Origin of the sequence: Parvibacter caecicola (genome assembly GCF_003725335.1) — a bacterium.
In the GTDB taxonomy this organism is placed as follows: domain Bacteria; phylum Actinomycetota; class Coriobacteriia; order Coriobacteriales; family Eggerthellaceae; genus Parvibacter; species Parvibacter caecicola.
This window is the reverse complement of sequence record NZ_QIBY01000007.1, coordinates 1-57,334: the sequence shown is the minus strand read 5'-3', so window position 1 is coordinate 57,334 and position 57,334 is coordinate 1. Positions and strand designations below refer to the sequence as shown.

48 protein-coding genes are annotated in these 57,334 nt (G+C 64.3%); 34 read left to right on the top strand and 14 right to left on the bottom strand.

Features of this window, described 5'->3' with window-relative positions:
* Positions 1–67 precede the first annotated feature (67 nt).
* Positions 68–2,935, top strand: coding sequence for an ATP-binding protein (locus DMP11_RS05665; RefSeq protein WP_214647019.1), 2,868 nt, complete (start codon positions 68–70; stop codon positions 2,933–2,935).
* The gene (locus DMP11_RS05660) at positions 2,919–3,644 is read left to right on the top strand and encodes a response regulator (protein ID WP_194950484.1); all 726 of its coding nucleotides are present in this window, start codon (positions 2,919–2,921) and stop codon (positions 3,642–3,644) included. Before DMP11_RS05665 ends, DMP11_RS05660 begins: the two co-directional genes overlap by 17 nt.
* Here the strand turns inward: DMP11_RS05660 and DMP11_RS05655 are convergent.
* Positions 3,641–4,699 carry a 3-oxoacyl-ACP synthase III family protein gene (locus DMP11_RS05655; protein WP_123185531.1) on the bottom strand — a complete coding sequence of 353 codons (1,059 nt, stop codon included), beginning with the start codon at positions 4,697–4,699 and terminating at the stop codon, positions 3,641–3,643. The two genes, DMP11_RS05660 and DMP11_RS05655, sit on opposite strands and share 4 nt — an antisense overlap.
* Positions 4,700–4,898: 199 nt before the next feature.
* Between DMP11_RS05655 and DMP11_RS05650 the strand changes: the two genes are divergently transcribed.
* From DMP11_RS05650 to guaA, 8 genes are all read left to right on the top strand, one after another.
* Positions 4,899–5,120 (top strand): acyl carrier protein, encoded by a 222-nt coding sequence (locus DMP11_RS05650; RefSeq protein ID WP_123185530.1) that lies wholly within the window; start codon positions 4,899–4,901, stop codon positions 5,118–5,120.
* Positions 5,121–5,131: 11 nt separating this feature from the next.
* A complete protein-coding gene (locus DMP11_RS05645) occupies positions 5,132–6,127 on the top strand; it encodes a nitronate monooxygenase (protein WP_123185529.1) in 996 nt (331 codons plus the stop codon).
* Positions 6,128–6,131: 4 nt separating this feature from the next.
* Positions 6,132–7,145, top strand: a complete 1,014-nt coding sequence (locus DMP11_RS05640; protein ID WP_235869405.1) for an ACP S-malonyltransferase — start codon at positions 6,132–6,134, stop codon at positions 7,143–7,145.
* Positions 7,146–7,178: 33 nt separating this feature from the next.
* A complete protein-coding gene (gene fabG / locus DMP11_RS05635) occupies positions 7,179–7,940 on the top strand; it encodes a 3-oxoacyl-[acyl-carrier-protein] reductase (RefSeq protein WP_123185528.1) in 762 nt (253 codons plus the stop codon).
* Positions 7,937–9,220 (top strand): beta-ketoacyl-ACP synthase II, encoded by a 1,284-nt coding sequence (gene fabF, locus DMP11_RS05630; protein ID WP_123185527.1) that lies wholly within the window; start codon positions 7,937–7,939, stop codon positions 9,218–9,220. Before fabG ends, fabF begins: the two co-directional genes overlap by 4 nt.
* Positions 9,221–9,278: 58 nt before the next feature.
* On the top strand, positions 9,279–9,758 hold the full coding sequence (fabZ, locus tag DMP11_RS05625) for a 3-hydroxyacyl-ACP dehydratase FabZ (protein ID WP_123185526.1): 480 nt from the start codon (positions 9,279–9,281) through the stop codon (positions 9,756–9,758).
* 13 nt (positions 9,759–9,771) lie between these two features.
* On the top strand, positions 9,772–12,018 hold the full coding sequence (locus DMP11_RS05620) for an acetyl-CoA carboxylase carboxyltransferase subunit alpha (RefSeq protein ID WP_148041092.1): 2,247 nt from the start codon (positions 9,772–9,774) through the stop codon (positions 12,016–12,018).
* 146 nt (positions 12,019–12,164) lie between these two features.
* The gene (guaA, locus tag DMP11_RS05615; RefSeq protein WP_123185524.1) at positions 12,165–13,145 is read left to right on the top strand and encodes a glutamine-hydrolyzing GMP synthase; all 981 of its coding nucleotides are present in this window, start codon (positions 12,165–12,167) and stop codon (positions 13,143–13,145) included.
* 840 nt (positions 13,146–13,985) lie between these two features.
* Here guaA and DMP11_RS05610 read toward each other — a convergent pair.
* The gene (locus DMP11_RS05610) at positions 13,986–14,474 is read right to left on the bottom strand and encodes a helix-turn-helix transcriptional regulator (protein ID WP_161555304.1); all 489 of its coding nucleotides are present in this window, start codon (positions 14,472–14,474) and stop codon (positions 13,986–13,988) included.
* Positions 14,475–14,697: 223 nt separating this feature from the next.
* Between DMP11_RS05610 and DMP11_RS05605 the strand changes: the two genes are divergently transcribed.
* Complete coding sequence (locus DMP11_RS05605) at positions 14,698–15,699, top strand: hypothetical protein (protein ID WP_123185522.1); 1,002 nt, start codon at positions 14,698–14,700, stop codon at positions 15,697–15,699.
* Between the two features lie 199 nt (positions 15,700–15,898).
* On the opposite strand, the gene DMP11_RS05600 is transcribed toward DMP11_RS05605, so the two are convergent.
* Positions 15,899–17,041 (bottom strand): helix-turn-helix transcriptional regulator, encoded by a 1,143-nt coding sequence (locus tag DMP11_RS05600; protein WP_123185521.1) that lies wholly within the window; start codon positions 17,039–17,041, stop codon positions 15,899–15,901.
* 259 nt (positions 17,042–17,300) lie between these two features.
* On the opposite strand from DMP11_RS05600, the gene DMP11_RS05595 reads away from it, so the two are divergent.
* The 7 genes from DMP11_RS05595 (at position 17,301) to DMP11_RS05565 (ending at position 24,684) form a co-directional block, all read left to right on the top strand.
* Complete coding sequence (locus DMP11_RS05595; protein ID WP_123185520.1) at positions 17,301–17,900, top strand: type IV toxin-antitoxin system AbiEi family antitoxin domain-containing protein; 600 nt, start codon at positions 17,301–17,303, stop codon at positions 17,898–17,900.
* The gene (locus DMP11_RS05590; protein ID WP_123185519.1) at positions 17,897–18,790 is read left to right on the top strand and encodes a nucleotidyl transferase AbiEii/AbiGii toxin family protein; all 894 of its coding nucleotides are present in this window, start codon (positions 17,897–17,899) and stop codon (positions 18,788–18,790) included. Before DMP11_RS05595 ends, DMP11_RS05590 begins: the two co-directional genes overlap by 4 nt.
* Positions 18,775–19,482, top strand: coding sequence for a response regulator transcription factor (locus DMP11_RS05585; protein WP_214647020.1), 708 nt, complete (start codon positions 18,775–18,777; stop codon positions 19,480–19,482). Before DMP11_RS05590 ends, DMP11_RS05585 begins: the two co-directional genes overlap by 16 nt.
* Complete coding sequence (locus DMP11_RS05580; RefSeq protein ID WP_123185518.1) at positions 19,482–20,660, top strand: HAMP domain-containing sensor histidine kinase; 1,179 nt, start codon at positions 19,482–19,484, stop codon at positions 20,658–20,660. The genes DMP11_RS05585 and DMP11_RS05580 overlap by 1 nt, the downstream gene beginning before the upstream one ends.
* 85 nt (positions 20,661–20,745) lie before the next feature.
* Positions 20,746–21,525: an ABC transporter ATP-binding protein gene (locus DMP11_RS05575; protein ID WP_123185517.1), complete on the top strand. Its 780-nt coding sequence runs from the start codon at positions 20,746–20,748 to the stop codon at positions 21,523–21,525.
* Between the two features lie 10 nt (positions 21,526–21,535).
* Positions 21,536–23,989: an ABC transporter permease gene (locus tag DMP11_RS05570; RefSeq protein ID WP_123185516.1), complete on the top strand. Its 2,454-nt coding sequence runs from the start codon at positions 21,536–21,538 to the stop codon at positions 23,987–23,989.
* Between the two features lie 227 nt (positions 23,990–24,216).
* The gene (locus DMP11_RS05565) at positions 24,217–24,684 is read left to right on the top strand and encodes a YbaK/EbsC family protein (protein ID WP_123185515.1); all 468 of its coding nucleotides are present in this window, start codon (positions 24,217–24,219) and stop codon (positions 24,682–24,684) included.
* A gap of 285 nt (positions 24,685–24,969) precedes the next feature.
* Here DMP11_RS05565 and DMP11_RS05555 read toward each other — a convergent pair whose 3' ends face one another.
* Entirely contained in the window at positions 24,970–25,902 is a 933-nt protein-coding gene (locus DMP11_RS05555; protein ID WP_123185513.1) for a radical SAM protein, read from the bottom strand.
* Between the two features lie 119 nt (positions 25,903–26,021).
* Here DMP11_RS05555 and DMP11_RS05550 point away from each other — a divergent pair, with 119 nt between their 5' ends.
* From DMP11_RS05550 to DMP11_RS05540, 3 genes are all read left to right on the top strand, one after another.
* Positions 26,022–26,354, top strand: coding sequence for a winged helix-turn-helix transcriptional regulator (locus tag DMP11_RS05550; RefSeq protein WP_123185512.1), 333 nt, complete (start codon positions 26,022–26,024; stop codon positions 26,352–26,354).
* Between the two features lie 145 nt (positions 26,355–26,499).
* On the top strand, positions 26,500–27,165 hold the full coding sequence (locus DMP11_RS05545) for a Fic family protein (protein ID WP_214647032.1): 666 nt from the start codon (positions 26,500–26,502) through the stop codon (positions 27,163–27,165).
* A gap of 132 nt (positions 27,166–27,297) precedes the next feature.
* Positions 27,298–28,137: an alpha/beta hydrolase fold domain-containing protein gene (locus DMP11_RS05540; protein WP_214647021.1), complete on the top strand. Its 840-nt coding sequence runs from the start codon at positions 27,298–27,300 to the stop codon at positions 28,135–28,137.
* Between the two features lie 210 nt (positions 28,138–28,347).
* On the opposite strand, the gene DMP11_RS05535 is transcribed toward DMP11_RS05540, so the two are convergent.
* The gene (locus DMP11_RS05535) at positions 28,348–28,629 is read right to left on the bottom strand and encodes a hypothetical protein (RefSeq protein ID WP_123185510.1); all 282 of its coding nucleotides are present in this window, start codon (positions 28,627–28,629) and stop codon (positions 28,348–28,350) included.
* Between the two features lie 849 nt (positions 28,630–29,478).
* Between DMP11_RS05535 and DMP11_RS05530 the strand changes: the two genes are divergently transcribed.
* Positions 29,479–30,468 (top strand): FAD:protein FMN transferase, encoded by a 990-nt coding sequence (locus tag DMP11_RS05530; protein ID WP_123185509.1) that lies wholly within the window; start codon positions 29,479–29,481, stop codon positions 30,466–30,468.
* Positions 30,469–31,432: 964 nt separating this feature from the next.
* Here the strand turns inward: DMP11_RS05530 and DMP11_RS05525 are convergent.
* Genes DMP11_RS05525 through DMP11_RS05515 form a run of 3 tightly spaced genes read right to left on the bottom strand, consistent with a single transcriptional unit; the run spans position 31,433 to position 34,438 of the window.
* Positions 31,433–32,596: an ABC transporter substrate-binding protein gene (locus DMP11_RS05525; RefSeq protein WP_123185508.1), complete on the bottom strand. Its 1,164-nt coding sequence runs from the start codon at positions 32,594–32,596 to the stop codon at positions 31,433–31,435.
* A gap of 22 nt (positions 32,597–32,618) precedes the next feature.
* On the bottom strand, positions 32,619–33,398 hold the full coding sequence (locus tag DMP11_RS05520) for an ABC transporter ATP-binding protein (protein ID WP_123185507.1): 780 nt from the start codon (positions 33,396–33,398) through the stop codon (positions 32,619–32,621).
* Positions 33,395–34,438, bottom strand: coding sequence for a FecCD family ABC transporter permease (locus DMP11_RS05515; protein WP_123185506.1), 1,044 nt, complete (start codon positions 34,436–34,438; stop codon positions 33,395–33,397). Before DMP11_RS05515 ends, DMP11_RS05520 begins: the two co-directional genes overlap by 4 nt.
* Before the next feature lie 132 nt (positions 34,439–34,570).
* On the opposite strand from DMP11_RS05515, the gene DMP11_RS05510 reads away from it, so the two are divergent.
* The 3 genes from DMP11_RS05510 (at position 34,571) to DMP11_RS05500 (ending at position 38,153) form a co-directional block, all read left to right on the top strand.
* Entirely contained in the window at positions 34,571–35,515 is a 945-nt protein-coding gene (locus DMP11_RS05510) for a DUF364 domain-containing protein (RefSeq protein ID WP_211236155.1), read from the top strand.
* 6 nt (positions 35,516–35,521) lie between these two features.
* On the top strand, positions 35,522–36,208 hold the full coding sequence (locus DMP11_RS05505; protein ID WP_123185505.1) for a hypothetical protein: 687 nt from the start codon (positions 35,522–35,524) through the stop codon (positions 36,206–36,208).
* A gap of 211 nt (positions 36,209–36,419) precedes the next feature.
* Positions 36,420–38,153, top strand: coding sequence for an ABC transporter ATP-binding protein (locus DMP11_RS05500; protein WP_123185504.1), 1,734 nt, complete (start codon positions 36,420–36,422; stop codon positions 38,151–38,153).
* A 12-nt stretch (positions 38,154–38,165) separates the two neighbouring features.
* Here DMP11_RS05500 and DMP11_RS05495 read toward each other — a convergent pair whose 3' ends face one another.
* Together DMP11_RS05495 and DMP11_RS05490 are read right to left on the bottom strand one after the other, a co-directional pair.
* On the bottom strand, positions 38,166–40,037 hold the full coding sequence (locus DMP11_RS05495; RefSeq protein WP_235869404.1) for an ABC transporter ATP-binding protein: 1,872 nt from the start codon (positions 40,035–40,037) through the stop codon (positions 38,166–38,168).
* Positions 40,034–42,400, bottom strand: coding sequence for an ABC transporter ATP-binding protein (locus tag DMP11_RS05490; protein ID WP_123185503.1), 2,367 nt, complete (start codon positions 42,398–42,400; stop codon positions 40,034–40,036). The genes DMP11_RS05495 and DMP11_RS05490 overlap by 4 nt, the downstream gene beginning before the upstream one ends.
* A 906-nt stretch (positions 42,401–43,306) precedes the next feature.
* Here DMP11_RS05490 and DMP11_RS05485 point away from each other — a divergent pair.
* The 4 genes from DMP11_RS05485 to DMP11_RS05470 all read left to right on the top strand — a co-directional run bounded on the left by DMP11_RS05485 (position 43,307) and on the right by DMP11_RS05470 (position 46,917).
* Complete coding sequence (locus DMP11_RS05485; RefSeq protein ID WP_123185502.1) at positions 43,307–44,077, top strand: response regulator transcription factor; 771 nt, start codon at positions 43,307–43,309, stop codon at positions 44,075–44,077.
* Positions 44,078–44,183: 106 nt separating this feature from the next.
* Positions 44,184–45,107, top strand: a complete 924-nt coding sequence (locus tag DMP11_RS05480) for an ATP-binding cassette domain-containing protein (protein WP_183621471.1) — start codon at positions 44,184–44,186, stop codon at positions 45,105–45,107.
* The gene (locus DMP11_RS05475; protein ID WP_123185500.1) at positions 45,100–46,026 is read left to right on the top strand and encodes a hypothetical protein; all 927 of its coding nucleotides are present in this window, start codon (positions 45,100–45,102) and stop codon (positions 46,024–46,026) included. Before DMP11_RS05480 ends, DMP11_RS05475 begins: the two co-directional genes overlap by 8 nt.
* A 9-nt stretch (positions 46,027–46,035) precedes the next feature.
* Positions 46,036–46,917: a sensor histidine kinase gene (locus tag DMP11_RS05470; protein WP_123185499.1), complete on the top strand. Its 882-nt coding sequence runs from the start codon at positions 46,036–46,038 to the stop codon at positions 46,915–46,917.
* A gap of 49 nt (positions 46,918–46,966) precedes the next feature.
* Here DMP11_RS05470 and DMP11_RS05465 read toward each other — a convergent pair whose 3' ends face one another.
* On the bottom strand, positions 46,967–47,947 hold the full coding sequence (locus tag DMP11_RS05465) for a helix-turn-helix transcriptional regulator (RefSeq protein WP_123185498.1): 981 nt from the start codon (positions 47,945–47,947) through the stop codon (positions 46,967–46,969).
* Between the two features lie 320 nt (positions 47,948–48,267).
* Between DMP11_RS05465 and DMP11_RS05460 the strand changes: the two genes are divergently transcribed.
* Positions 48,268–49,470: an aminotransferase-like domain-containing protein gene (locus DMP11_RS05460; RefSeq protein WP_170155476.1), complete on the top strand. Its 1,203-nt coding sequence runs from the start codon at positions 48,268–48,270 to the stop codon at positions 49,468–49,470.
* A 166-nt stretch (positions 49,471–49,636) separates the two neighbouring features.
* On the opposite strand, the gene proC is transcribed toward DMP11_RS05460, so the two are convergent.
* Positions 49,637–50,467: a pyrroline-5-carboxylate reductase gene (proC, locus tag DMP11_RS05455; RefSeq protein WP_123185497.1), complete on the bottom strand. Its 831-nt coding sequence runs from the start codon at positions 50,465–50,467 to the stop codon at positions 49,637–49,639.
* A gap of 121 nt (positions 50,468–50,588) precedes the next feature.
* Between proC and DMP11_RS05450 the strand changes: the two genes are divergently transcribed.
* From DMP11_RS05450 to DMP11_RS05440, 3 genes are all read left to right on the top strand, one after another.
* Complete coding sequence (locus tag DMP11_RS05450) at positions 50,589–52,736, top strand: Tex family protein (protein WP_123185577.1); 2,148 nt, start codon at positions 50,589–50,591, stop codon at positions 52,734–52,736.
* Between the two features lie 109 nt (positions 52,737–52,845).
* A complete protein-coding gene (locus DMP11_RS05445) occupies positions 52,846–53,046 on the top strand; it encodes a helix-turn-helix transcriptional regulator (protein ID WP_123185496.1) in 201 nt (66 codons plus the stop codon).
* A 12-nt stretch (positions 53,047–53,058) separates the two neighbouring features.
* Positions 53,059–53,634, top strand: a complete 576-nt coding sequence (locus tag DMP11_RS05440; RefSeq protein WP_123185495.1) for a hypothetical protein — start codon at positions 53,059–53,061, stop codon at positions 53,632–53,634.
* A gap of 107 nt (positions 53,635–53,741) precedes the next feature.
* Here DMP11_RS05440 and DMP11_RS05435 read toward each other — a convergent pair whose 3' ends face one another.
* Positions 53,742–54,695: a DMT family transporter gene (locus tag DMP11_RS05435; protein ID WP_123185494.1), complete on the bottom strand. Its 954-nt coding sequence runs from the start codon at positions 54,693–54,695 to the stop codon at positions 53,742–53,744.
* Between the two features lie 271 nt (positions 54,696–54,966).
* Entirely contained in the window at positions 54,967–56,121 is a 1,155-nt protein-coding gene (gene mnmA / locus DMP11_RS05430) for a tRNA 2-thiouridine(34) synthase MnmA (RefSeq protein ID WP_214647022.1), read from the bottom strand.
* Positions 56,122–56,374: 253 nt separating this feature from the next.
* Here mnmA and DMP11_RS05425 point away from each other — a divergent pair, with 253 nt between their 5' ends.
* On the top strand, positions 56,375–56,677 hold the full coding sequence (locus DMP11_RS05425; RefSeq protein ID WP_123185493.1) for an encapsulin nanocompartment ferritin-likeEncB family encapsulin nanocompartment ferritin-like cargo protein cargo protein: 303 nt from the start codon (positions 56,375–56,377) through the stop codon (positions 56,675–56,677).
* Positions 56,678–57,334 lie beyond the last annotated feature (657 nt).

The window sequence follows — 57,334 nt, the reverse complement described above, 5'->3', positions numbered from 1 at the left end:
CCGAGGCACAACCCGGTAATGCTAGGATTGAGGCCAAATGGAGGAAGCCAGGCGAAGGGGAGGACTGGTGAGCATAACGCGCGACAACAGCGACGAGCGGCCCGATCCGGACGCCCTTCTGCGCCGGGTTCAAGAGGAAGAAGAAGGCGCCCAGGCCGATGCGCGCCCCATGGGGCGGCTGAAGGTGTTCTTTGGCTATGCGGCCGGTGTGGGAAAAACCTACGCCATGCTGGAAGAGGCCCACAGGGCCCAGGAGGCGGGCGTTGACGTAGTAGTGGGCTACGTGGAGCCCCATACCCGCGTGGATACCCTGGCTTTGCTGAAGGGACTGGAGGTGCTGCCCCCCAAACGGGTGTGCCATCGCGGTATCGGTCTTAAGGAGTTCGACCTGGATGCGGCGCTGCAGCGCCATCCGCAGGTGGTGCTGGTGGATGAGCTGGCCCACAGCAACGCGCCGGGGTGCCGTCACCGCAAGCGTTATCAGGATGTGGAAGAGCTGCTGCGGGCCGGCATCGACGTGTACACCACGGTGAACGTGCAGCACCTGGAAGGCGTGAACGACAAGGTGGCCGCCGTCACTTCGGTGGCGGTGAGCGAGAGGGTGCCCGACCGGCTGTTCGACGCCGCTGATTCGGTGGAGCTGGTGGATTTGGAGCCGGCCGAGCTGATTGAGCGGCTGCGGGCCGGCAAGGTGTACGCTCCCGAGCGGGCCGCGTGGGCGCTGGAGCACTTCTTCTCCCGTTCCAATTTGGGGGCGCTCCGCGAAATTGCCCTGCGCCGCGCCGCCGACCGGCTGGGGCGCGACCGCCGTCAGGCCAGCGAGCCCCGCTCCGCCGGCGCCGATGACGTGCTGGTGCTGATTGCCGGCGAAGGGCCGCAGGCGCGGGTGGTGCGCGCCGCGGCATCTCTTGCCGAAGCGTCTGGCGGTACCCTGGTGGCCCTGGCGGTGGAGCCTTCCGAAGACAATGGCCAAACCGATGCGGAAAATGCCCAGATGCGGGAAGCGCTGGCGCTGGCCGAGCAGCTGGGGGCCCGCGTTGTTACCCTGACCGGGGACGACCCGGTGCAGCCGGCGGCGCTCTACGCGGCTTCGGCTGGCATTCGCCATATCGTGGCGCCGGCCACGCGGCAGCGGGCCGGGTGGCTGCCCCGCAAAGACCTCGTGTACCGTCTGCGCCGCGCCGCCCCCGAGGCCACAGTTACCGCGGTGCCGGCGTTGGATGCCCCGACGGCTTTGGCCAGCACGGGGGTGGTGACCGGCTTTCGCCCCACGGCCGCCGATGCTGCTCGCGCCGCCGCGGCGGTGGTGCTGGCAACGGCCGTGAGCCAGATTGCCTGGATGGTGAGCCCTGCCACGTCGGTGATTCTGATGGTGTATCTGCTGGTGGCGCTGCTGCTGGCCACCCGGGCCGACGGCTTTTTGTATGCGGTGCTGGTGGCCCTGGGCAGCGTGGTGGCCTACAGCTTCTTTTTCACCGCGCCGCGGTTCACCTTCCATGCTTATGGAATGTCGGCGCCGATCATTTTCACGTTTCTGCTGATAGGAACGTTGGCGTCGTCGTCTTTGGCCATTCGTTTGAAGCGGCAGGCGGCCCAAGCCACCCGCCGTTCCTACCGCACTGAGGTGCTGCTGGAGAGCACCCGCATGCTGCAAAGCGCCACCAGTTTGCAGGGGTGCCTGGAAGCGGCGGCGGTGCAGGTGGTGAAGATTTTGGATTACCCGGTGGTGATGTACGAAGCGGATGCCACAAGCCCCGGCGGCCTGCGCCCGCCGCGGGTGTACGACGGCCCGAAGGGGGAGGGGCGCGTTGTGGACACAGCGGCCCTCACCACGCCGGCCGAGGCGGCGGTGGCCGCATGGGTGGCCGCCAACGGCGAGGCGGCCGGCGCCGGCACCGACACGCTGCGGGAGGCCCGTTGCCGCTACGTGCCCATCCGCGGCAAGGATGCCGTGTGGGGCGTGGCGGGGCTGGTGCTGGAAGGCAATGACGACCTGGGCCCCTTCGAGCACAACCTGCTGGCGGCCTTGCTGGACGAATGCGGCCAGGCAGCCGAGTCGGTAGCACTGGCCCGCCGCCACCGCGACCTCACCATGAAGGCGGAAAAAGAAGCGCTGCGCACCAATTTGCTGCGCTCCATCTCCCACGACCTGCGCACCCCGCTTACCAGTATTTCCGGCGATGCCGACATGCTGCTGGCCGATGAAGGGGCTTTGAGCCCCCAGCAGCGGCGCCGCCTGGAGACCGACATAGCCGAAGATGCGGCGTGGCTGATTGGCCTGGTGGAGAACCTGCTGTCGGTAACGCGGCTGGACGACGGCGATGTGCAGGTGCAGCTGCAGCCAGAGCTGGTGGCCGATGTGGTGGCCGAAGCGCTGCGTCACGCAAGTCGCCGCATTGCCGATCACCAGCTGGAAGTGCTGATGGATGATGAGCTGCTGATGGCCCAGATGGATGGCCGCCTTATCGTGCAAGTGCTGGTGAATCTGGTGAACAACGCCATCGCCTACACGCCGGCCGGTTCCACCATTACGGTGTCGGCGCAGGCGGAAGGCGCGCGGGTGCGCTTTTGCGTGGCCGACAACGGCCCGGGCATTGCCGATGGCGAAAAGACGCGGGTGTTCGACCTGTTCTACCACGGCGCCTCGGCGGTGATGGGGGCGCGGCTATCTGATAAGGCCCCCCTTCCCGGTGTGACACGCCCGGCCGGGGAGGGGGGCGATGCCCGCCGCGGCATGGGACTGGGGCTGGCGCTGTGCCGGTCTATCCTGCGGGCCCATGGCGGCGACATGCATTTGACAGACGCCCAGCCCCACGGCTGCGTGTTCACGTTCTATCTGTCGGTGGTCAGCGTGACCGACGGGGCCATGCCCTGTCATGGCCCGCTCGATGCAGAGAAGGAAGAAGGAGAGGCGCGCGATGGCGCAGATAAGTGACGGTGTGATTTTGGTGGTGGAGGATGACGCCGCAGTGCGCAATTTGGTTGCCACGGCGTTGGACGTGCACGGCTATCGCCACCGGGAGGTGGCCAGCGCCACCGCCGCGTTGCTAGAGCTCACCAGCGCCGCCGACGTGAATCTGGTCATCCTTGACCTGGGGCTGCCCGACCGCGATGGCGTCGAGGTGATAGGGGCGCTGCGGGGCTGGTCGCGCATTCCGGTGATCGTGCTTTCCGCCCGCCAGGAAGATGCCGATAAGGTGACCGCTCTAGATGCCGGCGCCGACGACTACCTCACCAAACCCTTCTCGGTGGAAGAGCTGTTAGCGCGGGTGCGGGTGGCGTTGCGGCGGCAGGCCGGCGAGGCTCCGGCCGCCAGCGCCCAGCCGGCCCAGTACCGCAACGGCCCGCTGGCCATCGACTTCGAGGCCGGCGTGGCCACTCTGGATGGCGAAGAGTTGCACCTCACCCCCATCGAGTACAAGCTGCTGGTGCTTTTGGCCCGCAACACCGGCAAGGTGCTCACTCGCAACTACATCCTGAAAGAGGTGTGGGGCAACGCAGTGGCATCGGATTTGCCCAGCCTGCGGGTGTTCATGGCCACGCTGCGCAAAAAAATAGAGCCCTCCCCGGAGGGCCCTCATTTCATTCAAACCCATGTGGGCATTGGCTACCGCATGCTGCGGGTGGAAGACGGTCGCCCTTAAACCTGGAACAGCAGCGAACCATAGGTAAGGCCGGCGCCGAAGCCCACCAGGATCACCTTGTCGCCTGGCTGTGCCTTCCCGTTGTCCAGCGCGTCTGCCAGCGCCATCAGCACGCTGGAGGCGCTGGTGTTGCCCACCTCCTCGATGGAAACCTGGAAGCGGTCCATATCCACCCCCATCTTTTTGGCAGCGAAGCGGATGATGCGTTCGTTGGCCTGATGGGGCACGATGCAGGCCACATCGTCCAATGAAACGCCGGCCCGCTGGCACACCTCGTCCACCGCTTCGGCCATGGCGGTGGCGGCGAACTTGAACACCTTTTGCCCTTGCATGGAGATGAAGGGGTTGAAGGCGTCGCCGCTGTTTTCGGGCGCCTCAAGCCCGGCGATCACCACCACCGGGGCCGGTGCGCCCCCTTGCCCGAAGGGGAAGGTGGAGCTGTCGTACACGGTGTCGCAGGCCAAATACAGCTGGCTGTCATCGATGTTGCGCAGGTAACTGGCCAGGATGCCCGGCTGCTGCGGCCGCCAGGAAAGCACGGCGGCGCCGGCCCCGTCGCCGAACAGCACGCAGGTGGCGCGGTCGGTCCAGTCCACGATGCGGCTCAGGCAATCCACCCCAATCACCAGGGCATTTCTGATGGGGTTGCGGCTGCTGCCGCTGCCGGCCATGCTGGCCTCCATCATGGCCGATGCCACATCGGTGCCAAAAATGCACCCGGAGCAGGCGGCGTTCAGGTCGAAGGCAACAGCGTTTTCCAGCCCCATTTCCGCCTTCACCAGGCAGGCCTGGGAGGGGATGATGGCATCGGGGGTGATGGTCATGCAGATGAGCAGGTCCACGTCGGCTGGCTGAAGCCCGGCTTTCTCCAGCGCCGCAGCGCCGGCTTGGGAGGCCAGGCTGGTGGTGGTTTCGGTGGTGGCCACGTGGCGGCGGCGGATGCCGGTGCGCTCCACAATCCATTCGTCGTTGGTTTCCACCAGCTTCGCCAGGTCGTCGTTGGTTACCGTGAGCTGGGGAAGGGCCTTGCCCCAGCCGGTTATGGTGCATCCCATGGACAGCTTCCTTTTCCCGTGCGCAAAGCTGCCGCTTGCCGGGCAATGGGTGCGCATCGATGGTAGTTTGCGAATCATATGAAAGGCTCTCGGAAAAGTGGCGCCGTTTGCCGTTGGGGCTTTCTGCGTCGCGTTCCGTTGGGTTATATTAACATGTTGATTGTTCAACAAATCAAAAACACGGTGAAAGGAGCCGTTCATGGCAACCATCGACACAGTGCGCGAAGTTCTGGTAGAAAACCTCGACCTCGATCCCGAGGCCATTACCGCCGAGGCCACCATGGAGGGCCTGGGCATCGACTCCCTGGACATGGTGGAGCTGGTGTGCGACATCGAGGAGCGCTGCGAAATCGAGTTCGGCGAGCCGGAAGGCCTCACCACCATCGGTGACATCGTGGCCCACATCGATTCCCTGAAATAAGGCCTGCCTTTATGAAAACCCGCGTAACTGAGCTGCTGGGCATCGAGGCTCCCATCATCCAAGGGGGCATGGCCCGCATCGCCGACGCTTCGCTTGCCGCTGCGGTGAGCGAAGGGGGCGGCCTGGGCATCATCGCCGGCGGCGGCGCCTCTCTGGAGTGGATGACCGAGCAGGTGCAAAAGGCCCGCAGCCTTACCAGCAAGCCCATTGGCGTGAACATCATGCTGATGGACCCCCAAGCGGCCGACCTGGCCCGCCTGGTGTGCGAGATGGGGGTAGAGGTGGTAACCACTGGTGCCGGCAGTCCCGTGGACTTCTTGCCTCTGTGGAAGGAAGCCGGCATCAAGGTTATCCCCGTGGTAGCCACCACCGCCCAGGCCAAGCGCATGGAGCGGCTGGGGGTGGACGCCGTGGTGGCGGAAGGCACCGAATCGGGCGGCCATGTGGGCGAGCTGACCACCATGGCGCTGGTGCCCTCGGTGTGCGCGGCGGTGTCCATTCCGGTTATCGCGGCGGGTGGCATTGCCGATGGCCGCGGCATCTGCGCCGCCTTTGCCCTGGGGGCCGAGGGCGTGCAGATGGGCACTCGCTTCCTCACGGTGGACGAGTGCACGGTGGCCGACGAGTACAAGCAGTTCGTGCTGAAGGCGAAGGATTCCGACACCATGGTGATCGGCCGCGGCAGCGGGCATCCGGTGCGCTGCCTGAAAAACCCCTTCGCCCGCAAGGTTCGCGTTCTGGAGACAGATCTGGCCAGCAACGGCGCCGAGATCGAGGCCATGCACCTGGGGGCGCTGCGGCGCGCGGTGAGCGGCGATGTGGCCAACGGCACGGTGATGGCCGGCCAGGTGGCGGCCCTGGTAAGCGAGCGGGAAACCGCCGCCGAGGTGATTGCCCAGCTGGTGGCCGAAGCCGAAGCGCTGGGGGGCATGGGGCTGGATGCCCTGGCCGCCTTGAACGCCCGTCGCGAACGGCTGCTGAACGTGAGCGGAACAGGGGAGGAATAGACCTGTGGCCAATAGGGAAAGCGCCCCGCTTGGGGCTTGCGGCCAGGGAAGCGATTCCCTGGCCCCCTTAGTTTTAGAACCGGGATGCCTGGTGTTCATGGCTTCGGGGCAGGGGTCCCAGAAGCCGGGCATGGGGGCGTCGCTTTTGGATGTGCCCGAAGTGGCCGAAACCTTCCAGTGCGCCTCCGACGTGCTGGGGCGCGATGTGGCCGCCATCGCTTTGGCCGAGGGCCCGGAAGGGGCCGAAGCCCTGAACGACACCAGGAACGCCCAGGCGACCATCGCCACGTTGTCCATCGGCATCGGGCGGGCGCTTATGGCCCGCGGCGTGCGGCCGGCGGCCCTGCTGGGTTTCTCGCTGGGACAAATCAGCGCGTTGGCGCTGGCGGAGATGGTGTCGCTGGAAGACGCCTTCCGCATTTTGGACGTGCGTTCCGCTGCCATGGCCGAGGCAGCCGCTGCGGCGCCGGGTGCCATGAGTGCGCTTTTGAAGGCGGACGAAGCCGGCGTGCAGGCCCTGTGCGAAGCCTGCGCCCAGGGGGACACCCTGGTGGCTGCCAACTTCAACGCGCCGGGGCAGATTGTGATTTCCGGCACAGCTGATGCGGTGGCGCGAGCGGAAGAGGCCTGGAAGCAGCAGGGGGGCCGTGCCAGCCGCCTTGCCACGGCCGGCGCCTTCCACAGCCCCATGATGGCGGAGGCGGCGCAGCAGTTTGGCCAGTTCTTGGCCACGGTGCCCTTTGCCGAGCCGGTAGTGCCGCTGGTGTGCAACACCGACGCGGCCCTGGTGGACGCGGCCACGGTGCGCCAGCGGTTGGTAGACCACCTCACCCATCCGGTGCTGTTCTCCCAAAGCGTGCAACGGCTATGCGCGGCCGGTGCCAGCACCTTCGTGGAGGTGGGCTTCGGTGGCGTGCTGAGCGGTTTGGTGAAGCGCATCGACAAGGAAGCGGCCCGTTTCTGCGTGCAGGACAGCGGCAGTTTCGACGACTATCTGGCCCAGACGGCCGGTGTGTAAGGCCTGATGGAAGGCTAGTTAAGGAGAAGGCTCATGACGGATGTGCCCAACAGAGCGCCGGTGGCGCTGGTAACCGGCTCAAGCCGCGGCATCGGCCTGGCCATTGCCCGCGCGCTGGCGGCCGACGGGTTTTCGGTGGCCCTGAACTGCTCGAACGAGGGCGGCCTTGAGCGCTTGCAGCAGCAAGCGCAGGCGATAGCCCAACAGTTCGGCGTGGCCACGGCGGCGCTGGCCGGCAACGTGGCGGTGGCGGGCGAGGCCAAGGCCCTGGTGGAGGCTACGGTGGCCCAGCTGGGGGGCTTGGACGTGCTGGTGAACAACGCCGGCATCACCCGCGACGGCCTCATCGCCCGCATGGACGAGGCGGATTTCGACGACGTGATTGCCGTGAACCTGAAGGGCACCTTCAACTGCTGCAAGGCCGCCACCAAGGTGATGATGAAGCAGCGGAGCGGCTGCATCGTGAACATGAGCAGCGTGGTGGGGCTTTCCGGCAACGCGGGGCAAGTGAACTACGCCGCATCGAAGGCGGGCGTGGTGGGACTCACCAAAACCCTGGCGAAGGAGCTGGCGCGCCGCAACATCCGCGTGAACGCCATTGCCCCCGGCTACATTTCCACCGACATGACCGGCGCCCTCAGCGACCAGCAGCGGGAGGCCATCACCTCCCACATCGGGCTGGGCCGTTTGGGGCAGCCGGAGGACGTGGCGGCCGTGGTGGCCTTCCTTGCCAGTCCGGCGGCTTCCTACATTACTGGCCAGGTTATTTCTGTAGACGGAGGTTTGGCCCTATGAGCAACAACACGGTAGAAACCCGTCGCCCCGACGGCACCCACCGCGTGGTGATCACCGGCATGGGGGCGGTGTCCCCGGCCGGCGTGGGGGTGGAGGCGCTGTGGGATGCGCTGATGCAGAAGCGCTGCTGCATCGGCCCCATCACCCGCTTTGACAACGAGGGATTTGCGGTGAACTTCGCCGGCGAAATTCCCGATTTCGACCCGGTGGAGCATGGCCTTTCCAAGAAGGAGGCGCGCCGTTTCGACCGCTTCGTGCAGTACGCCATCGTGGCGGCCGATGAGGCGCTGGCCCAGGCGGGCCTGAACATGGAGGCGGAAGATGCCACGCGGGTGGCCATCGCCTTCGGCACTGGCATCGGCGGCTGCGACGAGTTCCAAAAGGGCTGCGACGCCCTGCGGGAAAAGGGCCCCAACCGGGTGAACCCGCTGTTCGTGCCCACCATGATCGGCAACATTGCCGCCGGTAATCTGGCCATTCGCTACGGTATGCGCGGCGAGTGTCTGAACGTGGTTACCGCCTGCGCCACCGGCGCCCACAACATCGGCACCGCCCTGCGCGACATCCGCCACGGCTACGCCGACGCGGCCTTGGTGGGAGGTTCCGAGGAGTCCATCTCGCCGGTGTGCATCGCCGGCTTCACCAACCTGGGAGCCCTGTCCAAGGCGGACGATCCCGCCTGCGCGTCGCTTCCCTTCGACGCCCGTCGCCAAGGGTTCGTGGCGGGGGAGGGGGCCGGCGCCCTGGTCATCGAGTCGCTGGAGCATGCCTTGGCTCGCGGCGCCCAGCCGCTGACAGAGATTACCGGCTTCGGCTCTACTGGCGACGCCTACCACATGACCGCGCCCGACCCCGAGGGCGCCGGCATCCTGCGGGCGATGGAAGACGCCCTGCGGGAAGGGGGCTTTACCGCCGACGACCTTGGTCACGTGAACGCCCATGGCACCGGCACCCCCGCCAACGACAAAACCGAGGCCCACGCGGTGCAGCAGCTGTGCGGCCCCGAAAAGGGCGCCGCGGTGCCAGTTACGTCCATCAAGGGGGCCATCGGCCACACGCTGGGGGCCGCCGGCGCGCTTGAGGCCATCGTGTGCGCCCTCTCGGTAGCGCGTGATACCGTGCCTCCCACCACCGGTTTCGCCGAAGCAGACGAAGAATGCGCCGTGAATGTGGTGACCGAACCCCTCACCGGCGTGCGCCAGAAGGTGGCCCTTTCCAACTCGCTGGGCTTCGGCGGCCATAACGCCTGCTTGGCCTTTAGCCCGTACCCGGCCCAATAGCATCTGCGGGCGCCGGCAGCACCGGCGCCCTTTGTTTCGCTTCCCGAAAGGAGCAGCTGTGGAGATTACGTACCCCTGCGGTCGTGAGGAAATAGAGGCGGTGCTGCCCCATCGCGCGCCGTTTGTGTGGGTGAGCCGCGTGCTGGCCTGTAAGCCAGGCGTATCGGTGACGGCCGAGTTGGACGTACCGGCCGATTTGCCGCTGTTTTCCGGCCACTTTCCCGATTACCCGGTGCTGCCGGGGGTGATCATCATGGAGGCGCTGGCCCAGGCGGCGTCGTTCTCGCTTTTGGTGGAGCGCGGGGCCGAGGGGGCCATCGGCTTTCTGGCGGGCATCGACAATGCGAAGTTCCGCCAGCAGGTGCGCCCTGGCGACACGGTTACGCTGGAAGCAGAGATCGTGAAGTCGTCGCACCGGCTGTGCGTTGCGGAGGTGAGGGCGTCGGTGGACGGGCGCGTGTGCGCCACCGCTACCCAGAAGTACATCTTGGCCAACGGGGATGCGGCCCAGTCCGCCCCCGAAGGCTCGCAAGCTTAATGCGGTGAGGTAAGTGCCGAAGCAATACGTTGACATAGTTCCTGAACAGCAAGCGGTTGCGGCGTCTGTCGCCGAGGAGGTGCGCGCCCCGGAGGCGCCGCAGCCCGGCGACGGCTCGCTGCTGGTTTCCATGGTGGGAGTGATTGCCGAGCAGTTGGCGAAGGCCCAGCACGGACGGCCCCGCGTATTGGTGATGGCCCAGGGCAAGATGGCCCGCCGGTCGTTGGCGGCCATTCGCGAAACCGGCGTGTGGACCGTGGTGCCGCAGGCGGGCGACTGGCGGTTGGACATCAACCCCAAGCTGGCCGATGAGGCGGCGCGCTTGGGGCAGAAGCCGTTGCGGCAGCTTTTCTACAACGCTTACGCGGTGTTGCAGGCGGCCCAAGAGGCGCAGGTGTGCGCGGTTTTCCTGGACGGCCCCTGCGCGTTTTTGGCCAGCGACAACCGTTTCCTGAGCCGTGCCGCCGAAGCGGGCATTGGGGTGTTCGCCGCTTTTGAAGACGATGTGACCCGCCAGTATTGGACCGAGCGGGTGCCGGCGGCCGCCGATGTGCCGGGCGCGCCGCAGCCCACCTGGTGGCGCACCTGCCATTCCTGCAAGCTCACCTTCGACGATGCCCAGTTCGTGGCCAACGACTACCATTGCCCCCACTGCGGCACGCTGGACCGTATGGGCTCGCGCGAACGCATCGACCTCATTTTGGACGATGGCGTGTTCGAGGAGTGGGACGCCGACCTGCCCGACGCCGACCCGCTTTCCTTCCCCGGCTATGGCGAGAAGGTGGCGGCGCAGCGGGCGAAAACCGGCTTGCACGAGGCGGTGGTGTGCGGTTTCGGCCACATTGGCCGTGTGCCCTGCGCCTTCGGCTGCATGGATTCCGGGTTCTTCATGGGCTCTATGGGCTCGTTTGTGGGGGAGAAACTCGCTCGCCTGTTCGACCGTGCCACCGAGCAGGGGCTGCCGGTGGTGGTGTTCTGTGCCTCCGGCGGCGCCCGCATGCAAGAAGGGCTGGCTTCGCTTATGCAGATGGCGAAGGTGTCGTGCGCCATCGAGCGCCACAGCCGCGCCGGCCTGCTGTTCATTTCGGTGCTCACCGATCCCACTACCGGTGGCGTGACGGCATCGTTTGCCACCTTGGGGGACGTAATTCTGGCCGAACCGAAAACTCTTATCGGTTTCGCCGGCCAGCGGGTGATTCGCGATACCATAAAACAAGAGTTGCCGGAAGGCTTCCAAACCGCGGAGTTCGCGCTGCAGCACGGGCTGATCGACGCCATTGTGGAGCGCACCGAAATGCGCCGCGCCATCAAAACGCTGTTGCGGCTGCACTGCGGCACCCCGCCGCATCCGGAGGAAGAGGCGGACGAGGTGCTGAAGGCGGGCGCCCAGGCCCCCTTGAGCGAGAAGGACCGCCGCAAGCTGGAGCGCCATGCCCAGCGGGAACTGCGACGCGCCGGTTTGAAGGGCGCTCCCGAGCCCGGCAGTGCCTGGGAGCGGGTGCAGCTGGCCCGCAACGTGCACCGGCCCACGGCCCTTACCTACATCAGCGGCATTACCGAGAGCTTCTTCGAGCTGCACGGCGACCGCGCCTTCGCCGACGACGAGGCCATTGTGGCGGGCGTTGGCATGGTGGGCGGCCAGCCGGTTACCATCATCGCCCAGGAGAAGGGCTCCAACCTAAACGACCGCATCCGTCGCAACTTCGGCTGCCCCATGCCGGAGGGTTACCGCAAGTCGGCGCGGCTGATGCAGCAGGCCCAGAAGTTCGGTCGCCCCATTGTATGCCTGGTGGACACCCAGGGCGCCTTCTGCGGCACCGAGGCGGAGGAGCGCGGCCAGGGCAATGCCATCGCCGAGAACCTGAAGCTGATGGCCGGCCTCACGGTGCCGGTGGTGAGCGTGCTTCTGGGAGAGGGCGGCAGCGGCGGTGCGCTGGCGCTGGCGGTTTCCAACCGCGTGGCTATGCAGGAGAACGCGGTGTACTCCATTTTGTCTCCCGAGGGCTTCGCTTCCATTTTGTGGAAAGACGGCAAGCGCGCCCCCGAAGCGGCCGAAGTGATGCAGATGGACGCCGCCCGCGTGTTTGAGCTGGGGTTTGTGGACGAGGTGCTCTCGGAAGGGGAGGGCCCGGCCCACGAGAACCCGGAGGAAGCGGTGGAAAACGTGCTGGCCTACCTGGAGGAGGCCCTCGTGGAAATGGCCCCTCTTTCGCCCGAAGAGCTGGTAACTCAACGCCAAGCCCGCTTCGCCCAGTTCTAACCCACAACAGCCAGCGTGCCAAGGGGACGTTCGCTTTCGTCACGTCATCGCGGGATAGAGATTCCGTCTCCGCCTATCCTTCCCCGCGGCGGCCCGTTTGGTAGGGTAGAATTCCCTTACTGACACACTGCGACGAGAGGAGCCCCATGGACCCCAACAAGCGACCGGACGATATGCAGCGCATCACCACGCCCGAGCTGGCCCAAGCCTTTATCGACGAGCAGGTGGCCGCCATTCGCGAGCAGGTCGGCGACAAGAAGGTGCTGCTGGCCCTGTCCGGCGGCGTGGACTCCAGCGTGGTGGCGGCGCTGCTGATCAAGGCCATCGGGAAGAACCTCGTGTGCGTGCACGTGAACCACGGCCTTATGCGCAAGGGCGAGTCCGAGCAGGTCATCGACGTGTTCCAGAACCAGATGGACGCGAATCTGGTGTATGTGGACGCCACCGACCGCTTCCTGGATTTGCTGGCCGGCGTAGACGAGCCGGAGACCAAGCGCAAGATCATCGGCGGCGAGTTCATCCGCGTGTTCGAGGAAGAGGCCCGCAAGGTGGGCGACGAGGTTGATTTCCTCGCCCAGGGCACCATCTATCCCGACATCCTGGAGTCCCAGGACGGCGTGAAGGCCCACCACAACGTGGGCGGCCTGCCGGACGATCTGCAGTTCGAGCTCGTGGAGCCCGTAAAGCTGCTGTTCAAGGACGAGGTGCGCGTCGTCGGCCGCGAGCTGGGGCTGCCGGAGAACATGGTGGAGCGCCAGCCGTTCCCCGGCCCGGGCCTGGGCGTGCGCTGCCTGGGCGCCATCACCCGTGACCGCTTGGAAGCGCTGCGCGAGGCCGACGCCATCGTGCGCGAGGAGATGGAGGCAGCGAATGTGGGTGTCTGGCAGTATTTCGCCGTGGTGCCCGATGTGCGCGCCACCGGCGTGCGCGACGGCGTGCGCGCCTACGAGTGGCCGGCCATCATCCGCGCCATCAACACCGTGGACGTGATGACCGCCGAGGTGCCGGAGCTGGATTGGGCGCTGCTGAAGCGCATGACCGACCGCATCACCCACGAGGTCCCCGGCATCTGCCGCGTGGCCTACGACCTCACCCCCAAACCCGTCGGCACGGTGGAGTGGGAGTAAGCGCACACATTATCGTGAGGTTTGGACTGGGTGCATTTTGGCGCAATTTAGCGAACCAGCGAAGCCCATAGTTGTTTCCAAGCCAGTTGAACCATAGTTTCTAGAAATGCTCCCTCGGTTGGTTCCGGAGGAGCATTTCTTATGGTTGATCCGCTCTTTTCAAACCTAAAAGACTCATACCACTCTGGACTCTTTTCTTTGGTTGGAATAACCGGTCTTGTACCAATACCTTTATTCCAGAGTCGTGCATGATGAGCACATATGTTGCGCGTGGTGTCTCAAGCCGCGCTCATCTATAAGCAGATCTGCTTGCTGCTCGTAAGACAACCATGGCTTTTCGTACTCCAAGGACCCTCCTAGGCGAGAATATAAGAAGACCCGGCAGTGTGCATCGTTGAGAGGCCGGCCGGGTTTGCTGTTGCTTATACTAGCATAACTAGCATAAGCGCTTGAAGATTTGACGGCGATACTCTTGAATGGCCGCCCTATTTCATCCACCAAGCGCTTCGACCTTTGGTAGCCTTGCCGCCGCTTTGATGGCCGGAATGACCGAGCCCGCGTCGTTGGCCTCTTCTATCGCCATAGACCCAGAATCTGTTAGAAACCCATTCGGCCCCTTCGAAACGCTTTCTATCTTGACACCTGCTGCGGCCACAGCACGAACATACACACGAACTCGGTTCATGTGTATGTTTATGCTAGTACTGCCGATTGAGGGCGAATGGGGCTTCGATGTGGAACTACGGGCACAGATTGTCCGGCAGCACGATGGAATCACGGCAATGACTCAGTACCGCATCTGTCACCCGCGGCAGCACCGGCATAGCAAGGCCTGCCGTTTTACGCTCGGCAGGCCTTCGCCCCAGCGCCCTCGACATCCCACTTCCCGTTGTCGGACGGTATCCCGACCACGCGGAAAGACGGCTGCTCGATGATCTTGTAGTCCATTGCCTCTTCTCCCTTCACGGATAGCGTGAACGCGAGGCGCGGATGGAGCTTGAGCTTGGTGCCGGGCAGGCGCGCCTCGCTCGGCGATGCGCCGTGCACGCTTCGAAACGCCCTGCTGAACGACGTCGGGGAGTCGTACCCGTATCTCAGGGCCACGTCTACCACCTTCGCGTCGGTTGACACCAGGTCGTATGCGGCGCTCGTCATCGCCCGGCGCCTGACGTACTCCGAAAGCGTCACCCCCGCTAGGTAGGGAAACATCCGCTGGAGCTGGTACTGGGAGCACCCGGCGATGCGGGAGAGCTTCTCCATATCGAGCGTCCCGTCCAGGTGCTCCTCAACGTAGCCCATGGCTCGGTTCAAGTTCTCAAGCTGGCTCATCCACGCCTCCTTTCGCATCCAGGTTACCGGGCAGGAGAAGGCGCGTCCTCTCATATCCCGTGCGAATATTGGCTGGCCGCGACCACGCATCACGCCCGAACCGGCAGCATAGCTTAACATTGCAAGGCATGCAGAAGAAACCCCAGGCATCGCGCCCCAGAGGACATATCCTTGCGAGATGGTTATACTTGAAGGAGTCTAATCTGTTCGGAAGGGGAGGAAGATGGGCATAGCCAGAAGCCAACGAATAGGCCTGATTGCCTTCTGCGCGCTGTGCCTGACCCTCTACGTTTATGGCATCGCCTCCGCGCCGCGCATACCAAGCCACATCGAAGGCATCGCCCTGCCGCTTGATTTCATGGTGGGGATACCGCTTGGCTTCTACCTTCTTGTGGCTCGGCCAAGAAGGCTCACGCTGCTCTCGGTCATTCCCGTTATTTGGATCGGCTATGCGCTGAGCGCGCTCGCACTCGGGGCGCCAGATGCAGGTATCCTGCCGGCCCTGCTCTCCGCGTTGATTCCCGTGGAGCTCGCCATCGCCGCGCGGGAATGCCTGAAGATCGCCCACACTTTCAAAACCGCCAAGGCGAAGAGCCCTGATCCCATGGCCTGGTTCAGGGAGACGATGCTCTACCTCGTCCGCAAAGACGTCGCCGCTAACATGACGGCGGCCGAGCTGGCCGTTTGGTACTACGCGCTGCTCTCGTGGCGAAAGAAGCCCTACGTGTTGTCAGGCGAGCGGGCGTTCAGCTACCATAACGCCGGCGGCTACATGAACATGATGCTCGGACTCGCGCTCGCGTTCCCCGTGGAGATCATCGCGGTGCACCTCTTGGTGTCGCAGTGGAGCGTGATTGCGGCATCGATCATTACGGCGCTTTCCGTCTATGCGGCCATTTGGCTCGTGGGCGACGCGCGCGCCCGCATACTGCGCCCCATCGTGGTCGGGGAAGGCTCCGTTCGCCTGGAATGCGGCATTCAGATGGAGACCGTCATTCCCGCCTCCAATATCGAGATGGTCGCACTTTCGGATAACGAAATTGGGCATATCGAAGAGTCAGACAGGCTCAACTACGGCACGTTCTATCGCCCGGATGCATGGTTGGTGATGCAGAGCTCCGTTGAAGTTCGGACGCTTCTGGGCACGAAGCACGTGCGCGCCATCGGCGTGAGCGTTGACGACCCAAAGGCGTTCGCCGCCGCGATTAAAGAGGCTGCGGAATGAGGCGCCGTAACTTGATACGCGCCAATCGTTGAGGGATCGAAGCGAATGCCCAGCGACTTGAACAGCTGATCCTCTGCGGTTGGCGCAAGCTCGAAGGCGTCGACCAGGGGCCAGGGCGACTGGAAGGTATGCGCCCAGGCGCAAGCGAGCTGGAAGGCAACCGAGATGATCACGTACCTCAAGACCAAATCGATGGCGCTCATACGGAGACCTCCTCCCCCAGGCGGCGCATGACTGCATCAAACCTTGGGTTGCCGCGAAGCGCGCCCCAGCTCTCGTTCGATGTGATGCTGCTCACGAAGGACGAGCGTAGCGATGCCGCAGCCTCTCCTCGCGCCTCATCCGCCTTCTCGTCTCCGTTCCGCCACAAAAACTCGTCGACAGGCTTGAAGAAAGGCGGGTTCTGCGGGTTCTCAAACGTCTCGCAGCAGCGCTCCAGGTCTTCGACGAACCGTTCCAGCTCGGCCAGCGCGCGGTCGCTATCCCCCGATTCCACGAGCTGCGTCGCCAACGCGATCCGAATGATTGGGACAAGCGTTGGGGAGAGCGCCGCAAACCCATCCGGCGCTTGAATGGCCGCCGCGAGAACAAGGATATCTTCGAGTTCCTCGGCGCTTACACCCTCGACCCCGGCCAAAGCCTGCGCGCAGCTGGCAACTTCGAGGAGCGAGAAGAGGAGCTGGCGCTTGAGCGCGATCTCGGCCCTCTTCGGGTTCCCTGCTCTTATGGCAATGCCTGCGAGAATGATTGCGGCCATGTTCGGCTTGGCGGGAACCATCTTCTCGATGAGTTCGTCTGCCTGGCCCTCCCTCCCCTCGGACGCGAGCAATATGCAGAGCGCTTGCAAGACGAAGCCTGTGGAGGGGCCGTCTGGATCGAGCTGCAGCACGCGGCGCAAGATCCTCTCAGCGAGATCGGCCACGCGCGATGTGGGTTCGGGGCAATTCGCCTCGTCTGAGATGCTCGGCTCTATCGCTTTCACATAGAGCGCGAGGCCGACAGCCTTGAGGAGCTCAGGATCGGGCCAGTATCGGGCAGACTGTCGCTCGGCATACGTGGCAGCCTGGGCAGGATCCTCCGCAAGCAGCGCTTGCAGCCACTCCGTGACCTCTTCCCGCTTTTCCTCGCCTGCCAGGGGTTCGTACCCGAACAAGTCGTCCAAGGTTACAGAGAATAGGGAGGCTATCTGGGGCACAAGGGCGATGTCGGGCAAGCTCTGGCCGCATTCCCATTTCGATACGGCCGCTTTCGACACGCCGAGTCGGCAGGCAAGTTCCTCCTGCGTAAGATGGTTGCGGATGCGCTCTTCTAGGATGCGCTCGGATAAAAGGGAACGGTTCATCGGTTGTCCTTTCGACACCTTCAATTATCTCCGCACTAAGAAATCGCAGCAAGCGAGAGCCGATTGACTTTGCCTGCCGTCAAATCAACCGACGGTTGACTGCCGCTCTTGTAACGTGATTTTGCGACGGCCGGGCCGAAAGCACCAACGCAGTAAGATCTTCTGGACGAAAAAGAACCGGGCTTGCCTACCAGTTTGCCACTAGGCTATAGTTTACAATCATGCTGAATATATATTAGAATATCAGCGTGATTGTAAAATGATTACTAAATACGACAAGACACTGAATTCTATCCTCGAAGCCAACACGGGGATCATAACCTCTGCCGAGGCGCAAGAGGCAGGGGCTACGCGCCCGGCCTTCTCCGACTACGTCCGCAGACACGGTCTTGAGCGAACATCGCGTGGGGTCTACATTGATCCTGATGTATTCCCAGACGAAATGGTGCTCCTCCAGAAGCGCTTCCCTAAAGCCGTGTTCTCCCATGAATCGGCGCTCTACCTCCATGACCTGACTGACCGCGAGCCGATTCCAATCTCGGTCACGGTTGACTCGGGCTACAACGCCGGCCCCCTGAAGGCCCAAGACGTGCGTATCTACTACACGAAGCCGGAGTGGTACGAGATGGGGCTCGCGGAGGTCGAAACGCCGAGCGGTACCAAAGTGATGGCTTATGATAAGGAGCGCACCATCTGCGACCTCATCCGCAGGCGCGCCGCTTTCGACCCGGCAGTGTTCCGACAGGCAATCCGCGATTACGCGCGTTCAAGGGATAAGAATCTTGCGTGCCTGTCTGACTACGCGCGCGCGATGAACATAGAATCCCGCGTTTATGAGGTAATGGAGGTGGCACTGTGATCACGGGAGCCCGGAGAATCAAAGACCTCATCAGGAACCGCGCCAAAGGGGACGGCGCCACGGCGCAGATGTTCCTTCGTCACTACGCCATGGAGCGCCTGCTTGAGAGGCTGTCCGTATCCGATTATCGCGATGACTTCGTCATCAAGGGAGGCATGCTCGTGGCATCTCTCATCGGCGTGGACGAGCGCTCCACGCGAGACATCGACGCCACGATGCGCGGGCACGACATGAGCTTGGATAATGTCTCTCGCATCCTTGCCGAAGTCGCCTCCATCGACATCGGCGACGGCTTCACCTTCGAGCTCGGGGCGCCACAGGAGATCATGGAAGACTCCGAGTACGGTGGTGTGCGCATTGGCGTGAGTGCGTCCATCGAGAAGACGAAGATTACCTTTAAAATCGACGTCTCCACAGGCGATGCCATCACTCCGGATGCGATTGAGTACGAGTATAAGCTCCTGTTCGAGGATCGGTCCATCGCACTGCGCTCGTACAATACCGAAACAGCGCTCGCCGAGAAGCTGGAAACCATTCTCTCGCTTGCTCTTCAGACGACGAGGATGCGTGACTTCTACGATATCTATGCCCTCACTGAGTCGGGCCGCAACATCGACTTCGCCCTGCTGGGGAATGCACTTGATGCAACCATGGCAGTGCGCTCAAGCACGGCGTTGCTCGATCGGAGCGATGAGGTAATCGGCTTACTTGAGGGTAGCGAGATGATGGAGAGTCACTGGAGCCGGTATCAGGCGGCCAATTCCTTCGCTGAGTCTGTCAGTTGGCAAGATACGCTCGCATCTCTTCGCACGATGGTCAACGCAATTAAGGCTGCCACTGCTGCGCATTGTCCCAAAGAGCCGCAGGAGGACACGTGGGCGATATCATGAAAAAGGTGTTGATTGTCGAGGACGAGCGGGAGCTGGCGCAGCTGATGGCCCGCGCGTTCGAGGCGGACGGCATCGCGGCCGTTATCGCCGGAAGCGCCGAGGAGGCCTACGACCTTCTGACCAGCGCCGTCTTCGATTGTCTGATAGTGGACGTGAACCTTCCGGGCGACGACGGCTACGCCCTCTGCCGCAACCTGCGCGAGCGCAGCGGGGTGCCCGTGGTGTTCGCCTCGGCGCGCATCGAGCCCGACGCGCGCATCCGCGCCCTGGAGGAAGGGGGCGACGCCTACCTCTCCAAGCCGTTCAGCCTGCGGGAAATGCTCGCCCAGGCGAAGGCGCTCATGATGCGGCCCGAGCGGAAGACCGGCGCCGATGAGGCCGTGCTTTCCGCCGGCCCGTTCCAGCTTGACGTCAGGGCCAAGACCATCCGAAAGGACGGGCAGCTGATCGCCTTGTCGCCCCGGGAATTCCAGCTCGCGTCGGCCCTCATGGGCAGCGCCGGCCAAAGCCTCAGCCGCGACGCCCTTCTGGCGAAGGTGTGGGGCACCTTCGCCGAGGTGGAGCCGCAGACGGTCTCCGTCCACATGAGCTGGCTTCGTGCCAAGCTTGAGGATGACCCGGCTCACCCCGTTTACTTCAAGACCGTTCGCGGCGAGGGCTATCGCTTCGATCTTCCCGAGGGCGATCGCTGATGGCGAAGCAGGGAGAACGCCTGACGAAGCGGCTTGCCGGCGCGGCCCTGGCCTCCGCGCTTGCCGTCGTTATTGCGGCTGCTTTGGGCATCGCGGTTGTCGCCAACGGCGGTGAGGATGCGCTGCGAAGCCAAGTGGTCGAACTCAACGACGTCCGGCAGGAAATCGCGGAAACTGCGCCCGACGGCCGCGACGGTTCCCTGCAGGTGGCCGACCAAGCGCTCGCAAGCGCCCAAGATGCGCTGCGGGATGCCGCCGAATCTCGCAACGACGCGGCGGCCGGCGCCGTGGCGCTCACCGCGCTCGTCTCCGTTGCAGCCCTCGCGTTTTTGGCCATCTACCTGCACCGCGCGGTGGCGCGACCCTTCACGCGGCTGGAGGGCTTCGCCGAGGAAGTGGCATCCGGCAACCTGGATGCGCCGCTTGCCTATGAGCGGTCCAACCCCTTCGGCAAGTTCACCTGGGCGTTCGATCACCTTCGCAAGGAACTCGACCGCGCTCGGAAGGACGAGGAACGCGCGAGGGAAGACCACAAGGCCGCGCTCGCCTCGCTCTCCCACGACCTGCGCACCCCGCTCGCGTCCCTTAGGGCCTATGCGGAGGCCCTGGACATGGGGCTGATGAGCTCGGAGGAGGAGCGGGCGGAATACGAGCGCGCCATCATCCGAAAATGCGACGAGGCCTCATCTCTGGTGGAGGACCTGTTTCAGCATGCGCTCTCGGACATGGATCGCATCGCGGTGGCCTGCGAGCCCGTGCAGGCGGCCCCCATCGTGAGGCGCTGCGCCAGCGACTCGTCCGGCCTGGCCCAGATTTCCTGCCTGCGCGTGGACGATGCCCGCGTGGAAGCCGACGAGGCGCGGCTCGCTCAGGCCATCGACAACCTCATCGGCAACGCCATCAAGTACGCACGCGGTTCGGCCATCGACATCCAGGCCACGGCCGAGAACGGGCTGTACACGATAGCGGTGCGCGATTACGGGCCGGGCATGCCGCCTGAGGACCTGCCGTTTGCCACCGAGCGCTTCTATCGGGGCGCGAACGCGTCGGACAAGCCGGGTTCGGGGCTGGGGCTTTACATCTCGTCCTATCTGGCGGAACGCATGGGCGGCCGCCTGCACCTGGTCAATGCCCACCCGGGGCTCAAGGCCACCATAGAGCTTCCTCTTTTGCCCTGAGCCGCAAGCGCTGTGCGCCTTAATGATTCCTTAATGGCCGTCTTTCTATGATGGGGCCGACGGCGCACAAGGGAAAGGACCAACCATGCGCGAAACCATACTCTCGACGCGAAAATTGTCGAAGACCTACGTTGCGGACGGCGTGCAGGCCCACGTTTTGGGAAGCGTCGGCCTCGAACTCTACCAGGGGGATTTCACCTCGATTATGGGCCCTTCGGGCTCGGGAAAGTCCACGCTGCTCTACTGCCTCTCGGGGATGGACGCCCCCACTTCAGGTGAGGTCATCTTCGAAGGCGAGGACATCGCCCGCCTTGGGCAGGGCCGGCTCTCCGAGCTGAGGGCGCAGCGTTTCGGGTTCGTCTTTCAAGCGGCGAACCTCGTGAGCAACCTCACCTTGTACGAGAACATCGCCGTGCCCGGTTATCTGAAGCGGGGGCGCAGCGCCTCTGCGACGAGGCGCGCCACCGACGAGCTGATCGCGCGCATGGGGCTTTCCGAGGTCGCCTCGCGCCTTCCCAGCCAGGCGTCCGGCGGCCAGAAGCAGCGCTGCGCCGTGGCCCGCGCAGTGGTGAACGAGCCGGCCATCGTGTTCGCCGACGAGCCCACCGGCGCCCTCAACCGCGCGAACAGCCTGGAGGTGCTCGACCTTCTGGGCGAGCTCAACCGCAACGGCATCAGCATCCTCATGGTGACCCACGACGTGCGCAGCGCCGTCCGCGGCAACCGCATGCTCTACTTCGAGGACGGCGGCATCCGCGGTGAGCTGGAGCTGGCGCCTTGGGATCCGGCGCTCTCCGGCGACGAAGCCTACGTTCGCGAGCGCGAGGCCATGGCAAGCGCCTGGCTTGCGTCGCTTTCCTGGTAGGGGGTGTGCCATGGAACCGTTGCGCACGCTTGTGCTCGCAGGGTTGCGCAAGGACAAAGGGACGTTCGTCGGCCTCGCACTGCTTTTGTTCCTCGCCTCTCTTGCGCTGACGCTGATCACCAGCCTTTTCGTTGATCTTTCCGCGCGCGAGGAGGCCTTGCTCGACCAGGTTGCGGCGGGGGATGTTTTCGCCAATGACCTGGTCTCGAACCTCACCGACGAGGACGTTCAAGAGATAGAAGCGCTTCCCGAAGTGAAGGAGGTGAAGGTGACGGAAGCCTTCACGGCTCCGACCCGTGTCGAGGACGCTCAAGGAAACGAGATTGTTAAAAGCTCGCCGCCATTGGTGAACGTCTACGAAGCTTGGGGCTCATCCCTTGAATTCAATATTATCACCGACGACCTCTCGTCGTATCACCGCGATCGAAAGGGGCCGGCGGATGGCGAGGCCTACGTTCGCGTTGCGGAGCGCACCCTGCGCAATATGCAGGTAGGCGATTTCATCGTACTTGACATCGGCGGGCGGGAGACCTCTCTGCGCGTCGCGGGATTCTATGAAGATCCGCAGCTGGGGACGCCCCTCATGGAGATGAAGCGCTACCTGCTGTCCTCCGGCACCTTCGATGAGCTGTTGGCGGAAATTGAGGAGACGGCCGCATCCGACGTGGGAGTTGCCAGCGGTGCCACGTCCGCGGAGAAGGCGGCGTACCCCATCAGGGAGATCAACGTGATGCTGACGCCCGAGGCGCGCTCCCAGGGCATCGATGGGCATGACCTGACGCAGCTGATCGACGACAAGACTTCGTGGGGCGAATCCCCGCACACGCTCTTCTCCCGGCAGACCCTCGCCGGCTACAGCCTTCTGGTGGTGCAGGTCATCACCGCGGTGCTCGCCGTGTTCTCGCTGATCCTGTTCGTGGTAGCCCTCATCCTGTGCCTGCACACGGCGTCCTCGAGCATACAGAGCGGCTATGCCGACTGGGGCGTTCTGAAAGGGGTGGGGCTTCCGCACAATGCGCTCCGTAGGGCCCTCGTCATGCAGTATGCGTTCGCCGCACTCATTGGCCTCGTCCTCGGCTTCGTCGCGGGCTGCCTTCTGGAGCCGCTCTTCTGGCCGGTGTTCTTGCTCATCACGGGAATCCTCGTAGTTGAGGCGTCCTTTCCTTGGATGGGCCTTTGCTGCTGCGCCGCCCTGTTGGCGGCCCTCGTGGTATGCGTTGCCGCAATGACCCGCAAGATAGGGCGCATCACGCCTTTGGCGGCACTCCGGCAAGGCGATGGCGACATCCGCTTCTCGCCACGAGGGGCGAGCGCGATATCGGGCAGCTGCTTGAGGGCATCGCTGGCATGCCGCGCAATCGTATCTGAGAAGGGGCGCTATGCGAGCATCGGCATCTGCTCGCTGCTGCTGTGCGCCTTCGTCACGCTGAGCTTTGGGATCGGCGGCGCAGTTGCCGGCAATGACGCGGTGTACAAGGCCTTCGGCGTGTGGAAGAGCGACGGCTCGGTTCGCTTCGACGGGCAGGAGGTGAGCCTTGACGAGGTTCGCGAGACCATAGAGAGCGTCTCTCCTATCACGCGCGAGTGGGAAGAGAGCGTAGCGGTGCTCAACCTAAACGGCGAGGCGTGCACTTTCGTCGGGGTTTCCGATACGGATGTTGTGGAAGAGGCGTCCATCGTCTCGGGACGCGCGCCAAAGCACGCCAATGAGGCGCTTGTGGGATTGAGCCTTGCCCGCGCCAAGGGGCTCTCGGTGGGCGATGAGCTGCAGGTGGAGAAGGGCAACGGCGAGGAGCGAACCTATATCGTGAGCGGGCTGCTCTCGTCGGTGTTCAATGGCGGCAACGGCGTCGTTCTCACCTATGAGGGGCTTCAGGAGCTGGTGGAGCTGAAGCCGGAATCGGAAGCCTCTGGCATTTCGCGCCAATATCAGCTGGCCGATCCCGACAAGATCGACGAGGTGGTAGAGGCGCTTGCAAGCCGATTCGGGGATAGCGTTGACACCGAATTGACCGGGCTGTTCGAATCGGCCTCGAACTTGCTCCCGCTCGTCAGGGACATGATGACGATTATGGGCTATGTCATGTCCGCCTTCGCGCTGGTTCTTGCCTGCGTTGCTGTGATACTGGTCAGCAGGAGAACGCTCCTCTCCGAGCGCCGAGATATGGGCGTCTATCGCGCTATGGGATTCACGGTGGCCTCATTGCGCGCCTCGTTCGCGCTGCGCTTTCTCGGCGTGTCGGCGGTAGGTGCCCTGGCGGGGTTGGCTCTTACGATGGCAGCTGGGGGCGCTCTGATCAGCTCGCTGTTCGGCCTGTTCGGCGTCGGCGCGTTCAGCCTCGCGCTGCCTGTTTGGGAGGCGCTCGCCATCAGCGCGGCCTTCGCCCTCGCCTTCGCCCTTTCGGCCTTCGGAATGTCAGGGAGGATCAAGGACGTGAGCGTCCGCGAGCTCGTTGTGGAGTAGCGCCTATCGCTCCCGTGCCGGGGCTTCGCCCCTGCCGTCGGTAGCTCGGAAGCCGACGGCAGGGGTGGCCCGATCCCCATCTCGCACCTGCAGCGGTGGGAGAAGCGCCACATTTGAACTTTCGACTGCAATCGATACGGCAGCGGCGTCCCGGTTCGTTTCAATTACCGTCGAATCGAGTGTGTGCTATGCTGCCTGCACATAACGCGCAGCTGGAGGGAGAAACCATGTCGCTGGAGAAGGCGAAAGATCATCTTGCGAAGTTCGGCAAGGCCGATGCGGTGATGGAATTCGACACATCGAGCGCCACGGTGGAGTTGGCAGCTGCGGCCGTGGGGTGCGAGCCCGCGCGGATTGCGAAGACCCTCTCCTTCGCCGTCGGCGACCGCGTTGTCCTGGTGGTGTGCGCGGGAGACGCCCGCATCGCCAACCCGAAATTCAAGGCGCAATTCGCCACGAAGCCGAAGATGCTGAGCCCCGATGAAGCCGAGGCGCGCATCGGACACGCAGTGGGAGGCGTGTGCCCCTTCGGCGTGAACGAGGAGTGCGACATCTACCTGGATGAATCCCTCAAGCGCTTCAGCACCGTGTTCCCCGCCTGCGGAAGCTCGAACAGCGCCATCGAGCTTTCCCCCGCCGAGCTAGCGGAAATCACCCACGGCACCTGGCTAGACGTCTGCAAGCTTCCCGAATAACGGGGCTGTTCGCGGCGCCTGCTCGACCACGCTCGCGCCGAGGTGTCCGCCATGGGCCGCAACCGCCTGTACCTGGTTACCGACCTGGTAGGGTTCTACGAGAAATGCGGCTGAGAGTACGTGGGCGAGGTAAACGAGCTCGACGGCGGCCCAATCCGCCTCTACGGCACCAGCGCGCTTCCGCATCGCGAACAGGGGAAGTAAGCGCCCCTCGGGCACGGAGCAGTCGAAGTTTTACTGTCGTTTACTGTTTTGTCAAGAAGAGAGTGGGGGAGGTCGAAATCCCTACAAGTGCCGAAGGCTGGTGCGGTAGCTCCGCAGGCGTTCCTCGCCGATGTCGGTGATAATGGTGTCGAGAGCCGCCAGGATTTGCTCCCGCTGCTCGGGCAAGCGGCCCTGCAGCATTACCGGGTTGGAAGCGCCCAGCATGGCGAACTCGGTCGGCACGGCAAGGGCACCCACCAGCTCCTTTACCTCCTCGTACTTCTCCACCTCGGCCGCTTCTTGCCAGTTGCCGGCGACGATTTCCCGGTGCAGCTCGGAGCTCTCGTATACCGTGAGCATGTTGGCACCGATAAGCCACGGATGCGTGCGGTTCACCACGGCGGCCGTACGCCGGGCGCTCTCAAGCCCGCACCCCTTCCCCGCAATGCCCACCAGGTAGAAAAAGGCGTAGGAGATGCCCGCCGCATCGAGCCGGGCGCATTGCTCAACGATATCGCGGGCCCCATAGCCCTTGTTCATGAACGCGAGCGCGTCGTCATCCCCCGTCTCGATCCCCAAGGTGAGGCCGTCATAGCCGGCCGCCGCCAGTTCGGTCAGCTCCGCATCGGTCTTGCGCGCCACGTCGGTTATGCGCGAGAAACATCCGATGCTTCGACACTCCGGAAAGCACTCGTGCGCCAGACCGGCTATCTCAAGCAGCCCCTTCGCCTTGAGCCCGAAGGGATTCGCGCCCGCCAGGAAGATGCGCTCGCAGCTCGCCCGCCGCGTTTCGAAGAGCCGCTCCTCGGCCTTGCGCAGCGGATCTTGGTACCAGGTCTGTGCTTCCAACAGATCGGCCTCGATATGCTCGATTGGGGATGGCCTGAACTTGAACGGCAAATCGGCGTAAAGCGTGCAGAACTTGCAGGCATGGTGGGTGCATCCCGCCGTGGCCTCGATGATGAGCGAATCCGCCTCGTAGGGCGGCCGCCAGATAGTTCCCGTGTAGTGCATGACTTGCTTCCTTTCCCTTCAGCTGCCCGCCGGCAGTCCCGCTGTATGCTGCTATCATGGGAGAAGAGCTACGAGCCGTGAAGTACTGTCTTTTTCTGTAGTGCATAAAGGAGGAGCCCATGGCGCAAAGGCGCGGCGAGGAGATCGAGCGCTGCCGATCGGTCTCGACTATCCAGCGCATGATCGGCGGAAAATGGAAGATCGAGATCCTCTTCTACATCGCCTTGAAAGATGTGCGCCACTTTGGCCAGCTGCGCCGCTGCATCGGCACTATCTCCGAATCGACACTCTCCAAGCAGCTCAAAGAACTGGTCGAGGACGGCTTCCTCACCCGCACGGACTTCGGCGAGGTACCCCCGCGCGTCGAGTACGCCCTCACGCCCCAAGGCAAAAGCTTCGTACCGATCCTTCTGGCCATGAAGCAGTGGGGAGAGACCGAGCTGGGGCTGTAGCCGAAGCGAGTCCGCACTGGATTTCGCAATCGCCAGCACCATGGCGGCGCACTCCCATCTAGAGGCGAGAGGGAGGGTTTTCTTGCGTGCTAAAATGAAACTCCCCAATGACCGAACCCCCTCCAAGGACTGTCCCGTGGATGTCATGGAATTCGTGCGCGATCATCAAGCTTACTTCGAAGATTACGTGACGCGCAGCACATACCACTCGAATGCCATCGAGGGCAGCACGCTGTCTTATGCTGAGACGTATGCCATTTTATGGAACGATAATTCCATGAAGGTGACGGCTACGGCGCGCGAGTTGTACGAGGCAATTAACCACAAGCACGCGCTCGGCATCGCCACGGGTGAACTGAGCGCCAGTCTTTCCGAGAGGTTCATCCAGGACATAGCACGAGACATCAATCGCAACATCAGCGAGGTTGACGATTACCGGCGGGTGCAGGTGGTGATTCGCGGTGCCGAGCACATGCCGCCGGCTCCTAACCAGGTGAACCAGCTCATGATGCAACTCGTGTGGGAGCACAACCACGATGAGGGGGCAGATCCCTTCCTGCGCGAGGCGAAGTTTCATATCCGATTCGAGAGAATTCACCCTTTCGAAGACGGCAATGGGCGCATGGGGCGCATTCTCATAAATCGCGGACTTATGCGAGCCGGGCTTGCCCCCGTGGTCATCCCTGTGGAGGAGCGCGCCGCGTACATGGAGGCGCTGGCCCGGAGTGACTACGAAGGGTTGGCGGCCATGTTTTGCCGCTTGTCCGAAGCGGAAGCCGAGCGCATGGAACGATTCGCCGAGGCCGGCTAGGAGGCAAGCCCCATATTGCGTTTACCGCCTGGAATCGACATGCGGGCGCGACGGCACAGCCGATCTTTGCATCGCCGCCGGCGTCGGCGAGGTGCTGGGGTTTTAGGAAGCCGAACAAAAAGGCGGCATGCCGTGGAACAGAGGCATCATAGCGAGGAGTGGCGCACCATTCCCTCTACCGGGCGCGACATCCGCCTGCTGGTCATGCGGCCGGTGGCAAGCGCTCGGCCGTCCGAGCAGACGCTGGGCATCCTGTGGATTCACGGCGGCGGCCACATATTCGGCCTGTACCGCTTCATCATGCTGGCGCGGGCACGCAGCCTGGTGGACAAGTTCGGCGCTGTTGTGGTGGTGCCCGCGTACCGTTGCGCGCTGGAGAGCCCCTTTCCGGCCGACCTTGAAGATTGCTACGCGGCGCTGCTCTACCTGAAGGCCCATGCCGCGGAGCTGGGGGTAAACGACTCCCAGCTCATGGTGGGCGGCGAGAGCGCCGGAGGTGGCTTGACGGTGGCAACTTGCCTGCTCGCGCGCGATACCGGCGATGTGGACATCGCCTTCCAAATGCCCCTGTACCCCATGTTGGACGACAGGGACACGCCCTCATCCCGCGACAACCATGCGCCGGTGTGGAACACGCGGTCGAACCATCGCGCATGGCGGCTGTACCTGCGCGGCATTCGCCCCGCATCTGCCCCCGCCTACGCCGCGCCAGCCCGGGAAACGAACTACGCGGGGTTGCCGCCCGCCTATAGCTGCGTCGGCGACATCGAGCCCTTCTATTGCGAAACGGCAACCTACATCGAGAACTTGCGCCGCGCCGGCATCGAGGCGCACCTGGATGTGTACCCGCAATGGTTCCACGCCTACGATATGCTGCTGCCGTTCACGGCCAAGGCAAAGCTGGCCATCGCTCGTTTCGAGGAACGCTACCGCTACGCTGCCGCCCACTACTTCGCCCCGCAGAAACGCTAGGGGTCGCGAAGCGAACAGCAACGTGCCCGTGTGCAGCGGCAGCCGTTCGGACGCGCGGATTCTCGCATACGCGCTCGGGCGCACGGTGTTTTTCGGGGGGGGGTGCGAAGGCGTCTGCAGCGCTCCGGCTGCGCTTGTTGTGTAAGTAGACGGCCCGCATTGGGCGATTGGTCAGGCTGGCTGCTAAAGAAGCTGCGCAATGCTTGTTTGTTAGCTGGCGCTGGTTTTGATTTCCGTGAGGTAGAGCTTGTTGCTGCGGGGGAACTCGCGCTTGAAGGCCTCTTTAATGAGGCGCTTGCCAGTTGCGTTGGGGGCGAGGGGCATGGCGACGTTTGTGAATCCTTGTTCTTCCAGCTGCCAGCCATCTTCTGTGCGTCGCAGGGTAAGGGAGCGATCTTTCTTAAACGAGGCAAGCGCGAGAGCGGAAACTGTCTTATCTGCCATGGCGTTTAGAAGCTTTGCCTGCGCCAGTTTAACCGGTACTAGTTTCATGAGCCTCCACCGTCTTTTGCCAGCCCTTTCATCGGATTGATGGTAAGTCATTGCTATTGCTCTGCTTCGATGGCGAGAAATCTGTAACCGAACGTATTTCAATGGTGCCGTTTTGGGAAAAACGCCAAAGGTTCGCTCTGCACAACAGCCAGGATGTTTCTCCAGGCACGCGATTGTGCTACGTCTGCGTGGCCCGAAAATGCGATTCGGCATGTTTTTCGCTGCTGGGTTTGTCGATCTTGCGCTTTTTGGTCAAACACAACGTTTGGGCATAGTTGGACAGGATGAAAGTGCATTAGCGCTTCGAGACAAAGGCTACAATAAGTGCTTTTACCTGGGAGAATGCTGACAGCTAGGTGGCGGGGGCGCACCGATCGCCTCCGAAGTGCACCACGAATTATGCTGGAACGAAAAAAATGGCCGCATGCGAGGCGTGGAGCGGGGTCGCATGCCGATCCAAAAACGACTCTGCGCAATCGGGGCGCAAAAAGAAACGCTTGAAACTGTCATTCGTGGGGAGTAGCTTATCGGCGCAATGAGGGCAATCAGCGACAGCGAGGGAGTTGGGCGAAGTAAGACCTTTCGGTATGTTGTCGAAGAGGCGGCAGGGCGGTTTTTGGGCCAACGCAAGCTGGGGTCATAGGATTATGGCGCTGGTCGTCGATCCCTTATTGAGCAAAAGCTGCGATGTTGGAGCTGCCCGCCTAAGCCTGCGCTTGCCTGCGCGAATGCCTGCGAGAAGGAAGGCCCGCCCGAGCAAAAGCCCGCGGCGGGCTTTTCTGTGTGGGGGTAATGCGGCGGAAGGCCGCTGCGGCGCCGCGCTCGCGCCGGGGAGCCTATACTGGAGCCATGAACGTTTCCGAAGAGATAGCCGCGCTGCCGCAAGACGCCATTCCCAACGAGGACTTCTGCCAGACTACTGGCCCCAGCGAGGCCGGCCTTCTCACGCAGCAGTTCCTGGCCTTCAACACGGTAATCACTCTGCAGGCTTTTGGGCCGGACGCTGTGGTGCTTGCCGCTTTCGAGGCGGCGCGGGCCCAGTGCCGGGTGTACGAGCGGCTGTTCTCGCGCACGTTGCCCCATTCGGATATCGCGCGGCTGAACGGGGCTGGCGGGCGGCCAGTGCCTATTCGCGAAGAGACGGCCGCGCTGCTTGAGGCGGCGTTGAGCTATTGCGCCGCCAGCGAGGGACTGTTCGACGTGACTATCGGCACGGCGGTGGGGCTTTGGAACTTCCACGAGGGGCGCGTGGCCGATGCGGGGCGCCTGCGCGAGGCGATGGCTCATGTGGACTGGCGGGGCGTGCACGTGAAGCGCGCGGCCGATGGGACCGTTGCATGGCTGGACGATCCTCGGGCGGCGCTGGATTTAGGGGGCATTGCGAAGGGGTGGATTGCCGATGAGCTGACGGCGCTGCTGGTGCGCTGCGGTGTTGGGTCCTTCGTGGTGAACTTGGGGGGAAACGTGGTGGCCCATGGGCTGAAGCTGGACGGGGCCCCCTGGAAAGTGGGGCTGCAAGACCCCTTTGAGCGGGGCGCCGTGGTGGGTGCGGTGGCACTTTCGGACGCATCGGCGGTAACGAGCGGCACCTACGAGCGCGGGTTCGAGAAAGACAGCGTTCGCTACCATCACATTCTGAATCCCCGCACAGGGCTTCCCGTTGACACGGATGCAGCAGGGGTGACGGTGGTTGCTCGCCGCTCCATCGATGCCGAGGGCTTCTCCACCACGCTTTTGGCCATGGGGGTGGAGCGGGGGCTTGCCTTCGCCCGCAGTCGCCCGGAAATTCTGAACGCCTATTTCGTGGACAGTGAAAAGCGCGTCTGCTCGTTGGGCTGACGCGCTGCCCCAAAGATGCGGCCTTTCTTTGGGAAGGGTCGCATCTGGGCTCCAGGCCGCTGGGAGGGCCAGGTTTGGGCGGCGCGCTGCGCCCGTTGCGTACAAAGCCGTCGCTTTTGTGCAGAAGGGGGTCACGCGTGCACGAAATCGACGGTTTGGTACGTGTTTCGAGCCTTTTCGTGAGCGCGCCGGGCGCTTCTCTTCGGGGCAGAGCAATGCGCAACGCTCTGAACTGGGGAAATGCGCAACGCGTAAGGGTGGTCCTCGCCTGGCGGTTCCCCGAGCGCCGGTGCGTGCTCCAAATCGCGTACAAAAGCGTCAGTTTTGCGCACGAGAGGTGCGCGCTTGCATGAAATCGACGGTTTTGTACGCAAGGGAGGGGCCGTCCCGCCCGGTTCTCCCGGTGCGCGTGGCGGGGTGCACTTGCCGCGCGATGGGGTGCAGGGGCGTCTTGTTGCGTAGCGGGGTGCGAGGCGCTTGCCGCGCGGTGGGGCGCGATGGGACGCATTCCGCATGGCGGGCGCGTAGGGCGCTTGCCGCACTGCGGGATGGAGGGGCGCTGGATCGTTGCATAACGGGGTGCGGGGCGCTTGTTGCGCGGTGGGATGGGGGTGCAGCCCTCTGCAGGGGACGGGATAAGGCCGAGCTGGCCCTTTGCTGGGCGCGCACTGGCTCTCTGCGGGGCGCAGCCAAGACCTCTACTGGGCGCAACCGTGGGCCTCTGGTGGAGGCGGGCGTTAGCGGGGTTTGCTGGCCGAAACCTTAATACTTACTGCAGGGTGTTGCGCAACAACGGGGTTCTCGGGCTATAATAGCGGCTGCTTGTAGCCCAGCATGCCCGATGCGATTTAGTTGGATACAAGAGGAGCGGCCCACCATTTGGCGGGCTGCTGCCATTTTCAGCCCGAACTTTGGACCGTTCCGGCCGGGGGGATCAGAGAGGGCTGACTTGGAATGGTGCGTCTTAGCTGCGGGGAGCCGCGTCTTTGATGAGCTCGTTCAGCTCCTCGTCGCTCAAATCGTAGTTGTACATGGTGCTGTAGTAAGCGCGGGTCACGTCGGCGATGGAGTCGTCAAACTTGTCGGGGTACAGCAGGCGCGGCAGCCACTGCATGCCCATCAGCTGGTTCACGGTGGGCGGGTTGTTCATCCAGCACCAGGGGTCGTTGGGCACCTGGTAGTAGTTGTCGTTGTCAATGGCGGCGATGCCGGCCCACGCCGGGTTATCGCCCACGGTGTCGTAGATGCTGCCGGTTTGGAAGATAATCAGGTCGGGGTTCCACAGGGCAATCTGCTCCAGGCTTACTTCATTGCCGTTGCCCTTGCCGGATACGTCGTCCACCACAACAACATTGTTGGCCACTATGTCCATCACGGCGCCCTGGAACGAGGTTTTGGCGATGGCGTTCAGGCCGTTCTCGCCAAGCAGGTAGGCCATGCGCACCCGCTCGTTTTCAGGGATGCCGGCCATCACGGTTTCGGTGGTGTTGTAGGCGTCGGTGCAGTATTGGGCCAGCTCATTGCCGCGCTCCTCCATGCCCAGCAGCTCGCCCAGGCGACCGTAGGCGGCGCCGTAATCCGACAGCTTCGCCTCGATGAACACCACGGGAATGCCCAGCTGCTCCTGCAGGTTGTTGAGGTCTTCCTCGGCGCCCTTCTTGGCCTCGCCGGTGTCGATGATTACCTGGGGCGCGGCGGCGGCCACTGCCTCACGATTCAGGTTGTCGGTGGCTCCCAGCACGGCGCCGAACACCGGATAGTCGGCGAACTTATCCCCAAAGATTTTCAGCTGATCCTCGTTGAGCTCTTGGGCCAGGCCCACCAGCTTATCGGGGGCGATGGTGAGCAGCACCTGTTGGGCGGTGAAGCCGGAAGGGCAGATCTTGTCGATTTGGGCCGGCAGCTCCACCGTGCGGCCGAGGTCGTCGGTGAAGGTGATGGTGTCGGCAGCTGCTTGCTGGTCCTGTTGGCCTTGCTGCTGCTCGGCGGCAGGGGCATCGCCGCCTTCGCCGTCATTGGCGGCGGGGGCCGAGCAGCCGGCCAGCGCCAGGGCCAGGCAGCCGCTCAGGGCCAGCGCGCTTGCGGTTACGGCCAGCGCGCGGCCTTTCTTCCGGAAGCTCTTCAGCATAGATGTTCCTTTTCGATCGGGGCTAATCTACTTCGCTTAGAGGCACGCACACGCGCACCTTGTCGCCATAGAGGGAGTTCACTTCCACCTCAACGTGGTACAGCTCGGAGATGAGTTCGGAAGTGATCACGTCCTTCGGGTCGCCGAAGGCCCGCAGTCGCCCTTCGCTGAGCACCATGGTTTGGTCGGAGTAAAGGAAGGCGTGGTCGGGGTTATGGGTGGACTGCACGATGGACAGCCCTTCGCGGGCCAACTGCCGCACGCAGGAGAGCACCCGCACAGTGTTGCCGTAGTCCAGCGCGCTGGTGGGCTCGTCCATGATGATGGTGCGGGCGTTTTGGGCCAGGGCGCGGGCGATGAGCACCAGCTGCTGCTCGCCGCCGGAAATTTGCGTGTAGGTGCGATGGGCCAGGTGCTCGATGCCGATGCGCTCCAGCGCCGCGTGGGCCCGTTGCAGCTGTTCAGGGCCGGGGGTGCCCAGCAGCTTCAGCTCGCTGCCGGTGGCCATCAGCACCACGTCGATCACTTCGTAGTCGTACACTGAAGCGTGGGACTGGGGGATGTAGGAAATCTCGCGGGCCCGCTGGCGCACCGACAGCGCGCGCAGATCCTTCCCGTTCACCAGAATGGAGCCGCTGTAGTGGGGGTTCAGCCCCAAGATGCAGCGGAACAGGGTGGACTTGCCCACGCCGTTGGGACCCAGCACGTTCACCAGGCAGCCGTCGGGAATGGAGAAGTTCAAATCGCGCAGCACCTCGCGGTTGCCGTAGGCGAAGCTGAGGTTGGTCACTTCGATGCTCATATCTTTTTCTTCCGCGTGATGAGGTACAGGAAGAAGGGGGCGCCTACGAAGGCGGTGAGGATGCCGATGGGGATTTCGGCCGTGGTGGCCAGGCGGGCGATATCGTCCACTATCAGGAGAAACGATGCGCCCATCATCATGGAGGCGGGGATGAGGCGGCGGTAGTCGGCGCCGATGAGCATGCGGCACAGGTGGGGGATTACCAGGCCCACCCAGCCGATCATGCCGGTGACGCACACGCTGGAGGCGGTGATGAGGGTGGCGGCGATGATGACCACGATGCGGGTGCGGCGGGCGTTCACTCCCATGGTGGCGGCTTCGTCGTCGCCCATGGTGAGGATGTTGATGCGCCAGCGCAGGGCGAACAGCACCGCGCAACCGATAAGCATGACGGGGAACACCAGCGCGATTTTCTCCATGCTGGCGCCGGTGAGGCTGCCCATCAGCCAGTAGGTGATGTCGGCCAGTTCATCGGTGGGGTCGGTCACCAGCTTGGCGTAGGACACGCCCGCCTGGAACAGCGAGCTGACCATGACGCCCGCCAGCACCACCACCATCATGTGGTTGCCCCGCGCCCGTGCGCTGATGAGCAGCACTAACAGCACGGTGAACAGGGCAAAGGCGAAGGCAAAAGCGGAAGTGAGCAGCGAGCTGAGCCCCAGCAGGATGGCCATGGCGGCACCGAAGGCGGCTCCTTGGCTGGCGCCCAGGATGTCGGGGGATACCAGCGGATTTTGGAAAGTGCCCTGGTAGGCGGCGCCCGCCACCGCCAGGCAGCAGCCCACCATCAGGGCCAGCAGGATGCGGGGCAGTCGCACGTGGAAGAAGAGGGTGGCCTGCTGGTCAGTCCAGGTTTGGTCAAGGGGAAGCACCTGGTTCACCAGCATGGCCACCGCTTCGCCGGGATTGATGGGGTAGCGGCCCAGCATGAGGGAGATGGCCGCCACCGCCACGGTGAAGATGGCGAGCCCCAGCAAGATGCCGCGGGCCCGGCGGGCGGCGACGGAGAGGGCGGGTTTTATGTTGGTTTGAGGGGCCATGCTCCGTAGTATATCCACAAATGAGAATAATATGCAAGAAAAAATAATGCACAAATGAGTATAAAGGGCTACCATGGGAGCAAACGACGAAGAAGCTGCGTTTGCGCGCGGCTTTCAGGAAGGGAGGGCGCCATGGGATGCGCTGACGAAAGCCGTTGCGGGGCGGATGCCCTTGGGAAGGGTGCCGGCACCAGGGCGGATGCCGCCGCAGAGTGCGCGGGGGCCGGGACGAGCGCCGCTGCCGGAAGCGCCGGGGCGCCGGGTGCCATCGCGTTCCCTGGCACCGACGGCCCGTGCGGCCCTTGGCGGCTGTACAACCATCTGATCGCCGGCATCCCCGAGGACGTGGCGGTGCGGGACTACTGCCTGGGCACCCACTGGTCGTATGTGACGGCCGACAGTGGCACCGGTGTGAGCTTCACCACTTCCGGTGGGGCGAAGCGCGGCTACGCGGGGGATTTGCGCGGCAAGCCCTTGCGCGAGGTGGCGCAGTTGGCGAAGTCGTGGTGCTTTGAGGAGGCCAGCTTGGGGGTGGCGGCCCTGAACGCCTGGTACTCGCAGCGGGCGCTGCTAGATCCGCTGGGCTGCATCTACGATGCGGCGGTGGAGGTGCCGGACGGCACCGTGCGCAAGATGGATGCCTTCGAGATGTGGCGCCCGGAAATCGCTGCTGCCGGCGATGCGTCGGTAGTGGTGGTGGGCCATTTCCCCCATGTGGAGCGCATCGAGGAATACGCTCGCCTCACGGTGCTGGAGCGCCGCTGCAGCCAAGCCAACGACGTGCCCGACCCTGCGTGCGAGTACGTTATCCCGGACGCCAATTACCTGTTCATGACCGGCGTTACCCTTATCAACAAAACGGCACCGCGGCTGCTGGATTTGGCCGAGGGAGCCAAGACCATCATGGTGGGCCCCAGCGTGGTGATGGCTCCGTTCCTGTTCAAGTGGGGCGTTGAAATGCTGGCGGGCAGTGTGGTGGCCGACCCCGAAAAGGCCGCCTTTGCCGTGAAGAACGGCGCCGGCCAGTTTTTCGGCGAAGCGCTTACCATGGCTGCCCTGAAGCGGCCGGAGGCTTAGGCGCCCATGCTGTTTTTGCTCACCGGCGATGTGCAAATTGGGAAAACCCGCTGGCTGGAAGGGCTGGTTGCCGCCTTGGCCGATGTCGGGGTAGGGGCGGCCGGTGTGGTGGCCCCGGGCCAGTGGGTGCCCTCGGCGGGACCCGAGGCTGACGCCAACGGCTATGAGAAGCTGGGCATCGACAACCTGTTGCTGCCGGAGGGCCGGCACGTGCCCTTTGCCCGCCGGCGGGATTTGGCCCATGCGGAAGGAAGCTTTGACGAGGGCAGCCAAGCGGCGCGGGCGCAGTTGGCGTGGCATATATTCGACGATGCGATCGGGCAGGTGAACGAGCATTTTGAGCAGCTGGCTGCGGAGGCTTGCAGGCTGGCGGCTGCCGATGCTGCCTGCGAGTCGGCGGCCGCTGCAACAGAGGGCCTTTGCGCCCCCGTTCGCCCCCGCTTGCTGGTGGTGGACGAGCTGGGGCGCTTGGAGTTGTGGAAGGGGGAGGGGCTCACGGCGGCCGTGGCCCTGCTGCAGCAAGGCCCGAGCGCGGCCTTCCCCCACGTGCTGGTGGTGGTGCGCGATTACCTGCTGCCAGAAGCCCGCCACCTGTTGGAGCCCGCCTGGGGCTCAGCCGCCCTCATCGGCCCCACCCCCGCATCCAAGCAACAAGTGCTGCAAGCCTTCGCCCATGACAGGGGACGGGGATAACGTCAGGTTTTGCAGGATGCGCTCCTTTTGGGTGACAGGGGGACGTACGCTTTTGACACGCGTCGACGTGTGTCAAAAGCGTACGTCCCCCTGTCACCTATGCGCGACCGCCCTCAGCAAAACCTGACGTTATCCCCGTCCCCTGTCATGCCGGGTCATGGGTTTGCTTACAATAGGGGCATTGCGTTTGGGCCGTTAAGGATGGAGTGTTTTGGCGCTGATTGATGTTGAGCGGGTGAGTTTTTGCTACCCCGACCGGGAGCGGCCGGCTTTGCGCGAGGTTTCGCTTTCGGTAGAGCGGGGCGGCTACGTGGTGCTGTGCGGCCCCAGCGGTTGCGGCAAGACCACGCTTTTGCGCCTGATGAAAACGGTGCTGGCTCCCCATGGCCAGCTGTCTGGCCGAATTCTACTCGATGGCACTCCCCTGGAAGATATGCCCCTGCGGCAACAAGCGGCCCGTATCGGCTTCGTGATGCAGAACCCCGATGCCCAAATCGTCACCGACAAAGTGTGGCACGAACTGGCCTTCGGGCTGGAAAACCTGGGCACCCCCCAGCCGGTGATGCGCGCCCGGGTGGCGGAAATGGCCAGCTACTTCGGCATTCAGCACTGGTTCGACAAAGACGTGGCCGAGCTTTCGGGCGGCCAGAAACAGCTGCTGAACCTGGCCGCAATGATGGCGATGGCCCCCGATGTACTGCTGCTGGACGAACCGACCAGCCAGCTTGACCCCATCGCCGCTGGGGAGTTTCTGGCCACGGTGGCGCGGCTGAATCGCGAGCTGGGCACCACGGTGGTGATGGCGGAGCAGCGGCTGGAAGAAGTGCTCGCGGCGGCCGACACGGCGGTGGTGCTGGAGGCGGGGGCCGTGACGGCGGCGGGGCATCCGCGAACCGTGGCGGCTCGTCTGCTTCGGGATAAAAGCCCCATCCGTGCGGCCATGCCCACGGCGGCGCAAGTGGCTTTCGCAGTGGAGGGGGAAGGGACCCTCGGCAACGGTCGGGAGATGCCCCTCACTGTGAGGGAAGGGCGTCAGTGGCTGGAGGAGCGCATCCAGGCCCATCCGCCCACAATACGGGCTCTTCCCACGGCGGAGTCGCCCGCACCTGCGGCGCCCCCGGCCCTGCAGGTGCGCGACCTGTGGTTTCGCTATCAGCGCACCCAGCCGGACGTGTTGCGCGGCACCGCCCTCACCGTACCTGCCGGCAGCCTGTTTGCCCTGGTGGGGGGCAATGGAGCGGGAAAATCCACCCTGCTCAAGGCCGCCTGCGCCATAGCCAAGCCCCAACAGGGCTCGGTGGAGGTGCTGGGGCGCCCCCTGAAAAACTGGAAGCCGGCGCACCTGTTCCGCGGTGCGGTGGCCTGCCTTCCCCAAGACCCTCTGAGCCTGATGGCCCACGATACGGTGGAGGCTTGCTTGCGGGAGGTGCTGACGGGCATCGAGGGCGGCCAGCCTTGCGCGGCCGCCGGGCGGCAGGCACCTCCGATGCCAGGTGAAGCGCGCCCCTCCGCCGCCGATGAGCTGCGGCGCGTGGTGGAGTTCTGCCAGCTGGGAGAACTTTTGGGGGCCCATCCGGCCGATCTTTCCGGGGGCCAGCTGCAGCGGGCGGCGCTTGCCATGGTGCTGCTGTGCCAACCGCAGCTGCTTTTGCTGGACGAGCCCACCAAGGGGATGGACGCTGCGTTCAAGCAGCAATTGGGGCAGCTGCTGCAGCGCCTTACCCGGCAGGGGGCCACGGTGCTGATGGTGTCCCACGACGTGGAGTTCTGCGCCCAATGGGCCACGCAGGTGGCCCTGATGTTCAACGGGGAAGTGGTGGCCCAGGGCGCGCCGCGGCAGTTCTTCTGCGGCAACAGCTTCTACACCACGGCCGCCAGCCGCATGAGTCGCGGCGTGTTTGAAAACGCCGTGACCGCAGCGGACGTGGCGGCCCTGTGCCGGTAGCTTTTCGGTCCGTTATTCGCAGCCCTCGAACTGGGCGTTGTACAGCTGCGCGTAAAACCCGTTTTGGGCCAGCAGCTGCTCATGGGTGCCCTTCTCCACAATGTCGCCGTCCCGCAGCACCAAAATCACGCTGGCCTTTTTGATGGTGGAAAGGCGATGGGCGATAACGAAGCTGGTGCGGTTTTCCATCAGCTGGTCCATGGCATCTTGAATCAGCGACTCGGTGCGGGTGTCCACGTTGGAAGTGGCCTCGTCCAAAATGAGCACCGGCCGGTCGGCCAGCACCGCGCGGGCGATGGTGATCAGCTGCCGCTGCCCCTGACTGACGTTGGAGGCCTCTTCGTTTATTACGAAGTCGTAGCCGCCGGGCAGCGTTTCGATGAACTCGGCGCAGCGGGCCACATGGGCCGCTGCTTCCACTTCGGCATCGGTGGCGTCAAGGCGCCCGTAGCGGATGTTCTCGCGGACCGTGCCCTCGAACAGCCATGAATCCTGCAGCACCATGGCGAAGTCTTCCCGCAGGGCGCGGCGATCCCACTGGCGCACGTCCAGCCCCTCCACCTGGATGCTGCCCTCCTGCACGTCGTAGAAGCGCAGCAGCAGTTTCATGAGGGTGGTCTTGCCCGAACCGGTGGGGCCCACGATGGCCACGGTGCTGCCGGGGGCAACTTCGCAGGTGAAGTGCTCGATCACCGGGGTGTCGGGGCTGTAGCCGAACTGCACGGAGTCGAACGCCACGGCGCCGCGGCGGCTGGCCGGCAGCTGCGGGGCGGCGGGCTCTTCCTCTTCCGGTGCGGCCAGAAACTCGAAGATGCGCTCCGCCGCCGCGGCCATGGCCTGCAGCGTGTTGGACACGTTGGCCAGCTGGGTGATGGGCTGGGTGAAGTTCTGCACGTATTGCATGAAGGCGGAGATGTCGCCCACGGTGATGCGGCCGGCGGTGGCCAGCAGCGCGCCCACCACCACAACGCCCACGTAGCCCATGTTGGACACCAGTCGCATCAGCGGCATCATCAGCCCCGAGAGAAACTGGCTTTCCCAGGCGCTCTCGTACAGCCGTTCGTTCTCTTCTTGGAAGCGCTCCACCGCCGCCGGCGCCTGGTTGAACACCTGGATGACGTTTTGGCCGGAAAAATCTTCCTCCACGATGCCGTTGACCACGCCCAGTTGCGCCTGCTGTCGCACGAACCACTTTTGGGACAGCTTCACGATGATGGTGACGATGACCAGCGCCGCCGGCACGGTGATCAGCGTGACCAGCGCCAGCTGCCAAGAGATGCTGAACATCATGATGGTGACGCCGATGATTTGGGTGACGGAAGTGATGAGCTGGGTGACGCTTTGGTTCAGCGACTGGGACAGGGTATCCACGTCGTTGGTGATGCGGGACAGCACGTCGCCTTTGGCGTGGCTGTCGAAGTAGGACAGCGGCACCCGCGCCATTTTCTGGGCGATTTGGCCGCGCAGCCGGAAGCAGATTTTCTGGGTGACGCCGGTCATGAGGAAGCCTTGCGCCAGTTGGGCGGCGGAGCTGGCGGCGTAGAGCCCCAGCAGCATCAGCATGATGCGGGCGATGCCGTCGAAGTCGATGCCGCCGGTGCCTTGCACTTTGGCGGTAAGCCCCTCGAAGAGCTTGGTTACCACTTGTCCCAAAATGTCGGGGCCCACCACGTTGAAGGCCACGGAGGCCACGGCCATCAGCACGGCGCCGATGAGGGCAACGGTGTGAGGGCGCAGGTAGCCTATCAGCTGTTTCAGGGTGCCTTTGAAGTTTTTGGGCTTCTCGCCCGGGCCGCGACGGCCGTGGCCCATGGGGCCCCGCGGCATGGGGCCGGGGTGTTGGGCGGCGGGCGCTGCGGTGCGCGTTTGGTTTGCGGTGCTCATCGGGCATCACCCCCTTCCTGGGCAGAGGCGGGGCCGGCGACGGCCTCGGCGGCTTCGGCCCGTACGGCTTCGGTCGTGGCCTCTTCCGGCAGCCCCAGCTCTGCGGCGGAAAGCTGAGAGAGGGCAATTTCGCGGTAGGTTTCGCAGGAATCCAGCAGCTGGCGATGGGTGCCGCGCCCCACCACGTTGCCGGCTTCCAGCACCAAAATTTCATCCGCCTGCATGATGGTGGCCACCCGTTGCGCCACAATCACCACAGCGGCGTTGCCGGCCCCTTTCCGCAGCGCCTCCCGCAAGCGGGCGTCGGTGGCGTAGTCCAGCGCCGAGAATGAGTCGTCGAACACGAGGATTTCCGGCTGGGCCGCCAGCGCGCGGGCGATGGAGAGCCGCTGCCGTTGGCCGCCGGACACGTTGGCCCCCTTTTGGGCGATGGGGGTTTCAAACCCATCCGGTTCCTTTTCGATGAACTCCATGGCCTGGGCCACCTCGGCGGCATGGCGCATCTGGCCGTCGTCTATGGCTTCGTTGGCGAACTTGATGTTGCTTTCGATAGTGCCCGAGAACAGAAAGCCCTGCTGGGGCACGTAGCCGATGCGCCGCCGCACGTCGGCCAGCTCCATGGTTCGCACATCGGTGCCGTCGATGAGAACGTTGCCCTCGGTGGCGTCGTACAGGCGGGGGATCAGCTTCACCAGTGTGCTTTTGCCCGACCCGGTGGAGCCGATTATGCCGAGGGTTTTGCCGACTTCGGTGCAAAAGCTCACGTTACGCACCACCGGTCGCTCGGCGTCGGGGTAGCGGAAGGTGACGTCGCGGAATTCCACTACGCCCCTGGGGCTGCCCGCCGCCGGGGCCTCGGGTGCCGCGGGGCTTTCGATGGACAGCGGGCAATCGATTACTTCGGCCACCCGCTCGGCCGCCACCTGGGCGCGCGGCAGCATCACTGCCACCATGCCCAGCACCATGAAGCTCATCACAATCTGCATGGTGTAGGTGATAAACGCCATCATGGTGCCCACCTGCAGCGTGCCCACGTCCACTCCCTGGGCGCCCACCCACACGATGAGCAGCGTCACCAGGTTCATCACCAGCATGATCACCGGCATCATGAAGGCCATGGCGCGGTTCACGAACAGCTGGGTTTTCATGAGGTTGGTGGAAGCGGTGTCGAAGCGGCGCAGTTCGTAGCGCTCCCGGCCGAAGGCGCGGATGGGCATGAGGCCGTCCAGCATGTCGCGGGACACCAGGTTCAGGCGGTCTACCAGGCTTTGCATCCGCTTGAATTTGGGCATGGTGGTGCCCAGCAGAATGCCCAGCACGGCGAAGATGGCCAGCAGCGCCACGCCGATGATCCACTCCATCCCTGAGTGAGTGGCGGTAACTTGGATGAACGCCACGATGCCCATGATGGGGGCCAGCATGATCATGCGAAGCAGCATCACGCACACCATTTGGATTTGCTGCACGTCGTTGGTGCTGCGGGTGATGAGCGATGCCTGGCTGAAGCGGCCCACCTCGGTGGGGGAGAAGTTCATCACGCGGCTGAACAGGGTTTTCCGGGTGTCGCGGGCAATGCGGGCGGCGGTGCGGCTGGCCACGAACCCTACGGCCACCGTGGTGACCAGCGTGCCCAGGCACAGGGCGAACATGATAAGGGCCATGTGCCCCAGGTATTGGTTCTGCACGTCGGTGAGGCTGATGCCCTGGGCTTCGTATTCCCGCTGCACGAAGCTGATGGCCCGCTGCGCCAGCATCTGGCCTCCCACTTCTCCCAGGGCGTCGTTCATGGCGTTGGCGGCACTTATCAGCTGGTCGCGGGTGACCAGGCCGTTGTCGTACAGGATGCGCACCGCCTCCAGCGTCAGCTTGCCGTCGTGGGCTGCCAGCGCCTGCTGTAGCTGGGCGGCGGCCGTGGCGCCGTCGGGGGTGGCGGCCAGCTTCGCGAGGTCGTCTTCCGAGAGTGCCGTGCTCAGATCGGTGTGGGCCAGCTGGTTGGGGCTTATGCCTTCTTCGAGGGAGAGCACCACGCATTCCGGCAGTGTCATGATTTCGCTGATGCGGCCGCTGGCCTGGCCTTCTTCGGCGGTGCCTTCGTAGGTGAGCACGCCGTCTTTCTCTTGCCCGTAGGCCTCCTGCACCGTATTGGCGTCTGCCTCGGTCATGAACATCTGCAGGTTGGCCAGCTCGCTTTCGCGGATGGTTTCGGGCACCGGGCTGTCGATGCCCCCTTGCTGCAGCCCCACGTCCACGATGTTGCTCATGTAGTTGGGCAGCGACAGCTCCAGGTTCGCCTGCACCACCAGCAACAGCGCGCAAATGGCAACCGCAAGGGCGTGTCCTTTGAAAAACCGCAGCAGCTTCACGCCCCATCACCCCCTCGGGCCTGGGCGCACGACGGAGCTTGGGACGCAGGGAGGGTGGCGGCGTGCGCTGCGCCGGCCACCGTTGCGGTGGAATGGGGGCTTGCGTATGGAACCATGGCTCTTCGCTTTTCACTCGGTGTTTCTTACAGGGAAGAATGGTAGCGAGACGCCGCGCAAAAGGCGAGAACGGTTTTTGCTTCGATGCTAAACAGATGGGTTCCGGGGGTATGGCGCGGGGCGATTCCGCCCTCGTGGCGGAACTAGGCGGCTATTTCCACCACAGCGACGGTGGGTCAGACTTGTTGCGGCGTTTCTGGCGGAATTAGCGCCCTATTTCCGCCACGGCCTGGCCCCCGGTGGCAAAACCTCCCGAATTTCCGAGGTCAGCCGCCCCGCTTGGCGGAACTAGGCGGCTATTTCCGCCAGGAGGGCAATGCCGGCGTCAAAACCCCCTCTTTTCCGAGGAGCCATGGACAAAGCCGAGTGAAATTCCGAGTTCCGGTGCCCCTGTGGCGGAATTAGGCGGCTATTTCCGCCAGGAGGGCGATGGCGGGCCAGGCTGGTGGTGTGTCCAACGGAACTAGGCGGCTGGTTCCGCCAGGCGGGGGTGAAGAGGAGGGGGCTGGTCTTGTGGGTTGATGACGGGTGCGGGGCCGGCCTTCTGGGTTGACGGCGGGCGAGGAACTGACTTTGTGGATCGGTGGAGGGAGCAAAGTCGGACCCCCTAGATCGGTGGAGGGAGTAAAGCCGAATCCCTGGGTTGATGGCGGGAGAGGGGCCGGCGCCTTGGGTTGATGGAGGAAGCGGGGCCGGCGCCTTGGGTCGGTGGAGTAAGCGAGGCCGGGCCCCTGGGTCGGTGGCAGGGGCGGGGCTGGTCTTCTGGGTGGAAATGGGTAATATGGCCCCATGGCTAATTCAGCGAACATATTGGTGGTGGAAGACGACGCCGCCATCAACGACGTGGTGTGCACGCGCCTGAAACGCGACGGCCACAATGTGCAGGCGGCGTTTTCCGGCACCGAGGCGCGGCTGCTGCTGCAGGCGCAGTCCTATAACCTGGTGATAACCGACCTCATGCTGCCGGGAATTGATGGCGAAGAGGTGGTGCGGCTGGTGCGCGGCGCCGGCAATGCCACTCCTATCCTGGTGATTTCCGCCCGCAGCGAAGTGGCCGACAAGGTGGGGCTGCTTGCCATGGGTGCCGACGACTACCTGGTGAAACCCTTTGATTTGGACGAGCTGTCGGCCCGGGTGGCGGTGCAGCTGCGGCGCGGCGGGCAACAGGCGACTGCAACCCTAAGCGCTTCGAAGGGCCAGGGCGATGAGCCGGCCCCGGTCTGGTCGTCCGCTTCGGGGCTGCCTTCCGAAGAGCGCCTGGCGATAGGGCAGTGGGAAGTGCTGCCCGCCGCCCACGTGCTGCGGGTGGCCGGCGAAGAACTGGAGCTCACCCGCACCGAGTTTGCCCTGGTGGAGCTTTTGGCCCGCCATCCTCGTCGCGTGTTCAGCAAGCAGGCGCTCTACGAGCACGTGTGGGGCGAATGCTACGGCGGCCAGGAAAGCACCATCAGCGCCCATGTGTCCAACCTGCGCACCAAACTGAAGCCCACCGGCACTGACGGCTACATCCAAACGGTGTGGGGACTGGGCTTTCGGCTGGTTCCTCCGGACAATCTTTAAACTTTCTTGAAGCTTTCACGGCGAATTCCCAAAACCGGGCCGCCACACTGAAGGGGCAATGGTCCCGAAAAGGGAGCGGTCCCTAGAGGTTGACAGGAGGAACACGGTGTACGCGATTGAAGCGCGCGGCCTGGCCAAAGCCTACGGCGGGCGCCGCGTGGTGAATGGTTTTTCGATGCAGGTGCACAAGGGCGACATCTACGGTTTTGTGGGGAAGAACGGTGCCGGCAAATCTACGGTGATGAAGATGGTCACTTGCCTGGTGGCTCCCACCGAGGGGGAGGTGCTGGTGTTCGGCCGGCCCGCTTGGCAGGGAGCGCCGGGCGTGGCGGAAAGCCGCGTGGGGGCGCTGATCGAAAGCCCCGGCATTTTAGGGGAGCTTTCCGCCTACGACAACATGATGGTGAAGGCGCTGGCGCTGGGCATTCCCGATGCGAAGGAACGCAGCCAGGAAATCCTGCGCTGGGTGGGGCTTTCCGCGGCGGGCAAAAAGCGCGCCAAGGGCTTTTCGCAGGGTATGAAGCAGCGGCTGGGCATTGGGCTTGCGCTTTTGGGCTCGCCGGACTTGCTGCTGCTGGACGAGCCTTTCAACGGGCTTGACCCGGAAGGCACCCGCGATTTGCGCCAGCTGATCATGCGCCTGAACGAGTCGTTCGGGGTGACGGTGGTGGTGAGCTCGCACGTGTTGGAGCAGCTAGACCGCATGGTTACCCGCTACGGCGTAATTGCCGACGGCCGCATGGTGCGGGAAATGACCGCCGAGGAGGTGCGCCAAGCCTGCGGCGACAGCTTGGCGGTGCGCACCACCCAGCCGGACGTGACGCTGGCGCAGCTGGAGCAGCGGTTTCCCGATTGCCGCTTCCTCATGGAGCCGGACGGCACCATCCGCATCAGCGGTCCCTTCGAGGCAACGGCGGTGGCTCAGGCGCTGCGGGCGATGGACGCCACGGTGCTGGAACTGACGGAAACGCGGCGGGACATCGAAGAGTTCTTCGTGGAGCTGATGGAAGGGGGTAAGCGCCATGTTTAACCTGCTGAAATCAGATCTGTACCGCATGGTGCACACGCGGCTGTTCTGGGGTTTCGCCATTGCCGTGGTGGCGGTGCTGTTGGCAGTGGCAGGGGTAATGGCGTGGGTGAGCTCGGAAGGGTTCATCCACCTCATGGAAGACTCCATGGCAAAGGTTGCCAACGACCCCACGTTGAGTGTGGAAGAGGTGCAGGAGGCGCAGGCGGACATGCAGGAGGGCATTGCCGAGCTGGGGTCCCTCGCGGCGCGGCAGCTGGAGAGCCTTACCTCCATGTGGGGCAACGTATTTCTGGGCGGTGGCCTTCTGGGCCTCATCGGCAGCATGTTCATCGGCATTTACCTGGTGCGGGATTTCCGCAGCGGCTTTGTGAAGGGCCTGCCCATGAACCGTCGCGGGCGCCGCAATTACTACCTTGAGAAGATGCTGCTGGTGGTGCTGGTGCAAGGGTTCTGCCTGCTGCTCTGCGCCGGCTGCTCCACCGCTTTTATGGCCATGTTCGGCTTCAGCTACCTGGAGGCGAACAGCGCGGGCGACATATTGCTGGTGCTTGCGCTTACCTGGCTGCTGTACAGCGCCTATGGGCTGCTGACCGCTTGTGTGGCGTGGCTGGTGCGAAACGAGGGCGGCGTTGTGGCCTGGGCGGTGGTGGTATCCTCGGGGATGGCCGGCGCTTTCATCACCCAGCTGATGCTGCTGCTTGCGAAGGCCCTGCCGTTTTTGGAGAAGATGACCGCCTGGACCTTGAGCTTTCAGGTGGGCTCTCTGGCCCATGGCGCCCAGGGGTTGCTGGCCCCCAGCGATGCGCTGCCCTTCGCGGCCGTTACGCCGGCGGGGCAGGCGGCGCTGGTGGGGCTGCTGTTCGCAGCGGTGGCAGTGGCGTTTGCCATGGCGGTGCTGCGCAAACGCGACGTTAAGTAGGAGGAACGAATGGCAACGGCGGCAGTGGCGGCGGTGTTGCTGGCGGGCTTGGTGGCCGTGGCGGCCCTGTATGCTCGCGAGCTGATGCGAGTGACGGCATTTTTGCGGGAGCTGCCCGAAGACAGCAACTTGCTGCTTTCCGCCCCGTTGCCGCTGCCAGGCCTGAAAGGGCTGGTGGGCGCGGTGAACCAGCGGATAGGCGCCCGGCGGCGGGAGGCAGCGGCGGCGCTGGCGCGCGAAGGGGAGTTCCACCAGGGGCTGGCCAGCCTTTCCCACGACATTCGCACGCCGCTGGCAGGGGCAAAGGGCTACCTGCAGCTGGCGGCCGACGAAGAGGCGGGGCCCCAGCAGCAGGCGTATCTGCGGGCGGCCGAAGCGCGGCTTGAAGTGATGCAGGGGCTGCTGGACCAGCTGTTCGCCTATACCCAGAGCATGGCGGCCCACGGCGCGCCGGCGGGCCAGGTGGATGCGGTGGCCGTGCTGGGGGAGGTGCTGCTGGGCAACTTCCCCGTGTTCGAGGAGCGTGGCTGGCAGCCGGAAGTGGCGCTGGGGAAAGAGCCCCTGCCGCTGATGGCCGACGGCGACGCGCTGGCCCGCGTGTTCGAGAATGTGGTGGGAAACGCCCTGGCCCACGGGGCGCCGCCGTTTTCGGTGGTGCGGGAAGGACGCGCGCTGCGGTTTCGCAACGGGCTGCCGGAAGGGGCGCGCCCCGATGCCGCCCGCGTGTTCGAGCGCTTTTACCGGGGCGATGCCTCCCGCGGCAGCGCCGGCGCCGGTTTGGGGCTGGCGGTGGTGAAGAACCTTTGCGACGGCATGGGGGTGCAGGCGTCTGCCCAGGTGGAAGACGGTGCGTTCCAGCTGGTGCTGGAGTTTCCCGCCCCTGCCCTTTAGGGCGTTGCCGGCGCGGCCTTGGGGCGCGGAGGGCTGGCCCGACGGCCGGCTACTCGCCCATGAGCCCCTTCAGGTAGGCGAAGTACTCGTCCCGCAGCGCTTCCGGCGCCGCGATGCGCACGGTGTTTTCCAGTCCGGCCACCCATCCGAAGAACTGGGGTGACACCCGCACCTTCGCCACCGCCTTGGCCGACCCGTCTTCCTGGGGGAACAGCTGGGCGCTTTTCCCGAAACGGTCGGTGATGATCTCGGTTTTCCCCGGAGCCACCGCGAAGGTGACAGTTGCCGGCTCGCCGCCGAAACGGCCGAAGCTGACGTACTCGTCTTCCTGGAAACGGTGGTGGCGGATGGTTTCGTTCTTCGCTGCGGGCTGGTCGGTCACTTCGATTTTCCCCATGCGGTCGATGCGGAACTCGGTGAGGTTTCCGTGGGTGTCGCTCCAGGCGGTGAGATAATAGTAGTTGTCGGCGTAAGAGATGCCCACCGGGGTTACCTGATGGGGGCGGCCGCTTTGGGTGGGGCGCCGTTTGCCGGCGCCGTCCACGCGGTAGTACAAAAAGCGCACCTGCCGCCCCAGCCGCATGGCTTCGTGCAGGGTGTCGATGGCCTCGAATACGCCGCTGGCAGCGCCGGTGGTGCGCCCCGCCACGTGGATGCGACGGGCCAGCTGCTGTCGCTGATGGTCGCTGGCCAGCAGGGTGAGGTTGGTGGTGATGGCCCGCGCTTGGGCCTGGGTGAGGAACCGGCACGACTCCACGGCGTCCACCAGAAGCATCAGCTGGGGCAGTGTGAAGCCGCGGTGCACGATGGCGTATTCCACAGGGCGGCGCGGCAGCGTTTGCACGTCCACCCCGAATTCCCGCAGGGTGTTCAGGTCGCGGTACACCCCCTTGCGTTCGGCGGGGATGCCCAGCTCCGTCAGCCGTTCTATCAGCTGCGGCATGGAAAGGCCGTGGTCGACGTCGGTTTCCTGTTCCAAAATCTGGCGCAGGTAGAGGGTTTTCAGCTTCGACTTCGCATTGTTTGCCATGGGCACCTCGGTATATGCTCAGGGGCGGAAAGGGCGCGGAAGCGCGGTTCGCACCATTTTAATGCACGGGGCGCGGGCTGGACTGAAGCGGCCGGCGGCGGAGGCGGCGATGCCGCGCTTCGGCCGGCAGCGGGTGCGACGTTTGCCCCGCAGCGCCGTGCTTCGGTTTGCAATGTCCCTGCCCCGTCGCTTCAGCCTCCACCGCCGGCCCGGGCCGCAGCGCCGCGCTTCGGCCCGCCTACGCCGAAATCCCGGGGAATATGTTTTTCGCAGTGGTATAACAACTTTCCGAGAGAACAATCCGGGAAAGGAACCCCCTTATGAGCGAAATCGACCAGCTGCTTTCCGATGGCATCAAGAACACCCCTCCGTCGTTTGTGCGCAGCATCCTGAAAGCCGCTTCCGACCCCGACGTCACTTCCTTCGCCGGCGGCCTGCCCAACCCCATTTCCTTCCCGCAAGAGGCGCTGCTGGAATCGATGCAGCGGGTGGTGGCCGAGAAGGGCGCGGCGGCGTTCCAGTACTCCGCCACGGCTGGCATCGACGAGCTGCGCCAGTGGGTGGCCGACCGCTACAACACGCGCTTTGGCACCGACTACGTGCTGGAGGACGTGCTGATTACCACCGGCTCGCAGCAAATTCTGGACCTGCTGGGCAAGGTGCTTTTGGACAAGGGCGACGGCGTGATTGTGGAAAACCCCACCTATCTGGCCGCCATCCAGGCATTTGCCCTGAACCAGCCGGTGTTTCGCACGGTGGAGCTCACAGACCAGGGGCTGAACACCGCCGAGCTGGAAGCGGCGCTGGAGGCGGGCGCCAAGATGATCTATCTCATCCCCAACTTCCAAAACCCCACCGGCCTCACCTACAGCGCCGAGGGGCGCGCCCAGGTGCGCGAGGTGCTGAGCCGCTACAACATCGTGGTGGTGGAAGACGACCCCTACGGCGAGTTGCGCTTCGAAGGGGAATCGCTGCCCTACATCGGCGGCACCCAGCTGCCCCACGGCGTGATCATGGGCTCGTTCTCGAAGACGGTCACCCCCGGCTTCCGCATGGGTTACATCCTCACGAAAGACCACGAGCTGCTGGCCAACATCTCCATTGCGAAAGAGGCGGCCGACCTGCACACCAACGTGTTCTCGCAGTACGTGGTGTACGACTACCTGACCCATCACCAGCTGGACGAGCACCTGGTGAAAATTCGCGATTTGTACCGCAGCCAGGCGCGGGCCATGGTGGAGGCCATGGAGGAGTTCTTCCCCGAGGAAGTGCAGTTCACCAAGCCCCAGGGCGGCATGTTCTTGTGGGTTACGCTGCCGGAGGGCATTTCCACCATGGACATGTTCGATAAGGCGCTGGCGCGCAACGTGGCATTCGTGCCTGGCGACCCCTTCTACGCTGAGCCGGGCAAGCGCTCTACCATGCGACTGAACTTCACCAACGCCGATGAGGAAACCATTCGGGCCGGCATCCGCTGCCTGGGCGAAGTGATTGCCGAGGAGCTGGCGGCCCAGGAGGCGTGAGGGCGGCGCGCGCGGAGCGTGAGTTTGCGGAAACGGAAGAGGCGGCCTTGGCGGGCCGCCTCTTTTTTTGGGTTGATGCGGGGAGATGGGCGCGGCTGCGGGGCGCGGGGGCGCGGCTGAGGGGCGCGAGAGCGCGGCGGCGGAGCGCAGGCTTGCGGCTTTGTCGCTACAGCTGCCGGGCTTTTTCTACGCAGGCGCCCACCGCGTCCATCACGGTGGCGCGGAAGGCGCCGTCTTCCAGCGCTTTCACCCCTTCGATGGTGGTGCCGCCGGGCGAGCACACCATGTCCTTCAGCTGGCCCGGGTGCTGGCCGGTTTCCAGCAGCAGCTGGGCGCTGCCGGCCAGGGCGGCGGCGGCGAACTGGTAGGCCTGGGCGCGGGGCATGCCGGCTTCCACGGCGCCATCGGCCAGCGCCTCGATGAACATGAAGGCGAAGGCGGGGGAGCTGCCGGCCACAGCACTGGCGGCGTCCATCAGGCGCTCGGGGATGAGGATGGTGCGGCCGCAGCTGTCCATGAGGCGGGTGCACAGGGCCGCGTCGGAGTCGGTGGCGCCGGGGCCGCGCACCACGGCGGTGCAGCCGGCCCCTACCAGCGCCGGGGTGTTGGGCATGCAGCGCATGAGACGGAAGCTGTCCGCATCGCGGCCGAACAGCTGGGCGATGCGTTCCACGGTAAGCCCGGCGGCGATGCTGATCACCAGTGTGTCTTCTCGCAGCGTGCCGGCAATTTCCCGGGCTACTTCGGGGAAGAACATCGGCTTCACCGCCAGCACCAGCACATCGGCCGCGGTGGCTACTTCCCGGTTGTCGGTGGTGGTGGCGATGGCGAATCGCTGCGCCTGGGCCTGGCAGGTTTCGGGGGTTTTAGCCGAGCCGATGATGTCGGCGGCGGTGATGGCCGGCCCGTCTTCGCCAGTTGCGGCCATCCCTTTTGCCAGAAGCCCGCCGATGATGGCGGTGGCCATGTTGCCCAACCCGATGAACCCGATTTTCATGGAAGCCTCCTGCGTTTCAGTGAAGATGAAGGCCAGTATACAAGAAGGCGGCCGGGGCGCCGCGGGGCCGTTCGCTATAATTGCCCAAACGGAAATTTCCCCTGGCATCGCGAGGTTTCACATGGACATAGCTGTGCTTTTAGGCGAAGAGCTGGGCATTCGCCCCGAGCAGGTGCGCTCGGTGATGGATCTGCTGGCGGATGGCTGCACCATTCCCTTCATCGCCCGCTACCGCAAAGAGGCCACCGGAGGCCTGGACGATGGCCAGCTGCGCACGCTGGAGGCGCGGCTGGATTACCTGCAGCGGCTGGAGGCGCGCAAGCAGGAGGTGGCGGCCGCGGTGGAGGAGGCGGGCGCGCTCACCGCCCAGTTACGGCAGGCGTTGGCCCAAGCTACCACTTTGCAGCGGGTGGAAGACCTGTACAAGCCCTTCAAGAAAACCCGCGCCACGCGGGCGTCGAAGGCGCGGGACGCGGGGCTTGGCCCCTTGGCGGCCCAGATGAGGGCGCAGGGGGCGCCCCCGTGCGATCCGTTGGCGGTGGCGGCCCGGTTCGCCCGCGCCGGCAGTGCCTTCGCCACCCCGCAGGAGGCGCTGCAGGGGGCGGCCGACATCGTGGCGGAAGAAGTGGCCAATCACCCGGACGCCACCGAAGAGCTGCGGGGCTTCGTGCAGCGCACTGGCTCCATCGTCGCCAAGGGGGTGGGGGAGGAAGCCCAGCGGGATTTCGCCCCTTACGTGGACTTCTCCGAACCGCTGCGGCGCATCCCCGGCCATAGGGTGCTGGCGCTGAACCGCGGCGAGACGGAGGGCAAGCTGCGGGTGACGGTGAGCGCCGATGAGGCGGAGGCGGTGCAGCGGCTGGAGCGACGCTTTCTGCGGGGGAGGAGCCCCTGGCGCGATGTTATGGAGGCGGCCATCCGCGATGGCTACAAGCGGCTGGCGGCGCCGGCGCTGGCCCGCGATGCCCGCAACCAGCTGACGGCCCAGGCGCAGGCGGACGCCATGAACGTATTCGCCAAGAACACCGAAGCGCTGCTGCGGCAGCGGCCGGTGAAGGGCGCGCGCATCATCGCGCTCGACCCGGGGTACCGCACCGGCTGCAAGGTGGCGGTGCTGGACGAGTACGGCCAGCTGTTGGCCCACGGCACCGTGTTTCCTACGCCGCCCCGCAACCAAGTGGAAGAGACGAAGCGAGCGCTCGCGCAATGGGCCGACCGCTTCGCCGTGAACACCATCGTGGTGGGCAACGGCACCGCCAGCCGCGAAACCGAGGAAGTGGTGGCGCAGTTTGTGGCCGAATACCACCGGCCGGTGGAATACACCATTGTGAATGAGGCGGGGGCGTCGGTGTACTCGGCGTCGGAGGTGGCTGCTCGCGAGCACCCGGATTTGGATGTGACCACCCGCGGCGCCCTCAGCTTGGGGCGCCGACTGCAAGACCCGCTGGCCGAGCTGGTGAAGATTCCGCCCCAATCCATCGGGGTGGGGCAGTACCAGCACGACATGGACCAAAAGCAGCTGGCCCATACGCTGGAAGGCGTGGTGGAGCGGGTGGTGAACCAGGTGGGGGCCGACCTCAACACTGCCAGCGCCAGCCTGTTGAGCTACATCGCCGGCATCACGCCTGCGGTAGCCGCCAACATCGTGGCCTATCGGCAGGAGAAAGGGCCGTTCACCAGCCGCACTCAATTGAAGAAGGTGCCGAAGTTGGGGCCCAAGGCGTTCCAGAACTGCGCAGGCTTCCTGCGCATAAACGGCGGGAAAGAGCCGCTTGATGCCACGGGTGTGCATCCGGAAAGCTACGGCGTGGCGCGGCAGGTGCTGGCACTGGCGGGGGTGCCGACGACAGAAGTGGCCCGCGGCGGCGTGCCGGGGCTGCGGCAGCGGCTGGGCAACATGGTGGCCCTAAGCCGTCAGCTGGAGGTGGGGTTGCCCACCTTGTGCGACATTGTGGCCGAGCTGGAAAAACCGGGCCGCGACCCGCGCGACGATGCGCCGGCGCCGGTGTTCAGCCGCGCGGTGCTGTCGGTGGACGACCTGGCTCCGGGGCTTTCGCTGGTGGGCACGGTGCGCAATGTGGTGGACTTCGGCGCGTTCGTGGACATCGGCGTGAAGCAGGACGGCCTGGTGCACATCTCGAAGATGGCCGATGGGTTTGTGAAGCACCCGATGGACGTGGTGTCGGTGGGGGACACCGTAACCGTGTGGGTGGAAGCGGTGGACAAAGACCGCGGCCGCATCTCCCTTTCCATGGTGGAGCCCCGCTAGTCTGTGGCGTTCCCCGTCCCTTTCCCCCTGTGGGAAATTCTCCTTGACACTCGTGGGTGTAAGATATATATTCCATTTGCAATATATATTTTGCATCCGCGGAGGAACTATGGCAGACGAAAAAAATGTAAGGGTGAAGATGGCGCGGCTGGAGCGCGGGCTTTCCCAGGGCGATCTTGCTGCCCAGGTGGGGGCAACGCGGCAGACCATCGGCCTCATCGAGGCCGGCCGCTACAACCCCAGCCTGAAGCTGTGCCGGGCCATCTGCAAGGCGTTGGGGAAAACCCTCGATGATCTGTTCTGGGAGTAAGGAGAGATGGTTATGGATCTGATCAGGAAATACAATGAGTTCATGGGGCCGAAGGACGAGCGACTGGAGGCGGAGTCGGGCCGGTACATGAGGGTGGGCTACGCTATTTTCACGGTGGGGTGCCTGCTGTGCATCTATTACGGTGTTATCGTCAGCCAGGTGGCCAGCGTGGCAGAAGTGGAGCTGTATACCGCCGCCGGCCAGCGGGTGATGCCGCTGTACGAACTGCTTATGGTGGTGACCATTGTGGCCCTGCTGGTGCCCTGTGTGCTGCAGGCCCGTGCCGGCATCGTATCGGAGCATGCCCGCTATGCCCAGGCCGACGCCATCCCGTGGGACATCGTGGTGGCATCTGCCTTTATCGCCGCCACTGTGGTGGGGGTGCTCACCGTCGGTTTCCGCATGTTGGCCGAGGTGCAGATTGTGGGAATCCAGAACGTCATGTGGCTGGGGGACATCGCCGTGGGCGTAGTGTTCTTCGTGATGGTGTACGTGCTTACATTCGTGTTCATGGGGTTGATGTTTCGTGAGGCCATCAAGCGGCGCCAGCGCTTGGAGGCCCAGCTGGAAGATGGCTTGGACGACTGACGGCGCCGGCCGCCGCCGTGGCCGCGGCTGCCGTTTGTGGTTGCGGCAGTGCACGGAGACGTCGCGTTGGCGCAAGGGTCGGCGCCCGTGGCCGTCCCACGGGGCCGTTAGCCCAGGTCGGCGGTGTGCTCTTCGCTGGCTGGGGCGGTGGGTTCGCCCGTTTTCGCTGCTTTGCCGGCCGAGCCCTTCTGCGACAGGCACAGGCCGCTGATGGTGAGCACAAGCCCCAAGAAGATGGTCGCCGTAAAGGGCTCTCCTAAAATGAGGGCCGAGGCAGTGGCAGTGATGGCCGGCACCATGTATATATAGGTGGTAGTTACGGTGGGCCCCAGGTGCTTCACCGAGAAACCCCAGATGGCGAAGCAGGCGGCCGAGGCCACCAGCCCCAGGAAAGCGAAGTTCAGCAAGTTTTGCAGTTGGAAGGCCACGTCGGGGGCGGGCAAGGGGCCGGCGAACAGCGCCACTGCAGGCACGATGAACAGCAGTCCCCAAAAGAAGATGCGCTTGGTAGATCCGAGGGTTTCGTAGCCAAGGTCGGAGATGCGCTGTACGATTACAGAGTACACGGCCCATACGAACGCCGCCCCCAGCGCCAGCAAATCCCCCAGTGCCGGGTTGGTCGCCGCTTCGTGGGACGCTTCGGGGCCGCCGGTGGCCACCGACACCACCACCAGGCCCGCCATGGCCACAGCAAAGCCGGTGAAAAACCAGGGGTTGATGGCGCGCCGATCCCCCAGTACGGCCGACAGCAATGCAGTGAACAGGGGCGATGCCGCAATGATAACCCCTGCGGCGGTGGCGGTGGTGTAGGTGAGGGCCACGTTCTCCATCAGGTAGTAGAAAGTGATGCCGGAAAGCCCGGCCGCCACGAACAGCCACTCATGGTGCCGTTGCTTCAGCTTCAGAAGCCGCGGACACAGCACCCATAATGCTGCAAACCCCACCACAAAGCGCAGGAACAGAATCCACACTGGCGAAAAGCTGGTCAGCAGCACTTTGGTGGAAACGAATGTAAGGCCCCAGACGGCCACGGTCACAAATGCAATCAGGTGGTACTTCATAACGTTGGCGCTTGCCTTCCCTTCTCCAAACGGGCCTATGATAGGGCCTAAGGGGAAGGCGTGCTTGAAGAAAGTTGCAAGAGCAGCACAACCTGCGGCCGGGTGCGACGGGGTGCTGGCGTTGGGTGTGGCTTGTCGGGTGAGGGGGTTGGGACGGCTGGGCCGTTCGGGAGTGACTTCGGCCAAGCTGGCCGCACCGGCTGGGGCAAACCAAGCAGTCGCGAACCGCACAAAAAGGGCAGCCGAGGGGGCGGCCGAGGCACCGCGGGCCCTATGCGCTCACCGTGCCGCCACCAATAACGGCATCGCGGTTGTAGGCCACCACCGCCTGGCCCGGCGCCGGCCGCACCTGCGGGTTTTCCAGGCACACCAGCGCTTCCCGGTTGTCCAGCAGCTGCACTACGGCTGCCACCGGCTGCTGGCGATAGCTCAGCTTCACCGTGGCCCCGAAAGCGCGGGGGCGGTAATCGCCGGAAATCACGTTCACGTCCCGCAGCCGCACCTCCTGGGCCAGCAGCCCGTCCCGCGGCGCCACCAACAGCTGGTTGCGGGCCACGTCTTTTCCCGTCACGTACAGCGGCACGGGGTTGGCGATGCCGATGCCCTTGCGCTGCCCCACGGTGTAGCGGGCCAGGCCGTTGTGCTGTCCGCGCGCCGCACCGGTTTCGTCCACGATGGGGCCGGGGGCGAAACCGCGCTGGCGGGCCGCATCGGGCATGTGCCGCTGGATGAAGCGGCTGTAATCGCCATCGGGGATGAAGCAGATGTCTTGGCTTTCCGCCTTTTCGGCGTTCACGAAGTCGTTTTCCGCCGCCAGTTGGCGCACCTGGCGCTTCTCCAGGCCGCCCAGCGGAAACAGCATATGGGCCAGGTCGTCTTGGGTGAGGTGGTACAGCACGTAGCTTTGGTCCTTCGCCGCGTCTGCCGCCCGCAGCAGCTGCCAGGTACCAGTTTGCTCGTCGAAGGCTCGCTGCACGTAATGGCCGGTGGCCACGTAAGCGGCTCCCAGCTCGCGGCGCCGTTGCTGCAGTCCGGCAAGCTTCAGGTAGCGGTTGCAGTTGATGCAAGGGTTGGGGGTTTCGCCGTTCAGGTAGCTTTCACAGAAGGGGTCCACCACGCAGGCGCCGAATTTCTCTTTGAAGTTCAGGGTGAAATGGGGGATGCCCAGCCGCCGGCACACCGCTTTCGCGTCTTCCACGTCGTCTAGCGAGCAGCAGGTGGATTCTTGCCCCTCCGGCAGCAGTTGGTTGTCGAACAGCTTCATGGTGACGCCCGTTACCTGAAAGCCCTGCCCCAGCAGCAGTAGTGTGGCCACTGAGCTATCTACCCCGCCGCTCATGGCTGAAAGCACGCGCTCCCCCGAGGCTGAGGTGGGAGGGTTTTCACGGATGGGAGCATCAGCGGATGTGTGGCGCGGTTTGGTCACGGGGCTCCTTGGGCGGCGAGAGGGGCTAACAACGGTGCCCTAAGGTACCACAACCTTGCTGTCTGCGGGAGCCATTGTCGGGGGGCCAACAACTTTCTTTCATGGTGGTTACCTGGGGTGGTGTTGAGCTTCAGCGCAATTTAGCATAAAAGCATACGCCCGCTGAGGATGGCTTGTCGTTTGAGGTTGGGCAATCTTGCTGGTAATCAGTTGGCGGATCCTGTAACGGAGCTGCCCGATGAAAGGAGCTGTCATGGCTATTCTTTCCAACCCGTTTGTGATGGAAGTACCCCGCAAATTGACGGACGAAGAGCTGGTGAACGCCATTCGCCAGGACATCGTGGGCGAGCTTGAGGCCATTCACGAGTACGATGCCCACGTGCAGGCCACCGACAACGAGGACGCCAAGAAGGTGCTGTCCGACATTCGCGATGAAGAGCGCGAGCACATGGGCGAGCTGTTGGAACTGCTGGAGCGCCTGGCCCCCGATGAGAAGGGACTGCACGACGAGGGCCGCGAAGAAGTGCGTGCTATGCTGGACAAGAAGTCCAAGTAACCCAAGCCCTCCAAGCGATTCAAGCAGCAGCGAGTCAATCGCAGTTTCAATGAGAATCCCGAAAGGCCGGCCCAAGCGCCGGCCTTTTCGTTGCCCCCCTTGTGTCCGGTGCGCCCCCGCCCCGGATGTCCTGCTCTGGATGTCGCGCCCCGAATGCCTCGTCCGGATGTGACTCCCGCCGCCTTTCTGTCCGGATAACCCCGCTAGTCCGGGCAAGGCGCGCCCCCGTCCCCGTTTCTGGTGCACTCCTGCCCGGATTACCCCGCTTGTCCGGTCAGGGCGCGGGTGCGAGGCGTCGCTCGAACGTGTTTTGCCCGGACAACCCCGCTAGTCCGGCCAATGCATGGGTACGAGCCCCTTCTTGAGGCCCCGCTGCCCGGATAACCCCGCTTGTCCGGGCAGGGCGTGGGGGCGAAGGCGTTCCCGAGGCCCTGCTGCCCGGATAACCCTGCTAGTCCGGGCAGGGCGTGGTCTGTTTGGCAGAATTAGGGCCCTATTTCTGGCAGGGGACGGCGAAACGGGGCAACGCAGAGGGCTTGTGGCAGAAATACGCCCCTAGTTCTGCCACCCGCGGGAATTGGGGAGTGTGGGAACCTCTGTCTGGCAGGAATAGGCGCCTATTTCTGCCAGACAGAGGTTCCCACACTCCCCAATTCC

Coding starts and splice junctions, on each gene's coding strand:
- DMP11_RS05660 (WP_194950484.1), top strand. CDS start 2,919: ATGGCGCAGATAAGTGACGGTGTGATTTTGGTGGTGGAGGATGACGCC.
- DMP11_RS05655 (WP_123185531.1), bottom strand. CDS start 4,699: ATGGGATGCACCATAACCGGCTGGGGCAAGGCCCTTCCCCAGCTCACG.
- DMP11_RS05650 (WP_123185530.1), top strand. CDS start 4,899: ATGGCAACCATCGACACAGTGCGCGAAGTTCTGGTAGAAAACCTCGAC.
- DMP11_RS05645 (WP_123185529.1), top strand. CDS start 5,132: ATGAAAACCCGCGTAACTGAGCTGCTGGGCATCGAGGCTCCCATCATC.
- fabG (WP_123185528.1), top strand. CDS start 7,179: ATGACGGATGTGCCCAACAGAGCGCCGGTGGCGCTGGTAACCGGCTCA.
- fabF (WP_123185527.1), top strand. CDS start 7,937: ATGAGCAACAACACGGTAGAAACCCGTCGCCCCGACGGCACCCACCGC.
- guaA (WP_123185524.1), top strand. CDS start 12,165: ATGGACCCCAACAAGCGACCGGACGATATGCAGCGCATCACCACGCCC.
- DMP11_RS05610 (WP_161555304.1), bottom strand. CDS start 14,474: ATGAGCCAGCTTGAGAACTTGAACCGAGCCATGGGCTACGTTGAGGAG.
- DMP11_RS05605 (WP_123185522.1), top strand. CDS start 14,698: ATGGGCATAGCCAGAAGCCAACGAATAGGCCTGATTGCCTTCTGCGCG.
- DMP11_RS05600 (WP_123185521.1), bottom strand. CDS start 17,041: ATGAACCGTTCCCTTTTATCCGAGCGCATCCTAGAAGAGCGCATCCGC.
- DMP11_RS05595 (WP_123185520.1), top strand. CDS start 17,301: ATGATTACTAAATACGACAAGACACTGAATTCTATCCTCGAAGCCAAC.
- DMP11_RS05580 (WP_123185518.1), top strand. CDS start 19,482: ATGGCGAAGCAGGGAGAACGCCTGACGAAGCGGCTTGCCGGCGCGGCC.
- DMP11_RS05575 (WP_123185517.1), top strand. CDS start 20,746: ATGCGCGAAACCATACTCTCGACGCGAAAATTGTCGAAGACCTACGTT.
- DMP11_RS05570 (WP_123185516.1), top strand. CDS start 21,536: ATGGAACCGTTGCGCACGCTTGTGCTCGCAGGGTTGCGCAAGGACAAA.
- DMP11_RS05565 (WP_123185515.1), top strand. CDS start 24,217: ATGTCGCTGGAGAAGGCGAAAGATCATCTTGCGAAGTTCGGCAAGGCC.
- DMP11_RS05555 (WP_123185513.1), bottom strand. CDS start 25,902: ATGCACTACACGGGAACTATCTGGCGGCCGCCCTACGAGGCGGATTCG.
- DMP11_RS05550 (WP_123185512.1), top strand. CDS start 26,022: ATGGCGCAAAGGCGCGGCGAGGAGATCGAGCGCTGCCGATCGGTCTCG.
- DMP11_RS05545 (WP_214647032.1), top strand. CDS start 26,500: ATGGAATTCGTGCGCGATCATCAAGCTTACTTCGAAGATTACGTGACG.
- DMP11_RS05535 (WP_123185510.1), bottom strand. CDS start 28,629: ATGAAACTAGTACCGGTTAAACTGGCGCAGGCAAAGCTTCTAAACGCC.
- DMP11_RS05530 (WP_123185509.1), top strand. CDS start 29,479: ATGAACGTTTCCGAAGAGATAGCCGCGCTGCCGCAAGACGCCATTCCC.
- DMP11_RS05525 (WP_123185508.1), bottom strand. CDS start 32,596: ATGCTGAAGAGCTTCCGGAAGAAAGGCCGCGCGCTGGCCGTAACCGCA.
- DMP11_RS05520 (WP_123185507.1), bottom strand. CDS start 33,398: ATGAGCATCGAAGTGACCAACCTCAGCTTCGCCTACGGCAACCGCGAG.
- DMP11_RS05515 (WP_123185506.1), bottom strand. CDS start 34,438: ATGGCCCCTCAAACCAACATAAAACCCGCCCTCTCCGTCGCCGCCCGC.
- DMP11_RS05510 (WP_211236155.1), top strand. CDS start 34,571: ATGGGATGCGCTGACGAAAGCCGTTGCGGGGCGGATGCCCTTGGGAAG.
- DMP11_RS05505 (WP_123185505.1), top strand. CDS start 35,522: ATGCTGTTTTTGCTCACCGGCGATGTGCAAATTGGGAAAACCCGCTGG.
- DMP11_RS05495 (WP_235869404.1), bottom strand. CDS start 40,037: ATGAGCACCGCAAACCAAACGCGCACCGCAGCGCCCGCCGCCCAACAC.
- DMP11_RS05485 (WP_123185502.1), top strand. CDS start 43,307: ATGGCTAATTCAGCGAACATATTGGTGGTGGAAGACGACGCCGCCATC.
- DMP11_RS05475 (WP_123185500.1), top strand. CDS start 45,100: ATGTTTAACCTGCTGAAATCAGATCTGTACCGCATGGTGCACACGCGG.
- DMP11_RS05470 (WP_123185499.1), top strand. CDS start 46,036: ATGGCAACGGCGGCAGTGGCGGCGGTGTTGCTGGCGGGCTTGGTGGCC.
- DMP11_RS05465 (WP_123185498.1), bottom strand. CDS start 47,947: ATGGCAAACAATGCGAAGTCGAAGCTGAAAACCCTCTACCTGCGCCAG.
- DMP11_RS05460 (WP_170155476.1), top strand. CDS start 48,268: ATGAGCGAAATCGACCAGCTGCTTTCCGATGGCATCAAGAACACCCCT.
- proC (WP_123185497.1), bottom strand. CDS start 50,467: ATGAAAATCGGGTTCATCGGGTTGGGCAACATGGCCACCGCCATCATC.
- DMP11_RS05450 (WP_123185577.1), top strand. CDS start 50,589: ATGGACATAGCTGTGCTTTTAGGCGAAGAGCTGGGCATTCGCCCCGAG.
- DMP11_RS05445 (WP_123185496.1), top strand. CDS start 52,846: ATGGCAGACGAAAAAAATGTAAGGGTGAAGATGGCGCGGCTGGAGCGC.
- DMP11_RS05440 (WP_123185495.1), top strand. CDS start 53,059: ATGGATCTGATCAGGAAATACAATGAGTTCATGGGGCCGAAGGACGAG.
- DMP11_RS05435 (WP_123185494.1), bottom strand. CDS start 54,695: ATGAAGTACCACCTGATTGCATTTGTGACCGTGGCCGTCTGGGGCCTT.
- DMP11_RS05425 (WP_123185493.1), top strand. CDS start 56,375: ATGGCTATTCTTTCCAACCCGTTTGTGATGGAAGTACCCCGCAAATTG.